Raw genomic sequence first — 57,671 nt, 5'->3', positions numbered from 1 at the left:
TTCCTAACATGCGGCAAAAAGACGGACCAATCACCGCCCCAAAACAGCCTGTCGCTACCACCATTGCTGCTGTTAATGGCACGATGCCACCAAATTTTGTCGCGATACCGATAGCAATCGGAGTGGTTACCGATTTTGGCGCCACAGTCAGCGCTAATTGCTCACTGCCACCCATCAATAAAATAATTCCTGAAGCGGTAATGATGGAGACAATTGACCCTGCGGTAATTCCTGAAAAAATAGGTATCAGTCGCTGCATCACCTCGGCACGGCGTTGGTAGAGCGGCACACCTAAGGCCACCACCGACGGGCCAAGGAGAAATAAAATAATATCACCACCTACAGAATAATCCTCATACGAGATATTGCATTGTTTTAAAATAACAATCACTGACACAATCGAAACAATAGCTGGATTCAATACGGTGTATTGGAAACGCTTATGCAAAACGGCGGCAAGCTGAAAGGTGATCAACGTTAGAGTGATGCCGAACAGTGGCGATGACAGCAGGCTATTGGTCATTGCAGCCCCCTGTTTTCGTAAGCCATTTCGATGTCAGCCCCGTTGCAGCGAGAACCGCTAAGGTACTGACTACTGTAGCAACCAGCAGCGGTAACCACTGTTGTTCAATCAGATCAAAATAGACCATCACCCCGACACCGGCAGGAACAAATAGCATCGTAAGATTATTTAACAGGAGAGATGCTGCATCGGTTACCCACTCTAATTGGATGAGGCCGAAGCGCAAACCAGCCAGCATCAACACCATCCCCACCACACTGCCGGGTAACGGTAAGTCAAGCCATTGTGACAATAGCTCACCTAACGTTTGTAAACTAAAGAGAATTGCGAATCCGCGGATCATTGTGAACTCCTGCATGAACTACTTAGTTATTTGTCGATAATTTCAACACTATATACCGTTGATTAGCTTTGCTAAACCATAAAAAGGTCGATGTGTGCTATAGTTATCAATCAATTTTTTGTAGTGATTCAAAGGATGGTGGCTGGATGGTAACTGAAATGGAACAACCTTATATTATTACCATGGGCGACCCTGCGGGGATTGGCCCTGAAATTATTATTAAAGCGCTGATCGATGGGCAGTTTGACGCACTTCTTGATCAAATTGTTGTCGCTGGCGATGTGGCGATATTGCAGCGTGCGGCGAAGGTTTTTAACGTCGAGGCTTCGCGTCGAACGGGCGATGATGGCGAAGTTGTCCTCGTTGTTGGGCCACGGCAGTTGCGCGTACAGCCGTTATCGAATCTCAATCCAGAGAAGATCCCTTTTGGTCAGATTTCGCCAGCTTGCGGTAAGGCGATGCTCGATTATATTGAGTGGGCCTGCGAGCGGTGCCGTACAGGTCAAGGCCGCGCTATGATCACCGCGCCGATTCAAAAAGAGGCCATTCGTGCGGCGGGCTGTGAATTTCCTGGACATACTGAACTGTTGGCCGAGCGCTGCGGCGTTGATAAAGTGGTGATGATGCTTGGCGGTTCGCGGCTCAAGGTGTGTTTAGTCACCACCCACCTCGCCTTACGCGACGTGCCTTCGGCGGTGACAGCGGAAGAGATCGATGCCACTCTACGCGTTACCGATGCCGCCTTTCGCCAACATTTTACCTCCCATGCACCACGAATCGCTGTATTAGCCCTTAATCCCCATGCGGGTGAAGGGGGGATGTTTGGCGATGAGGAGCAACGTATTATTGCCCCAGCCATTGCCCGCGCCAAAGCAGCGGGGATGGATGTCAGCGGCCCCCACAGCGCCGACACCTTGTTCCATTTTGCTGTGCAGGGTGAGTATGATGCCGTGGTGTGCATGTATCACGATCAGGGGCTCATTCCCCTCAAGTTGCTCCATTTTGATGATGGCGTTAACGTCACTCTTGGCTTGCCGATTATTCGCACCTCCGTCGATCACGGTACGGCGTATGATCTCGCCGGAACGGGACGTAGCAGCGCTGAGAGCTTGGTGGCCGCGGTGCAGATGGCCATTGAAATGAGTGGTTCAGACCAGCAATGATTTTTGCGTAAAACTCAGCAAAGGTGAAAACCATGATAGATAAAATAATTGTTAAAGGTGCTCGCGAGCATAATCTGAAAAATATAGATGTCGAAATTCCGCGCGACAAGCTGGTGGTGATCACCGGTGTTTCAGGTTCGGGTAAATCCACCCTCGCCTTTGATACCATCTACGCCGAGGGCCAGCGGCGTTATGTTGAGAGTTTATCCTCCTATGCGCGTCAATTTTTAGAGCAGATGGAGAAGCCCGATGTCGATAGCATTGACGGTTTATCGCCGGCAATCTCCATTGAGCAAAAAACCACCTCAAAAAACCCGCGTTCAACGGTGGGAACTGTTACCGAAATTTACGACTATTTGCGTTTGTTGTTTGCCCGAATCGGCAAAGTCTATTGCCATCATTGCGGCCTTGAAATTGCCGCGCAAACGGTACAGCAGATTGTTGATCGGGTGATGAGTTTTCCCGAGCGCACCAAATTATTGGTGTTGGCGCCGCTGGTTAAAGGGCGTAAAGGGGAATACCGCAAAGAGTTACTCCAACTGCAGGCCGATGGCTACGTGCGTGTGCGTATTGATGGTGAGCTGTTTGAACTAGCTGAAACACCCGAACTGGATAAAAAGAAGAAGCACACCATCGAGGTGGTTGTTGATCGCTTGGTGGTTAAAGAGGGGATTGAGGGTCGTTTGGCCGATTCGCTCGAAACCGCGTTAAAACTCGGTGACGGCTTGGTGATGGTGCAAGATTTAGCCGGCGAGTGTCATAACTTCTCTGAAAAACATGCTTGTGTCGATTGCGGTATCTCTTATGCTGAGGTGGAGCCACGGATGTTTTCATTTAACAATCCGCATGGCGCTTGCCCCGATTGTTCGGGGCTCGGCACGCGCAACTATTTTGACCCTGATCAGGTGGTTCCCCATCACGATTTGACCCTGCGCGAGGGTGCTATTGCCCCGTGGGTGACTCGTAAAGGGTTTTATTATCAGCAACTTCTTGAATCTTTGGCGAAGCATTATCAGTTTGATGTGACGATCCCTTACCGTAAATTACCCGATAATATTAAACAGACATTGATGTACGGTTCGGGCACCGAAGAGGTGCAATTTTATTACGATCAAGGCGACCGTCGTCACTATTACCATAAGGTTTTTGAGGGTGTTATCCCTAACTTGCAGCGCCGTTATCACGATAGCGATAGCGACTCGATGCGTGAAAAACTTGAGCAATTTATGGATATTATGCCGTGCCCAAGTTGTGATGGTGCGCGCTTACGGCCAGAATCGTTGCATGTAAAAGTCGATAAGCAAAGCATTTACGCTCTGTGTGAGTTGTCGATTGGTGAAGCACAGCAGTTTTTTGAACAATTGCAACTTAGTGCAAAAGATGCCGCCATTGGCGAACGAATTCTCAAAGAGATTCGCGAACGGTTAGGCTTTTTATCCCAAGTTGGGCTCGATTACTTAACCCTTAATCGCGCAGCAGGAACGCTATCGGGAGGAGAGGGGCAACGAATTCGTCTGGCCACTCAAATCGGGTCATCACTGATGGGCGTTTTGTACATTCTTGATGAGCCATCGATTGGACTTCATCAACGCGACAACCGCCGTTTGCTCGAAACCCTCGTTCACTTGCGCGATTTGGGTAATACGGTGCTGGTGGTTGAGCATGATGAAGAGACCATTATGGAGGCCGATTACGTTCTCGATATGGGCCCCGCTGCCGGAGTGCATGGTGGCGAGGTGGTCGCCCAGGGAACCCCGAAACAGGTAATTGAAAATCCACTGTCGTTGACTGGTCGCTACATTAATGGTGATCTTGAAGTGCCGGTTCCTGCCAAGCGCCGCACCAGCGAACGTTGGCTAGAGATTGTTGGCGCCGAGGGTAATAACCTGCAACAGGTGGCAGTGAAATTCCCCCTTGGTGTGATGACCTGCGTGACGGGGGTTTCTGGTTCAGGTAAATCGACATTGGTGATCGATACCTTATACCGTAGTTTGGCGCAGCAGTTGAATCGTAGTCGCCAAAAAGCGGGTAAGTTAAAAAGCATTACCGGTATGGAGTATCTCGATAAGGTGGTGGATATTGATCAATCGCCGATTGGTCGCACACCGCGTTCTAACCCTGCCACCTATACGGGGGTGTTTTCTGACATTCGTGACCTGTTTGCCCAGCTACCCGAATCAAAAATTCGTGGCTATAAAGCGGGTCGCTTCTCCTTTAACGTCAAAGGTGGTCGTTGCGAAGCCTGTAGTGGCGATGGGGTGTTGAAAATCGAGATGCACTTCCTTCCCGATGTGTATGTGCAATGTGAGGTGTGTGGCGGTAGCCGTTATAACCGTGAAACCCTTCAGGTGCACTACAAAGGGAAAAGTATTGCCGATTTGTTGAACATGACGGTTAATCAAGCGAGTAAATTCCTAGAGAATATTCCGCGTATTCATACCAAGCTGCAAACGGTGCGTGATGTCGGCTTGGGCTATATCAAGCTCGGTCAAAGTGCGACGACCCTTTCAGGCGGTGAAGCGCAACGGGTGAAGTTGGCCAAAGAATTAGGTAAACGCGCCACAGGGCGAACGGTTTATATTCTCGATGAACCGACCACTGGGTTGCATTTTGATGATATTCGCAAGCTAATGGAAGTACTGCACCGGTTGGTTGAAACCGGTAATAGTGTCATCATCATTGAGCATAATCTCGATGTCATTAAAACCGCCGATCATGTCATTGACCTTGGCCCCGAAGGGGGTAGTGGTGGTGGAACGATTGTGGCCTGTGGTACGCCAGAACAGGTGGCGCTGAATAGTATTTCCCATACTGGACGCTATTTGCGGGCTTATTTGGATCTGTGATGGTGATAGCGGATATGTTTTGTTGGGAGGCTTGATTGGCAGATTGAATGGGAATGATCTGAAACACTGATGATTAATGAGGGCCAGAGATAATTTCTCTGGCCCTCATTGCTTTTAGCATAAAATTACTGCTCGTAGTCATACGGCCAGCCTAGCACGCCACCTTCCATGTAGCAGATGTTAGTGAAGCCTGCTTGCTGTAGAATCACTTGTGCTTCAAAGCCGCGCAAACTCACTTTGCAAAAGGGCACGACCACGCGGTCTTTGGGGATCTCATCGAGGCGGGTGCGGAGTGCGCCAAGGGGAATCAGTTTTGCCCCAGGGATGCGAATCTCTTCGTATTCGGCAGGTGAGCGAACGTCGAGTAGTAGAAGGTCCTCCCCTTGTTGAATGCGCTGGTAGGCTTCGCATGGGCTCATGCTGTCGGCCATGCCGTCGAGCTTGTTGCGCAAGGCGTTGGCGGCTTGGATGATGGCGTCCATCGCCCCAGCGAACGGTGGAGCATAACAGAGGTCAAATTGTGCCAGTTGATCGATGGTGCCTCCAAGGCTTAGTGCTGTGACGATTACGTCAATACGTTTGTCAACGACACCTGTTCCAACCACTTGTGCGCCGAGGAGTTTACGTGTTTTACGATCGGCAATAAGTTTGATGGTGATCGATTTGCAGTCGGGGTATAGGTGGGTTTTGTCGGGCGATGATGAGGTGTGGCTGATGGAGTCATATCCGTGTAGTTGAGCGTCTTCAGCACTGAGTCCAGTACGGCCAATATTAAAATCAAACACCTTGACTGCTAAGGAGCCGAGAATGCCGGGAAAGTGTTCTGTTTGTCCACAAATATTATTTGCCGCCACGCGGCCATGTTTGTTAGCAGTGGAGCCGAGAGGAATATAGACTTTTTTACCAGTGATGATGTCGGTGGATTCAACACAGTCGCCAACGGCATAAATAGCGGGATCACTGGTTTGCATCTGGTCATTTACGGCAATCGCACCGGTGGTTCCAAGCTCAACGCCTGCATCGCGGGCCAGATCGACAACAGGGCGCACGCCAATCGCCATCAATACAAGATCGGCATCGTAGCTGCCTTGATCGGTGATGACGCGCTCTACCGTACCATCACCTTCAATGCGTTGCAGTGGTTCCGCAAGACGAAGGTTGACCCCTTTGTTGCGCAGTTCACGGTGAACCAAAGCAGCGGTGCTAAAATCCAATGCCGTCGCCATCACTTGGTCTTTCATCTCCAACAGGGTGACGTTGATGCCACGATGAACCAAGGCTTCAGCCACTTCAAGGCCGATTAAACCAGCACCGACAATCACAGCATTTTTAGCTGTTTTAGCAAGTTGATCGATCTGAGCTGCGTGATCCATTGTTTTCAGTGGTAGGACACCGTTTAGATCAATGCCGGGGATAGGGGGTAGAATGGGCGTATTTCCTGTGGCCATCACCAGAGTGTCGTAAGGAAGAGTTTGTGTCTCACCGGAATCGAGGTTGCGTACGGTCACGGTCTGTTGTTCCCGGTTGATGGCGTTCGCTTCGGTGCGGGTGAGGGTGAGGAAACCCTTCACCTTGCTAAAGAATGATTCATCACGTAGCACACCCGCTGGTGTTTTGCGCACTTCGTTGAGATCTTCGTAAAGTCCTTCAATATAATATGGCAGTGGGCATGCCCCGTAGGAGATCTCTTTGGTGCGATCAATAACGGTGATATTGGCGTGTGCGTCTAAACGTCTCAAACGGCACGCTGTTTTCATCCCCGCAGCGACTCCGCCAATGACAACAATATTACGTGTTTCCATGTTATCTTTCTCCTAACAAGATAATTAAAATCTCAGAGCTGTATTGGGCTTATGTCGGGCAACACCCTTGAATATCAGCATAATATAAAGGACAAAAGCATATACTGAATACGTGTTGTATGCCAGCGCCAACCGTGTATATTTACAAAACATAACGAACGATTTTTACAGAAATTATATGAATAATTGGTAGGGTTTTGAATTTATAGATGTTTTTTATTGTTTTTGTTGCTTGATCTGCTAGCGTTAAAAAGTTGGTAATCCGTATAGGGGGACAATGATGATAGAACTTTTTTGGATCATCATAATCTATTTTATCTCTTCTTTAGCAGCGATCCATGTACTGCTGTACAAGCGTGATCCTCGCTCTGCTTTAGGTTGGATTGCGGTATGCATCGGTTTGCCGGGAATTGGCGCACTGCTGTATGTGCTGCTTGGCCTCAATAGAATTCGTAACCGAGCGCGAAGTTGGCAAGATTGCGGTCGTGGTATTCATTCCACTGTAGCGACGCAAGAGGTTGCGGCTCCCCTCACCCCACCCTATCAAACACAAAACTACCAATTACTGCGTCAACTATCCGATCGGGTGACGCGGCGACCATTGATTAGTGGTAATCGCGTGCAGCCGTTATTTAATGGCGATCAGGCCTATCCTGAGATGTTAGCAGCCATTGGTGGCGCTCGGTATAGCGTCGCCCTTTCAACTTATATTTTTGATACGCGACAGACAGGGCAAAGCTTTATTAATGCGTTGAAACTGGCGGCAGAGCGTGGCGTTGAGGTGCGGGTGTTGATCGATGGTTTAGGTGGTCTTTATTCATGGCCACGAGCTTACAGACTCTTTAAGGGTTCACAGGTCAAAGTTGCGCGATTCTTGCCATTTACCTTTTTACGCCGTGGGCTTCATTTTAATTTACGCAATCATCGTAAACTATTGGTGATTGATGGGGCGCTGGCGTTTACAGGTGGTATGAATATCAGTGAACGCCATGTTCACAATAGTGGAAAGTCATCACTAACGGGTGTTTTAGCTACAGGTCCGGTGGTCGATCTTCACTTTAAGGTCGAGGGACCCGTAGTGGGTCAAATGCAAGAATCATTTCGCGAAGACTGGAATTTTGCTACGGAAGAAACCTTTGAGGGGCGCAGTTATCCCGAAGCGGTTGCTGGCGGCGATAGCCTGTGCCGTGGCATAAGTGCTGGCCCGAATGAGGCCTATGAAAAGCTTGTGTGGATTGTGGTTGGCGCGCTTAATTGTGCACGCCAGCGGGTCTCAATTATGACTCCCTACTTTATCCCCGATAGAATGGTGGTTTCAGCATTAAATGCGGCGGTGTTGCGTGGCGTTGAGGTGGAGATTGTCTTGCCGCAAAAAAATAATCTCCCTTATGTTCATTGGGCGAGTCGTGGTTCGTTTTGGGAGTTACTTGAATATGGGGTAAAGTTGTATTATCAGCCCGGCCCGTTTGTTCATAGCAAGTTGCTGCTGATGGATGATCATTATGCATTAATTGGTTCAGCCAATATGGATCCACGCAGTCAACGACTCAACTTTGAGTTTAACCTTGAGGTGTATGATGATGCGATCAATACTCAATTACGCGACCATTTTGATACGGTGAAGCAAGCCTCTCAGGTCATTACCCTCAATGAGATGGAGAACCGCCCTGTTTTGGTAAAATTACGTGATAATTTTTTCCGTCTATTTTCCCCATTTTTATAATATTCCTGGTCAATCAACAGGCAACTTTTCATCGTAGTTTGTCTGTAAAAACTTTTCGCCAAGGGGCGATTCAACAATCTCACGTAATGCTGCCACAACCAGTGAATCGTAGTATTGACCCATCTCTTCTAGTTCTGTTAATGCCTCTGCGCTGTTTTTCTTGGTGCGGTAGGCTCGTGGTTCAACCATGGCACAAAAACTATTCACTACGGATAGCACTCGTGCTGGGAGAATGATTGCATCGCCCTGAAGGCCTTGAGGGTAGCCGCTGCCATCGATTCGCTCATTCATTTGATAGACCGTATCAGAGACAGGTAATTCGAAAGCGATAGGTTGTAGGATACGTGCTGCGTGCTCGACGTGTTGTTCGATCTCAAGTCTTTCTTCATTATTGAGTGGTCGTTGTGCTGATAAAAGCTCTTTGTTGACAAACATCTTCCCTATTTGGGATAAATTTGCGGCAATTTCGACCGTTGTTTGCTGTTGGCTATTGCCACCGAGTTGTTTGATCGCCTCGCGGCCCAGAAGTCGTAGGCGGCGGCTGTGTCCTGCTAAATAGGGATCATTCAGTTCAACGGCACTCACTAACGCTTTCACTGTGCGAAGTATCGCCTTTTCGTGTCGTCTTTGACCTTCAATCAGGTCAGTAATATTGGTCATTACCGAGATGATGCCACTCAGACTTCCATCACTCTGAGTGAGGGGAACTTTAGAGATAATAAGGTGGAGGGGCTGAGATTTGAAATAAAGAGTCTCTTGGATGTTCACCTCTTGCCCTGTGGCGATCACTTGTTGATCCCAATGCTCAAGCCGTTTCGCTGTATCAAAGCCAAAGACTGCGTAATCATCATGAGTTAAAACCTCTTCGATGCTACGTCCTAGAGCTTCCATCATCGACGGGTTAACGTACTGGTAGATGCCGCGCAGATCTTTAAGACTGATAAAATCACCGATATTATCGTTGATACTGTTGAGCAGTTTGCGTTGATTGTCAATTTGGGCTGCCAGTGTTTGGAAGTGCTGAGCGATTTGGCGATTTTTTAATCCCACTTGTTGAAACCAGATGGCGCTAAATGTTACAGCAAAAACAATAATTAGAAGTGCTGAAATGCTCCATGCAATACGAGCATGGCGGTTAAGAGCTAGTCGCGCGGTGTTGTAGTCGGCCTCCTCAATGACCCACCAGGGTAATGTATCAAGTGTGGTGGCAACGGAGTAGACGGTGTTAGGGCCTTGAATTGATGTTCGTTTTTTAAATTCTAACCACTGGTCAATTTCGTTACCAGTGTCTTGTTGTAGCGGGGAAATAAGATTCGGGCTCCACGGGGTGACAACAGCGAAACCCACTGTTGTTTTTTGGATCAGATAAACGCGTTCACCATTTTCAGATAATGGTGATGCGGCAAGGAGCTGGTTGATTTTATCCGTAACAATTTTACTTAAAATGACAACCGCAACGACTTCTGGTTTGGGTGATGTGGCCTCTAGGGAAAATAACGGTAGAGCCATATCGAGGCTGAGGCCAGCGGGTGTTGATTGAAGCGTCGAAAACTGAGGCGTGCGGGTTGCCATGACTTGACGACTGAGTTGTTGCTGCTCAGCACTGAGATGGCTGATACCATTATCGGTAGAAACATACGCTTGACCGTTGCGATGTACGAGTCGACCTGAGTGGAAATTGGTATAGCGGGTGAACTCGATGAAAAGACTTTGAAGTTCTGGCAATTGAGCTATTAACCCTGCTTGGTCAGATTGCGTGTTGCTATGGTTAGGGTTAATAAGATAGGAAATATCGCCCTCAATCAGGTCAACTTCGGTAGCGTAAAGGCGAAACAGGTCGGATTTAACGATACGGTCACCTTGATGCACAAGGCCATCTAACCATGTTTCGATCACTTTTGCTTGACTGCTGGCAACCAGAGTTAAGCGTTTATTTAATGAGCTTTCGAATTGCAACTCTTTCTCATTAATGCTCCACATCGGGCCGACAATTGAGCCGAGAGAAATAAACGTAATGATGGCGATGGCCAACCACATGGTACGACGGTGGGACATCCAGCGTACCGATGTGGCTGGTGTGTCAAATGATGGAGTAACGGCCATGGTTAATCTCCTGTCGCGCGTTCTAGAGGCAGCGATGCTTTGCTGCGCGGCTTAATATGCATCCAACGGTGGTGTTCGTTAACCGAGTATTGCGGTACATAATGTTGATAGCGGTGGTGCGAAAATACTGGATCCGATAAGTTGTCTAATATGAGAATATCATTATTTAAATAAACAGCCAGTACTGCATGGGTGATAGAACGGATGGTGTCGCGCAGTATGACAATTCGTAGTTGATCAACATTAAATCCTAGATAACGTAAAGCAAAATATTTGCAGATGGCGTAGTCCTCACAATCGCCTGAATGGCGTAAGAATTCGAGAGGCGTCGCCCAGTAGTCATTTCGTTGCCAGATGTCTTGATCTTGACGGTATGGCCAACGATTGAAAAATTGATTGATGGCCACTACCTTTTGTTGTGCCGTTGAATCTGCAATGTGTTGCACAAGCTCTTGCCATGCTGCTGCTGATTGAAGGTTTTGTTCATCGTTTGAAGTACTGAACTGCTGAAATTGATCTGGAGCGAGTGACGCGATTTTTTGCCAATTTTTCAATACATTGAGGTTGCCACGAAACTCGATTGTTCCAAATAGAATCTCTTTTGTACTCTTCAGAGCTGGATCGGTTGGCGTAGCGGTCTGATTGGCACAACCGTTTAGGGCGGTGGCAAACAAAAGCCATAACGTAAAGCACACCATATGGATGAACTTTTGTGGCAACTGCTACCTCTCTCTCAGTGCCGTTTGTTTTGTTTTTATGATGGGCTTGAGCAGGTAGCTTAGCACCGATTTTTTACCTGTTAAAATATCAACACTCGCTGTCATACCTGGGATGATTGGAAGGTTTGATCCTCGGTAGGTGAGTGTGGTGTTTTTTGTACGTAACTTGACACGATAAAAGCTCTCTTGGCGTTCATTTATGATGGTGTCAGCGCTAATTTGCTCAACATAGCCATCTAATCCGCCGTAAATTGAAAAGTCGTACGCTGTTAATTTTATTTTAGCGGGTTGGCCTGGATAGAGGAAGGCGATATCAGCTGGGCGAATTTGAACTTCAACCAACAATGCATCATCTAACGGAACCACTTCAAGTATCGGCTCACCCGAGCGGATGACACCACCAACCGTATTAACAATGATCTGCTTAATTGTGCCGCGAACGGGGGAGCGAACATCGGTGCGCCCTACTCGATCTTTTCCCGATGTGATCTCTTCTGTCAGTGAAATGAGTTCAAGTCGCCGCTTGGTAATTTCATTGAGAATGCCCGTACGGTATTCCGCTTTACGTTGCCCTATCCGCCGTTGCGCTTCATTGGCTGCTTCACGAATGCGGGGAATGGTAAGTTTAATGGTGTCGAGATCACCACTCATGGCGGTTACATCGCGTTGTAACGATAGAAATTCAACGCGCGAATAAAGTTCCTGATCAACAAGAGGTTTAGCAATGTCACGCTGTTCTTGCGCCAAGCTAAGTCCTTGTTCCAGCTTGCTCTTTCGGCTATAGAGTTCTTTGATTTCGTACTGTTTTTGTTGGTACTGCGACTGAAGAACCTTGATTTCAAGGGACAGTTGTTGTTGCCGTGCTTGAAAGATTTGTAGTTGATCAGCAACCAGAGAGGGATGTTGTTGCTGCATTTCAACCGAAAATTCTGGCTGAGTGTTGTTTAGTTCACCATTGAGACGTGCTAAGGCGGCTTGATGTTCCAGGGCGGTGTTGACAGAGTCGCGATATTGGCTTGCTGCGCGTGTATTGCGAATTTGAACGAGAACATCACCCTTTTGAACAATCTGATTCTCCTGCACCAAAATCTTTTCGAGAATTCCCCCTTCAAGGTGTTGAATAATTTGGACACGTTGTGATGGGATCACCTGCCCCTGCCCACGCGTTACCTCATCAAGAACGGTAATGTGTGCCCAAGCGACAAAGGTAATCAGCAATAAGCAGATCATAAATGAGATCACGTAGGCAAAGCGATGACCGGTGCGATAAATGGCCGCATCAACTTCACCAACATAATCAATATTGTTACGTAGCTGTTTACGTTCCTTACGATTCAAAGGTTGATTGTCTTGTGAAGATTTCATCAACAGACTCCTAAGGTGCCGTTGCGTGTATTTGGTGTTTTTTTAACGCCTCAAGGGTTTCTCTCTTGGGACCATCAGCGACAATTCGGCCATTATCCATCACAATCAGGCGGTCCACCATTGTGAGCAAGCCAAAGCGGTGGGTGAATAGCAGTAGCGTTTTACCTTCAAGTTCAGGTTGTAGCCGGTTGCAGAGTAACTTCTCTGAACCGTTATCCATGGCACTGGTTGGTTCATCTAAAATTAAAATTTGCGGATCAGACAGTAACGCTCTGGCAATAGTAACCGCTTGGCGTTGACCTCCAGAGAGGGCTTGGCCACGCTCACCAACAGGGCAGTCAAATCCTGCTGGGTGTTGATGAATAAAATCACCAACGCCAGAAATTTGCGCCGCGCGTAAAATCGCTTGCTCATCGGCCTGTGGTGAGCCAAACGTAATGTTGTCACGAATGCTGCCGAAAAACAGATAGTTATCTTGTGAAACGTAGCCGATTCGGCTGCGAAGATCAGCAACGTGGAGTTGACGAATATCGATGTCACCAATACTGACACGCCCTTGTTCAGGATGGTAAAGCCCCAGTGCTAAACGACCAAGAGTACTTTTCCCACAACCCGTTCTCCCTATGATGCCTACACGTTCACCAGGTTTTATTTTTAAGGTTAAATCTCGCAAAGCTAAATTTTGAGATTGTGGATAGGCAAAGCGAACCTCTTCAAATGCTAACGAGCCGCTGAGGTTCGGTTGGTGCATGAAGTTCTGCCCTGAGGGTGATTCGGTGGGTATTTTCATCAACGTATCGAGGGCATGAAGAGAAGTTCGAGCCTGTTGTAGCCGAGTTAGCATGGCAGCAACCGTTGCCAGTGGTGATAAGGCGCGGCCGACTAGAATATTACAGGCGATTAGGCCACCCAGTGTCATTTCCCCTTTTGAAATTTGATACACACCACCAATGATGATTGCTACGCCGACCAATTGATTGGCAAACATTGAAAAGGAAAGTGAAAAGTTTGCCAGCCCTTTAATGCGGCTGCTGGTGAGTGCATTGGCTCCAACCAGTTTCTCCCAGCGGTGTTGAATCTGTCCACCAGCTAACGCTGTCTTGATTGTTTCTAAACCAAATATGGATTCAACGAGTAGTGCGCTCTTTTGCGAAGATTCGCGGTAACCCTTGTCGATAACGTGGCGAAAAGGAATTTGAATCGACAGGCCGACGAGAAGTACAATTGGCACAGCGATAGCTGGCGCCCATGCGAGTGGTCCGCCAATATAGGCAATCAGGGCGATAAAGATGGCGATGAACGGGATATCGACCAATGCTAAAAGAGTGGTTGAGCTAAAAAATTCACGTAATGTTTCGAATTCGCGCAAATTGTTGGCGAGAGTTCCCGTTGATTCAGGTTTGTTGTCAAGGCGGATACTCGTAAGTTGTTGCATGAGGCGACTGGCAATGATGACATCGGCATTCTTTCCCGCAATATCAACAAAGTAGCCGCGTAAGTTGCGGAGAATGAAGTCAAACGAGTAGGCAATTGCCACCCCTAATGCGAGCACCCACAGGGTTTCAATGGCATTATTGGGTACCACACGGTCATAGACATTCATGACAAAAAGCGGGCCGGCAATACCAAGAATGTTAATGACAGCCGTAGCGAGTAATACGTGCTTGTAGATGGGCCAAAACCTTAAAATTGTGCCCCAAAACCAGCGTTTTGTTGATGTGTTTTTGCCCGGGTCAACGCGTTTATCGAGATGGTTGATGAGGTGAGCGAAAATACAATAGCCGGTGTAGTTTTTCTGTAGATCTTCTATGGCAACGGTTTGTGGGCTTGAATCGTTTTCAGCCAAGATAATCGTCGCCTGATCGTCGGTGTAGTCGAGCAATAGGCAGGTGTTTTGCTCATTGAGGAGCAATAGGCAGGGTAACGATAACTTGGGTAGTTTTTGAAGATGGCGGCGGCGAAAGCTCCGTGCTTGGATGCCGTGAGGTTCGAGTGCGCGTAAACAGGCTGCAATAGAGGGTGGTTCTTTGTCCATTGGTAGGTTTGTTTTTAGAACATCAAGGGTGAGAGGTAACCCCAAAAAGTTAGATAATGTGCACAGGCTTAGCAGAATAGGTACCGTGGTCTCGACCTCAGTAGCCTTAAATGATGGCATCGATTTTTGTGGTGGAGGTGTTGATCTCTCATGGAGCAAGGATGATGTATTTTTCATTGATGATCCATTATGAAGTAAGGGTTCATAAGTGATGTCTAAAAAATAGCTTGTACCTCACTTGGCATAAGTAAAAAACATGTTAGATTTATATTGTAGGAGATAATGAGAGAAATACAAAGATTTTTTAAGAATTAATTATTTTATGGAGGTTAAAGATGAGATCCTTATGTCGCTATTATTTATGGATTTCTATTGTCGCTTTGGTTGGAGCCATAATGGTTTCTCCAGCTGTTGCAGTGGAAACGACATTGCAAGAAAGCGTCAATGGAGCATTAAACACAAACCCTCGCCTTGATATTTTGCAACACAATCAACGGGCCATTGCCCATGAAGTGAATCAAGTTAGGTCGGGATATTATCCTCGTCTGGATATGACCCTTGGCTATGGAACTGAAGCGCACGATGATGAAATTACTCGTGGGCGCGGCGATGACGAGACCTTTCAGCAACGTGGTGAAGCTGCCCTTATTCTATCACAACTCCTTTATGATGGTGGTGAAACCTATCGACGTGTTTCCGCAGAACAAAGAAAGTTAGTTTCCGCAGAAAAACGAGTGTTAGATAACGCCGAAGCCATCGCTTTAGATGCCGTGATTGCTCACTTGCAAGTTTATCGTCAACAGGAATTGTTGGTGCTGGCAGAACAAAATGCTCGAGACCATGAAGAGATTATTGAGATGCTTCAGGAGCTTCGAGAAGGTGGCGCTGGTAATCGTGCTGATGTGGTTCAAGCTCAAGGGCGATTGGCACGAAGCCGTGTGTCCGTTGCTGAAACAAAAAGTGATTTGCGCCAAGCTGAGGCAAATTATATTCGAGTTGTTGGTCACCCCGTAGACAGCGTTGCTTTCTATCGCTTAGGTGCGGTCGTCGCTCCAGAATCGCTAGAACAAGCCTTGAATTTAACTGAGTGCGGTAATCCAAAGGTTTTAGCTTTGCTCGCTAATATGAATGAGGCCAATCAGCGCATAGGCATTGTCAAAACCAAGTTTTATCCCAAAACATACCTCGAATTGAGAACAAGTTACGAAGAGGAAGTGGAAAGCTCACAAACGTACGAAAATAACCATCAAGCAATGATTCGCTTGCGTTGGAACCTTCTCAACGGTGGTGCTGATACTCATGAACGAAGAGCCGCTACATCGCGCCATGCACAGGCATCTTCTGCTCATGCGAACCAGCTTGTCGAAGTTCTTGAAGAAACGCGTAACACCTGGGCTCAATATATTGCCGCACAAGAAACCAAAGCTGCTTATACTGACGCGGTAAATTACAATCAAAAAACTTTAGATAGTTATCTCCAACAGTTTAAAGTTTCTCAAAGAACGTTACTCGATGTTCTTGACGCTCGTAATGAGCTATTTCAGTCATCAGGCCAACTGGTCACCACGAGAGTCAATGAAGTGGTTGCCGCGAGTCGATTACGCGCCCTAGCTGGCCAGCTCAACGAAACATTGAGCATCGACCCTCAGCTGTATGAAGTCGCAGCCACTGAATAAACGATAAACTTAATAGTCGCCCCTGTTTAAATGTGTAAAACAGGGGCGTTTTTTTGTCAAAATGGAGATAAGTCCTTGTAAGGTGGTTCTATTTGAAAAGTACGCTATAATTAGAATAAATATGACAATAACTGTCTTAAATAGGGAATAGTCGCTTCAATATAAACAGTTCTGGAGGACGTTATGGCTGACAATAAAATATTTACTAGTCCGATTGAAGAAAGCTCTTCACAAGTTGACATTCAAAACCAATCAGGACCAGAGGATAGTGCAGCATTGGCGACAATTACAATACCCGACGTCGATGTAGTTGAAGTGGTAAATGTCAAAGCTGGTGCAGAATTGCCCATAGCTTTTAGCCTTGACGATGCCGAAGTGGAAATTGTTGAGGGAGATTTGCGTTTAGATTTTGACAACGGTTCGACACTTATTTTGCAAGATTTTGTGGCGTTGTCGGAAATGGCAAATCCACCATCCATTGTCATGGCAGATGGAACAGTCTTGCCGGGCGATGCGGTAATTTTCCCTTATTTAGATGCTGCTCCCGCTGCCGGGCCGACTGTATCAGGTGGTGGAATTGGAACCTATCGTGATGATCTGGGTCAGGTCATTGAAGGGGTTGATCGACTGGGGACACAAGGTCCGCCAGCTCTTGACTCCGCAGCAGGAACGGAACTCGATGATCAGAGTTTGCCTTTAGAGGAAGATAGTCCGCCCGATGCGGTCGATGATATGGGCTCCACAGATGAAGGTGGCACGGTAATCATCCCTGTTTTAACCAATGATAGTGATCCCGATGGTGACGCACTGTCGATTGTAAGTTTTACCCAGCCAACGTTGGGTTCAGTGACTCAAAATTCTGATAACACCTTTACCTACGATACCGACGGTAATTTTGAGGCATTGAATACAGGTGACACCGCGACAGAAACCTTTACTTACACCATTACAGATGGTCATGGTGGTACCGATACTGCAACCATCACCATCACCATCAACGGCACCAACGACAGCCCAATTGCCGTAGCCGACAACAACCTCATCGTTGAACTCGCTGATGACATCGTTACTGACAACGCCGTCACCGGCAACGTCCTTGACGGTAACAGCAGCGCCGGTAGCGACAGCGTTGACGACAACGATCCAAGCGGCGACAGCCTGTTCGCCGACTTCTTCGTCGCCAGCGTTGACGGCACAGCCGTAGGCGATGGTGCCACAAGTATCGCCATCAGCGGCGACTACGGCGCCCTGACCATCAACGGTGACGGAAGCTACAGCTACGAGCTCGACGATGCCAACAGCACCGTCCAAGCCCTAAACAGCGACAGCACCGCGATCCAAGACGTGTTTAGTTACACCATGAACGACGGCGATGGTGGTACCGATACTGCCAACCTCACCATCACCATCAACGGCACCAACGACAGCCCCATCGCTGTCGCAGACAACAACCTCATCGTTGAACTCGCTGATGACATCGTTACTGACAACGCCGTCACCGGCAACGTCCTTGACGGTAACAGCAGCGCCGGTAGCGACAGCGTTGACGACAACGATCCAAGCGGCGACAGCCTGTTCGCCGACTTCTTCGTCGCCAGCGTTGACGGCACAGCCGTAGGCGATGGTGCCACAAGTATCGCCATCAGCGGCGACTACGGCGCCCTGACCATCAACGGTGACGGAAGCTATAGCTACGAGCTCGACGATGCCAACAGCACCGTCCAAGCCCTAAACAGCGACAGCACCGCGATCCAAGACGTGTTTAGTTACACCATGAACGACGGCGATGGTGGTACCGATACTGCCAACCTCACCATCACCATCAACGGCACCAACGACAGCCCCATCGCTGTCGCAGACAACAACCTCATCGTTGAACTCGCTGATGATATCGTTACTGACAACGCCGTCACCGGCAACGTCCTTGACGGTAACAGCAGCGCCGGTAGCGACAGCGTTGACGACAACGATCCCAGCGGCGACAGCCTGTTCGCCGACTTCTTCGTCGCCAGCGTTGACGGCACAGCCGTAGGCGATGGTGCCACAAGCATCGCCATCAGCGGCGACTACGGCGCCCTGACCATCAACGGCGACGGAAGCTACAGCTACGAGCTCGACGATGCCAACAGCACCGTCCAAGCCCTAAACAGCGACAGCACCGCGATCCAAGACGTGTTTAGTTACACCATGAACGACGGCGATGGTGGTACCGATACTGCCAACCTCACCATCACCATCAACGGCACCAACGACAGCCCCATCGCTGTCGCAGACAACAACCTCATCGTTGAACTCGCTGATGATATCGTTACTGACAACGCCGTCACCGGCAACGTCCTTGACGGTAACAGCAGCGCCGGTAGCGACAGCGTTGACGACAACGACCCCAGCGGCGACAGCCTGTTCGCCGACTTCTTCGTCGCCAGCGTTGACGGCACAGCCGTAGGCGATGGTGCCACAAGCATCGCCATCAGCGGCGACTACGGCGCCCTGACCATCAACGGCGACGGAAGCTATAGCTACGAGCTCGACGATGCCAACAGCACCGTCCAAGCCCTAAACAGCGACAGCACCGCGATCCAAGACGTGTTTAGTTACACCATGAACGACGGCGATGGTGGTACCGATACTGCCAACCTCACCATCACCATCAACGGCACCAACGACAGCCCCATCGCTGTCGCAGACAACAACCTCATCGTTGAACTCGCTGATGATATCGTTACTGACAACGCCGTCACCGGCAACGTCCTTGACGGTAACAGCAGCGCCGGTAGCGACAGCGTTGACGACAACGATCCAAGCGGCGACAGCCTGTTCGCCGACTTCTTCGTCGCCAGCGTTGACGGCACAGCCGTAGGCGATGGTGCCACAAGCATCGCCATCAGCGGCGACTACGGCGCCCTGACCATCAACGGTGACGGAAGCTATAGCTACGAGCTCGACGATGCCAACAGCACCGTCCAAGCCCTAAACAGCGACAGCACCGCGATCCAAGACGTGTTTAGTTACACCATGAACGACGGCGATGGTGGTACCGATACTGCCAACCTCACCATCACCATCAACGGCACCAACGACAGCCCCATCGCTGTCGCAGACAACAACCTCATCGTTGAACTCGCTGATGACATCGTTACTGACAACGCCGTCACCGGCAACGTCCTTGACGGTAACAGCAGCGCCGGTAGCGACAGCGTTGACGACAACGATCCAAGCGGCGACAGCCTGTTCGCCGACTTCTTCGTCGCCAGCGTTGACGGCACAGCCGTAGGCGATGGTGCCACAAGTATCGCCATCAGCGGCGACTACGGCGCCCTGACCATCAACGGCGACGGAAGCTACAGCTACGAGCTCGACGATGCCAACAGCACCGTCCAAGCCCTAAACAGCGACAGCACCGCGATCCAAGACGTGTTTAGTTACACCATGAACGACGGCGATGGTGGTACCGATACTGCCAACCTCACCATCACCATCAACGGCACCAACGACAGCCCCATCGCTGTCGCAGACAACAACCTCATCGTTGAACTCGCTGATGACATCGTTACTGACAACGCCGTCACCGGCAACGTCCTTGACGGTAACAGCAGCGCCGGTAGCGACAGCGTTGACGACAACGACCCCAGCGGCGACAGCCTGTTCGCCGACTTCTTCGTCGCCAGCGTTGACGGCACAGCCGTAGGCGATGGTGCCACAAGCATCGCCATCAGCGGCGACTACGGCGCCCTGACCATCAACGGTGACGGAAGCTATAGCTACGAGCTCGACGATGCCAACAGCACCGTCCAAGCCCTAAACAGCGACAGCACCGCGATCCAAGACGTGTTTAGTTACACCATGAACGACGGCGATGGTGGTACCGATACTGCCAACCTCACCATCACCATCAACGGCACCAACGACAGCCCCATCGCTGTCGCAGACAACAACCTCATCGTTGAACTCGCTGATGACATCGTTACTGACAACGCCGTCACCGGCAACGTCCTTGACGGTAACAGCAGCGCCGGTAGCGACAGCGTTGACGACAACGATCCAAGCGGCGACAGCCTGTTCGCCGACTTCTTCGTCGCCAGCGTTGACGGCACAGCCGTAGGCGATGGTGCCACAAGTATCGCCATCAGCGGCGACTACGGCGCCCTGACCATCAACGGCGACGGAAGCTACAGCTACGAGCTCGACGATGCCAACAGCACCGTCCAAGCCCTAAACAGCGACAGCACCGCGATCCAAGACGTGTTTAGTTACACCATGAACGACGGCGATGGTGGTACCGATACTGCCAACCTCACCATCACCATCAACGGCACCAACGACAGCCCCATCGCTGTCGCAGACAACAACCTCATCGTTGAACTCGCTGATGATATCGTTACTGACAACGCCGTCACCGGCAACGTCCTTGACGGTAACAGCAGCGCCGGTAGCGACAGCGTTGACGACAACGATCCCAGCGGCGACAGCCTGTTCGCCGACTTCTTCGTCGCCAGCGTTGACGGCACAGCCGTAGGCGATGGTGCCACAAGTATCGCCATCAGCGGCGACTACGGCGCCCTGACCATCAACGGCGACGGAAGCTACAGCTACGAGCTCGACGATGCCAACAGCACCGTCCAAGCCCTAAACAGCGACAGCACCGCGATCCAAGACGTGTTTAGTTACACCATGAACGACGGCGATGGTGGTACCGATACTGCCAACCTCACCATCACCATCAACGGCACCAACGACAGCCCCATCGCTGTCGCAGACAACAACCTCATCGTTGAACTCGCTGATGATATCGTTACTGACAACGCCGTCACCGGCAACGTCCTTGACGGTAACAGCAGCGCCGGTAGCGACAGCGTTGACGACAACGATCCAAGCGGCGACAGCCTGTTCGCCGACTTCTTCGTCGCCAGCGTTGACGGCACAGCCGTAGGCGATGGTGCCACAAGCATCGCCATCAGCGGCGACTACGGCGCCCTGACCATCAACGGTGACGGAAGCTATAGCTACGAGCTCGACGATGCCAACAGCACCGTCCAAGCCCTAAACAGCGACAGCACCGCGATCCAAGACGTGTTTAGTTACACCATGAACGACGGCGATGGTGGTACCGATACTGCCAACCTCACCATCACCATCAACGGCACCAACGACAGCCCCATCGCTGTCGCAGACAACAACCTCATCGTTGAACTCGCTGATGACATCGTTACTGACAACGCCGTCACCGGCAACGTCCTTGACGGTAACAGCAGCGCCGGTAGCGACAGCGTTGACGACAACGATCCAAGCGGCGACAGCCTGTTCGCCGACTTCTTCGTCGCCAGCGTTGACGGCACAGCCGTAGGCGATGGTGCCACAAGTATCGCCATCAGCGGCGACTACGGCGCCCTGACCATCAACGGCGACGGAAGCTACAGCTACGAGCTCGACGATGCCAACAGCACCGTCCAAGCCCTAAACAGCGACAGCACCGCGATCCAAGACGTGTTTAGTTACACCATGAACGACGGCGATGGTGGTACCGATACTGCCAACCTCACCATCACCATCAACGGCACCAACGACAGCCCCATCGCTGTCGCAGACAACAACCTCATCGTTGAACTCGCTGATGATATCGTTACTGACAACGCCGTCACCGGCAACGTCCTTGACGGTAACAGCAGCGCCGGTAGCGACAGCGTTGACGACAACGATCCAAGCGGCGACAGCCTGTTCGCCGACTTCTTCGTCGCCAGCGTTGACGGCACAGCCGTAGGCGATGGTGGCACAAGCATCGCCATCAGCGGCGACTACGGCGCCCTGACCATCAACGGTGACGGAAGCTATAGCTACGAGCTCGACGATGCCAACAGCACCGTCCAAGCCCTAAACAGCGACAGCACCGCGATCCAAGACGTGTTTAGTTACACCATGAACGACGGCGATGGTGGTACCGATACTGCCAACCTCACCATCACCATCAACGGCACCAACGACAGCCCCATCGCTGTCGCAGACAACAACCTCATCGTTGAACTCGCTGATGACATCGTTACTGACAACGCCGTCACCGGCAACGTCCTTGACGGTAACAGCAGCGCCGGTAGCGACAGCGTTGACGACAACGATCCAAGCGGCGACAGCCTGTTCGCCGACTTCTTCGTCGCCAGCGTTGACGGCACAGCCGTAGGCGATGGTGCCACAAGTATCGCCATCAGCGGCGACTACGGCGCCCTGACCATCAACGGCGACGGAAGCTACAGCTACGAGCTCGACGATGCCAACAGCACCGTCCAAGCCCTAAACAGCGACAGCACCGCGATCCAAGACGTGTTTAGTTACACCATGAACGACGGCGATGGTGGTACCGATACTGCCAACCTCACCATCACCATCAACGGCACCAACGACAGCCCCATCGCTGTCGCAGACAACAACCTCATCGTTGAACTCGCTGATGACATCGTTACTGACAACGCCGTCACCGGCAACGTCCTTGACGGTAACAGCAGCGCCGGTAGCGACAGCGTTGACGACAACGACCCCAGCGGCGACAGCCTGTTCGCCGACTTCTTCGTCGCCAGCGTTGACGGCACAGCCGTAGGCGATGGTGCCACAAGCATCGCCATCAGCGGCGACTACGGCGCCCTGACCATCAACGGTGACGGAAGCTATAGCTACGAGCTCGACGATGCCAACAGCACCGTCCAAGCCCTAAACAGCGACAGCACCGCGATCCAAGACGTGTTTAGTTACACCATGAACGACGGCGATGGTGGTACCGATACTGCCAACCTCACCATCACCATCAACGGCACCAACGACAGCCCCATCGCTGTCGCAGACAACAACCTCATCGTTGAACTCGCTGATGACATCGTTACTGACAACGCCGTCACCGGCAACGTCCTTGACGGTAACAGCAGCGCCGGTAGCGACAGCGTTGACGACAACGATCCAAGCGGCGACAGCCTGTTCGCCGACTTCTTCGTCGCCAGCGTTGACGGCACAGCCGTAGGCGATGGTGCCACAAGCATCGCCATCAGCGGCGACTACGGCGCCCTGACCATCAACGGTGACGGAAGCTATAGCTACGAGCTCGACGATGCCAACAGCACCGTCCAAGCCCTAAACAGCGACAGCACCGCGATCCAAGACGTGTTTAGTTACACCATGAACGACGGCGATGGTGGTACCGATACTGCCAACCTCACCATCACCATCAACGGCACCAACGACAGCCCCATCGCTGTCGCAGACAACAACCTCATCGTTGAACTCGCTGATGACATCGTTACTGACAACGCCGTCACCGGCAACGTCCTTGACGGTAACAGCAGCGCCGGTAGCGACAGCGTTGACGACAACGATCCCAGCGGCGACAGCCTGTTCGCCGACTTCTTCGTCGCCAGCGTTGACGGCACAGCCGTAGGCGATGGTGCCACAAGCATCGCCATCAGCGGCGACTACGGCGCCCTGACCATCAACGGTGACGGAAGCTATAGCTACGAGCTCGACGATGCCAACAGCACCGTCCAAGCCCTAAACAGCGACAGCACCGCGATCCAAGACGTGTTTAGTTACACCATGAACGACGGCGATGGTGGTACCGATACTGCCAACCTCACCATCACCATCAACGGCACCAACGACAGCCCCATCGCTGTCGCAGACAACAACCTCATCGTTGAACTCGCTGATGACATCGTTACTGACAACGCCGTCACCGGCAACGTCCTTGACGGTAACAGCAGCGCCGGTAGCGACAGCGTTGACGACAACGATCCAAGCGGCGACAGCCTGTTCGCCGACTTCTTCGTCGCCAGCGTTGACGGCACAGCCGTAGGCGATGGTGCCACAAGTATCGCCATCAGCGGCGACTACGGCGCCCTGACCATCAACGGCGACGGAAGCTACAGCTACGAGCTCGACGATGCCAACAGCACCGTCCAAGCCCTAAACAGCGACAGCACCGCGATCCAAGACGTGTTTAGTTACACCATGAACGACGGCGATGGTGGTACCGATACTGCCAACCTCACCATCACCATCAACGGCACCAACGACAGCCCCATCGCTGTCGCAGACAACAACCTCATCGTTGAACTCGCTGATGATATCGTTACTGACAACGCCGTCACCGGCAACGTCCTTGACGGTAACAGCAGCGCCGGTAGCGACAGCGTTGACGACAACGATCCAAGCGGCGACAGCCTGTTCGCCGACTTCTTCGTCGCCAGCGTTGACGGCACAGCCGTAGGCGATGGTGCCACAAGCATCGCCATCAGCGGCGACTACGGCGCCCTGACCATCAACGGTGACGGAAGCTATAGCTACGAGCTCGACGATGCCAACAGCACCGTCCAAGCCCTAAACAGCGACAGCACCGCGATCCAAGACGTGTTTAGTTACACCATGAACGACGGCGATGGTGGTACCGATACTGCCAACCTCACCATCACCATCAACGGCACCAACGACAGCCCCATCGCTGTCGCAGACAACAACCTCATCGTTGAACTCGCTGATGACATCGTTACTGACAACGCCGTCACCGGCAACGTCCTTGACGGTAACAGCAGCGCCGGTAGCGACAGCGTTGACGACAACGACCCCAGCGGCGACAGCCTGTTCGCCGACTTCTTCGTCGCCAGCGTTGACGGCACAGCCGTAGGCGATGGTGCCACAAGCATCGCCATCAGCGGCGACTACGGCGCCCTGACCATCAACGGTGACGGAAGCTATAGCTACGAGCTCGACGATGCCAACAGCACCGTCCAAGCCCTAAACAGCGACAGCACCGCGATCCAAGACGTGTTTAGTTACACCATGAACGACGGCGATGGTGGTACCGATACTGCCAACCTCACCATCACCATCAACGGCACCAACGACAGCCCCATCGCTGTCGCAGACAACAACCTCATCGTTGAACTCGCTGATGACATCGTTACTGACAACGCCGTCACCGGCAACGTCCTTGACGGTAACAGCAGCGCCGGTAGCGACAGCGTTGACGACAACGATCCAAGCGGCGACAGCCTGTTCGCCGACTTCTTCGTCGCCAGCGTTGACGGCACAGCCGTAGGCGATGGTGCCACAAGTATCGCCATCAGCGGCGACTACGGCGCCCTGACCATCAACGGCGACGGAAGCTACAGCTACGAGCTCGACGATGCCAACAGCACCGTCCAAGCCCTAAACAGCGACAGCACCGCGATCCAAGACGTGTTTAGTTACACCATGAACGACGGCGATGGTGGTACCGATACTGCCAACCTCACCATCACCATCAACGGCACCAACGACAGCCCCATCGCTGTCGCAGACAACAACCTCATCGTTGAACTCGCTGATGATATCGTTACTGACAACGCCGTCACCGGCAACGTCCTTGACGGTAACAGCAGCGCCGGTAGCGACAGCGTTGACGACAACGATCCAAGCGGCGACAGCCTGTTCGCCGACTTCTTCGTCGCCAGCGTTGACGGCACAGCCGTAGGCGATGGTGCCACAAGCATCGCCATCAGCGGCGACTACGGCGCCCTGACCATCAACGGTGACGGAAGCTATAGCTACGAGCTCGACGATGCCAACAGCACCGTCCAAGCCCTAAACAGCGACAGCACCGCGATCCAAGACGTGTTTAGTTACACCATGAACGACGGCGATGGTGGTACCGATACTGCCAACCTCACCATCACCATCAACGGTGCTGATGATCTAGCAACGTTGGTTGCAACGAATACAACAGTGTCTGAAGAGGGTCTTGAATTTGGTAATTTAGATCTACTGCCAGATGATTATGTCCTTCTGCCGGGTGATGATGTTCTAAACAACCCCAATGATAATACTAATTTGACGGTCAACACGGGTACGTTTACCCTCACTGATATAGATACGGTCTATACGGTCGATGATATTTCCTTGGCAACCGCCGCTGCCTTGTTAACAACTGATGGCGTGGCTGTGAACTTTGCTTGGAATGCGATTGCTGATGCATTGATCGGAACTCGGGATGATAATGATGATGAGGTCATACGCGTGAGTGTTGATAGTGTGACGCCGAGTTTTGATAACTACGTCGTGGCCTATACGGTGATCTTAAGTGCTCCGATTGAGCATCCATTTACAGGAGATGGTAGCGCTGTGGTCTACGATGAAAGTGTTGTCGCTGAGCAGGACGAAGATGAGATCACCTTCAATATCGATGTCACTGCGGGTAGCACCACCTTTATGGATGCCTTTGAGGTGACGGTCGAGGATGATAGCCCAATAAATATTGTTCCTGAAGATGCCGTATTATCAAATCTTGCTCTGGAATCATTTACGGGAGATTTGGATTTTGATGCTCAAGTTGAGGACAATATTGGTGCAGATCAGCCTGCTAATGTCCGATTCCCTGTTTCTCTTGAGAGTCTTGCGGATACAGGACTTACCTCGGGTGGCTTAGAGATCTCCTACGATGTATCAGGCGATGGGCAAACGCTGACAGGTTACACCGTCGCTGGTAACGTTTTTACCATTGCCTTGAATGTCGATGCAGCAGGTGTTGATCAATACACTGTCACCATGATTGGTACCGTTGATGGTGGTGCATCGGTGATCGATTTTAACGCCGGCGGTTATGATTTTGTTGGTGGTAATGGCGCTTGGGCTGGTTTTAACACCGATGCTGATGACGATAGTCAGGATCTGTTATTGACACCAATTGGCGCCGGTACCGTTAACACCAATGCCAATGAAGGTGGCGTTGGTGGTGGTAACTCGGTCGGCCCAACCGAAGCGATACGTGCAGATTTCGTTATCGATTTAGAAGGTGACCCTAAAGGGACACCGTATACCGATCTTACCAATCAAGATCATACATTTGATAGCCACTATCAGGTGAATGGCTCTTCAGTACTGTTTACCCAGACGGATGGTACTTCGGTTATCGTTAAGGCTTTTGATGATGCCGATGGTAATGATGTCGGTGATGGTGTGCAAGATGCCATCACCGCGGTGGGGATCAGCTACGGTGGCGAAGAGGGGTTTGTCTCCTTTGCTGCGGTGGGCACAACCACCGAGCCGCTAACACTCAACGGCCATGTTTTTAATGTGACCTTTGACGGTATAGAAGTTCAGATTGATGGTGTTATTTCAGATTCCATGATCTCAACGTTTACCGCAGATGGTTATAATAGCGTCGAGTATTGGCATGCTGGTGGTGAAACCTTCAAGGTCGGTGATTTTGGAACGACCGTCATTGATCCAGGTGAACCTGTTGAGTTTTCTGTGCCGCTAGACGTTGTAGATGCCGATGGTGACATAGCTGATGGCACTATTGATGTGCTCTTGACGCCACCCGATGCATTTGATGCTGCTGAGAGTAGCCAGATGCTTATACTTGATGATTCTGCCATTTATGAATTTAGCGCCAATGGTGGCGAGGGAGATCTGGTGATTGATGGATTTAATGTTGATACAGATGTGCTTCGCTTGACCGATGTTTTGGATCTAGATAGCGACGGTACTCTTGATCTGGATGATGTGGCAGTCGGTGTTGCTGCTCAAGGAAATGACTTGGTATTAACCATTGCAGGTTCAGGTGGTGTTGATACCAGTGTGACACTCACCGATGTTGGTGAATATCAAGGTGTCGATAGTTTGGACAGTCTTGCTCAAGCTGGTTTCCAAGTGGAGTACACAGGCTAGTTTGGTTAATCACTTTTGAACCAAAAAGCCCCGCTTAATGCGGGGCTTTTTTTATGCTAATTATGATTCTTTGTTGGTTGAGCGATCGTCTGTTTTTTGCTCAGTGGTTGGCGCTTTCTTCCGAACCGGAAGATCACATTGTTGTGGGCCTCAGCCTAAGCCGATTTTTGGTAAAACCCAACGGTTTAAAATAAACCAGATTGCGCCAATAATTAACAGGGGCCAGATTGAATCCATCTGAATCTCCTAGATGTTTTATGGGTTGATGATTTTATTTTTTAGAATAACAGAACGGGGCACTTAACGCCATGTAAGACGTAGTTTGAAACTGAGCCAAAAAGAACATCGCGAATTTCGCCACTGCCGTGACGGCCAATAATGACTAAAGAGAATTCCTCTTTATCAGCAATAGAGCAGATAACGTCGCGGGGGAAGCCTAACTCTAGGCGAGGAATCACTTTTAGGCCAGCAGCTTGAAGGAGTTCAGTTTGAGCAGCAAGAAACTTCCCCCCAGTTTTTGTCGCATATTCGCGGATCATATCAATTTGAAAATCAGGAATCATCCGATAGTCCATTTTTTTCACATTGACGACATGGAGCAAAGTGATGGGATCGAGAAATTGATCTTTATGCTCAATAATTGCGTTCAGGGTTGCTTCACTGGTAACGCCATCACAAATTGGAACGAGAACTTTAATCGACATGGGACCTCCGTAGTTCATTAGTTACCGTAGCCAAAGAAGATACGTGGCAATAATAAAACAGGATCGGGCCAAAAGGTAAGCAATAGCAAAATAGCGATTTGGATCAATAGAAATGGCATGACGGCCCGGGCAACAAACAACATACTTCGATTGGCAACAGCACCCGAAATAAATAAGCTGACTCCCAATGGTGGTGTGCAGTAACCAATACCGAGGTTGAGGGTCATTATCAGACCAAAGTGGAGGGTGTCGATATCAAATTCTGCCAATAGGGGTATGAATATTGGTGTTAATATAATGGTCGCCGAGATGATATCCATAAACATACCAACGCATAGCAACAGAATATTAACGACAAGGAGAAACGCCCACGGAGAGTGGAAGTTACTGACTACGGCACTGGCAATATGTTCGGGGATCTGCTCAAAGGTGAGATATTCACCAAACACCGATGCGCCGGCAACAATAACGAGTAAGCTCGCTGATGTCGCTGCGGAGGAGACGATCACTTTTTTTACATCGCCAATCTTCATATCGCGGTGGATACATAGCTCAACGATAAAGGCATAAACGCAGGCAACGATTGCTGCTTCATTGGCGGTAAAGATACCAGAGTAAATACCACCAAATATGATCACTGGCAGCAGTAAGGCCCAAATACTTTCACGCAGGACACTGAGAGCTTCGCCAACTTTCGGACGTGGACGACGTTCCATACCATTTTTACGGCAAAAAAACCACGCGTAGACAGACATGGCAAACATAATCATAAAGCCGGGGATAAATCCCGTTAGAAATAATGCTTCGAGCGAATCGTTTGTGATCATGGCGTACAGAATCATGGCGATGGAGGGTGGGATGATAACGCCAAGGATCGGTGCGGTGGTCATGACACCGACACTAAATTTCTCGTCATAGCCATGTTCAATGAGCGCGGGGATCATGAAGCCACCAATGGCAACAACCGTTGCTACCGTTGATCCCGAAATAGCACCAAAAAAGCCACAGGCGAGAATTCCTGCCATGGCTAAGCCGCCGGGTAAAAATCCTACCAGCACGTTGGCTGTTTTGATCAGTTTTTGAACGATGCTGCCCGTAGTCATGATGTTGCCACACAGGACAAAAAATAACACAACAATCAGAGCAAACTTGTCCATGCTGCGGTAGAGAATTTCGATGCTAATACGCGGATCAATGCCGACAATGAGGGTGAGTCCGGCTAGACCCGTAAAAAATAGGGCAATAAATACCGGGACCGTAGCTGCCATTGAACCGAAAAGAAGTGCCAAAATGAGTAGTTGAGCATTATCCATTAGTTTTGTCCAAGCTGATTAGTCGTTTTCAGGTTGTGCTGAGAGAAAAAGATCCTCCGTCAACAACATCGAGGTGCGGATAAACATCATTACACCCACTATCGGCAACACAGCATAAAAATACCATTCAGGAATTTGTAGTGTGGCGGTGGTGGCATATTCATCCGCATAGACCTCTATTAACATCCCCCAGCCCAACCAGGTAAGCAAACCGGCAAAGATCATGGTTGATAGATGATTGATGACATTGAAAAACTTTCGCGTCACTGGGATAATTTGCGGTAACGCATCGATGCGGATCAGTGAGCGTTGACGTATCGCCGAACTACAGCCAATGTAGGTGCAAAAAAAGATTGTTTTACGTATCACTTCATCGGACCAATAAAGGCTGATGTTGGTTGTTTTGCGCAAAATGATATTAGCCAGCCCTGAGGCCAGTGCGATGCAAACGACGAGAACCAGTGACCAATCTTCAATAAAGGAGAATGTTTTGTCGATGCGCTGAAATAATTTTTTCAACATGAAAGGTGTCCTGCTTGGGTGGTAAAAATAAAAAAGGCCGGAGGAAAACCTCCGACCTAAGCTGTTCTGCATGATGTGGGTGGCACACCTGATTCAGGCTTTAGTGACCCAATTGTTGCCGAACGGCAGCCAGGTAGTCGGTGCCAATCTTCTCTTCCCATCTTTTATACACGGGCGCGGCCATCTCGACAAGCGTTTGCTTCTGTTCGGCAGTCAGTTGGTAGAAGGTAACGCCTGAAGCTTTTGCGGCAGCAATTTGTTGCTCTTGTTGAATACGGGTACGCTGACGGGTGTCTGCACTTTCTTCAGCAATGACCTTAAGGAGTGTTGCCCGAAGGTTTTCAGGCAGCTCTTTCAACCAGCGCTCGTTAGTGAGGTGGATAAATAACCCTTGAGCATAATTGACTTCGGTAAAATAGGAGGCGATGTCAAACTTTTTGGTGATGTTGCAGACAATGGGGCTGTGATCGAGGCCAGTAATGACACCTGTTTGTAGTGCTTGTGGCACATCAGGCCAAGGTAATGCGGTAAATTTCAAACCCCATGCTTTGTAGATATCGGCATTAACAGGCGCTTGAGCAATACGAAAGTTGACCTTTTTAGCATCGTCTAAATTGGTGATAGGTGTTGTACTTGCCCAACCGTAGGTTCCGTATCCAGTGATATCAAGAACACGGACCTTTTGCGCTAAGGCACATTTGCTAAATGGGATAAAAAGCTCTGGTGTTGCGCGAAAGGTATCGAGTTTATCAAAGCTATCCACGACATAGGGGAGATTGACAACACCAAGTTGCGGACTAAGGTTCGCTGCGGCAACAGAGGAACACAGCATCCCCTGTATCGCGCCCATCTTCAGTTTGCGTAGTACATCTTTTTCACCGCCGAGCTGTGATAGTGGGCGAAAATCTACGTAGAGTTGACCCTTTGTTTCTTCCCACACGCGGTCACGAATGCGAAAGCCAACACCAGCACCCTCAATGGCTGGATGCGACACATTTGAAAGCAAATATGTGTACTCTGCACCTGATGGATCAAAGTCTGGACTCCATTTAGCCAGAGGGTTATCTCCGCTGGCAAAGGCTGTTGAGCTGATCCCTATTGCGAGCAAAAATCCTGTTAGTATCAGTTTTTTTAACATCATCATTATCCTTGTCGAGTGCGTGGTTGTTTATTGCAAATTAACGCGTATTTTGCTTAAGATCAGCTATACCAGTATGTTTTTTCAATAGAAAGATAATGTGTTTTTGGGTGGGTGTTAGTTTGCTGAAAGCAAACTTTGGTTCAGTCTAGATGATAAAAAAATCCCACCGTTCGACTAGGATGAACGGTGGGATCAGTATTGCTTATGTGATGGCGTCGCAAAAAGTCCGCCCACCTACTACGCCTTGGGGCCGAAATTTTTGCATAGCCATCTATTTAGGTTTTTGCGAGACCATCTTAGGTGTTGTCGGTTGTTCTATTGGAGTGTCGATTGAACTTTATTGAAATAGTCGCTGCCGAGGCGTTGTCCCCATTTGTCGTAAACAGGTTGAGTCCTCTCGATTAATTTAGCGCGGTCTGCTTCATTTAGTTCAAAAAATTGAACGCCACTTTCTTGAGCTAATCGCATCTGCTCAGCTTGTTGTTCGTCTGTTTTCCGACGGGCGATAGCGCTCTCCACTTTTACTGCCTCAAGGAAGATGGCGCGTAAGTCCTCAGGGAGTTTTTTCAGCCAGCGCTCGTTGACCATATGAACATAGAGACCCTGGGTGTAATGGAGATCGGTAAAGTAGCGGGCAACATCGAACTTTTTGGTGATGCCACAGACGATAGGTGTGTGATCTAATCCATCAATAACACCTGTTTGGAGTGCTTGTGGAACATCGGGCCATGGCATAACGGTAAATTTGAGCCCCCATGCTTTATAGCTGTCGGTGTTGACCGGTGCTTGAGCAATACGGAAGTTTACGTTTTTTGCATCTGCAAGGGTGCGCACAGGCGTTGTTGTGGCCCAGCCATAGCTACCATAGCCAGTGAAGTCGATGACGCGAACTCCTTGCTTGAGTGCCGCTTCACTAAAAGGCTCAAAAAGTTCTGGTGTGTTGCGAAATGTTTCCAGTTTTTCGCTGGAGTCAATGATGTAAGGGAGATTAACTATGCCGAGTTTTGGAGCCACATTTGCTGCGGCAACAGAGGAACACATCATCCCCTGAATCGCACCCAATTTCAATTTGCGTAGGACATCTTTTTCTCCGCCAAGTTGTGACAGTGGGCGAAAGTCGACAAAGAGTCGCCCGTTCGATTCTTCCCATACCCGATCACGGATCCGGTAGCCAGCGCCGACTCCGGCAATGGCAGGGTGGCCGACATTGGATAGAATGTAGTGGTATTCTGCTCCGCTGGGATCGAAGGCAGGTTGGCATTGTTCTAGAACATTTAAATCGCGTGAATAGCCGATGGACGTTAAGGCAAAAAACGTACAGATAATCAACAAGCTGATCTTAAACAGTTTCATCTACTTCTCCTCATAATAATTTCAACAATATTTTATTCATTATTTGATCTACCCCTGACAGCAGCCTAACGATTGTCAAAAGCTCTGGTCAAGCGATTTTTCTGGTCAAGAGTGTTACATGTTTAGTAAAGTAAGTTTTCAATTTGCTTCAAAATATGGTTTTAATTGAATTTTTAACCTTTTCTGGCAAAACGGTTGCACACACAATAACTTATTACATTGAAATAAAGTATTTTTCGATTTCTATTTCATATGCATAATTAACCTTTATCTGAGGGTAACATGACTGTAGCTATGCAAGATAAAAAGGGCATTCTGCTTGAGGCAGGAACCAATGAATTCGAAATTTTAGAATATTATCTTTATGATCAATCCTTTGGTATCAATGTTCATAAGCTTAGGGAGATTGTTCCTTACAGTGAAGATGAGTTGACGCGTTTGCCCGATAGCCATCCATCACTGTTGGGTACTGTTTTATTGCGTGGTGAAACCATTCCGCTTCTTGAACTTTCACAGCATTTGGGTAAGCAGCTTGATCCTGCGAGTGTTGCGGCAACAGGTGGTGGTGTCCAAACAAGGCGCGTGGTACTGGTCTGTGAGTTTAACGATGCGGTTATTGCCTTTTTGGTTCATGGCGTCGATCAAATCCACCGTCTTTCGTGGTCGCAGGTAAAACCAATGGATCATTTTTTTGACAACTATCATCCTCGCTTCACGGGTACGGTGACGATTGCTGAGCGTGATATTTTAATTGTTGATATGGAGCATATTTCGTATGAGGTGTTTGGCAGTGGCGAACACTTTGCAGATAGTGGTGATGAGACGCTAGAGGAAACCGAAGAGAAAAAACTCGATCGCGGCGACGTGAAAATGTTCTTTGCTGAGGATTCGTCGATTATCCGGCAAGGAATTATGCGGGTATTGAAGCATGCTGGTTATGCTCAGGCTAAGTGCTTTAGTGATGGTTTAGCCTGCTGGCGTGGATTGTTGCAAGCGAAGCATGATGGTGACCTGCCAATGTTGGTCGTGTCGGATATTGAGATGCCAGAGTTAGATGGTTTAGCGTTGTGTCGCAGAATTAAAGAAGATAAAGAACTTCAGGACATCAAGGTAGTGATGTATTCGAGTTTGATTAATGAAAACACCTCACATAAATGCGAAGAGGTTGGTGCGGATGATTATACGAGTAAGCCAGACGTCGCGAAGGTGGTTGCGTTGGTTGATAAACACTGTCTCGTTTAGGTCGTCTCATACCTATTATGAATAATATGAGAAAAACCCGTTACTCTTCTGAATAACGGGTTTTCTTTTTATTGATATATGTTGTTTTCAATATATATAGATTTTGCTTAAATCCTGTGATATAAAGGTTTGGTGTTATGGTTAATAAACGAAGTTCGATGAAACAGTAAGCAGGAGACAATCCGTATGAAACTAACATTGACAAATATAAGTTTAAAATACCCAAAATTGATAGTTGTGGCGACTTTAGCAATTATGCTGGGTTTTTTGATGCAGTTTCCGAAGGTTCAGTTTGATAATGATCCTGAAAATATGCTTTCTAGCCAAGAGCCTGTACGCATTTTTCATCATGAAATAAAGCAGGCGTATGCTCTTTATGATTTTGTCATTGTTGGTGTTGTCAATGAGGAGAATCCCGCAGGTGTATTTAATGTTGATACCTTGGGTCGATTGCATCGTTTAACGCAACAACTACTCAATGTTCAACGTAGCGATTCTGGTTTGCCTGTCGTGATTGTTCCTGCAACAGAAACAGAGGGTGAACAGCGCATAGAGCTTGATCTAACACCAACGAAAAAATGGGAGTATTGGCTCGGTAAAATCTTTAGTCATGAGGCGAATGCTCTGTTTGATGAGCAGGGTCAAAGTGTGATTATTGGCCATGAGATGATGGCGCCCAGTGTTGTGGATAATATCAAACAATCTGAAATGGGTTCATTGAAGATTGAATATTTGATGGAGAACCCACCACAAACCGAGGCACAAGCACTACAGATTCGTGACGATGCCATGAATAATCCGCTGTATCGGGGGACGTTAGTCTCTGAGGATGAGAAAGCGGCGTGCCTGTATATTCCCATTGTTGCCAAGCCGTACAGTTATAATGTTGCTCGTTTAGTCAGAGCATTAACCGCCGATTGGCCTGAGCAAGATCAGGTGTTAATTACCGGATTGCCGGTGGCGGAGGACACCTTTGGTGTTGAGATGTTGCTGCAAATGGCCACTTCAGCACCGTTGGCTGGATTAGCGATCTTCTTATTGTTATTGATGTTCTTTCGTAATCTATCGCTCATTATGGCGCCGATGTTTGTCGCCATGTTTAGCGTGGTTAGTGCCATGGGGTTGCTGATTGGTCTCGGCTATGATGTTCATATTATGAGTTCGATGATCGCCATTTTTCTCATGCCGATTGCCGTTGCCGATGCCGTCCATATCCTAAGTGAGTTTTTTGATAGCTACTCACGCTTTAATAATAAAGCTGAAACCATTCGCTATGTTATTGGTCACCTGTTTAAGCCCATGCTGTACACCAGTCTGACAACCATCGCCGGTTTTTCATCACTGGCTTTCACACCAATACCACCCGTACAGGTGTTTGGACTTCATGTTGCTTTTGGAGTTGCCATGGCTTGGCTGCTGAGTATGACATTGATTCCCGCTTATATTATGCTGTTTGTTTCTGAGCAGCGTTTGGCCAAAATGCCCGACAAAAAACAAACAATTTCTGCATCATCAGGATCCTTCTCTGTTTTGGCACGGATTGGCAATTTTAGCCAAAAATGGAGCGGTATGATCCTTTTCGTTGCCCTCATTTTGGTTGGCATTTCGGCTTATGGTATCAGTCAAATTAAAGTAAATGATAATCCGGTTAAGTGGTTCACGGCTGATCATGAAATTAGAGTGGCCGATGAGATTTTAAATCACCATTTTGGTGGCACTTATACCGCTTATCTAACATTCGAAGAGGTTCGGCCAGAAGCGTGTGATTGCGAAAAAAAATCGCAACTGATTGAGGATCACGCTAGAGCGCGTTTTATGGCACATTCGCCGAAAGAGACCGAAGAATTTATTGTTCGCCTTCATCAACTCAGTGACCAAAGAGGGAAGCCTGGCGGATGTGATGTTGGTGAATGTTTTTATAAATTACTGCAGGAAGCCGACCGCCTTGATCAGAAAGTATTGTCAGGGTGGAACGTGCTTGCCGATGAAATTAACTATCTTGACCCTGCTGATTTGACAACGGCAACCTTACCGATCCGCTTACAATCGATTGCCCGTGATGTTGTCGATGAGTTACCGCTGTTATTGGCGCAACTGTCAGCACAGCATGAGTTGGTTGGTGAAGCATTGCAGGATGCTGCGCTGACGATTTGTGAAACCCATCTCGATCAATCGTACCGCACCTTTGTTATTGAGATGCAGGCCGAAGTGACGGCACCGCCATTTAAACAGCCTAAAATGCTTCGATATATAGAGGGCTTACAGGAGCATTTACAGCAAAGTGGTTTGGTCGGTAAAACCACATCGGCGGTTGATGCTTTGAAGAAAGCAAGTTTTGAGCTGAATTATGCTGAAGCACCTGCTGGGGTTAATGCCTTGGTGCTTGAAGGCTACGCTGCGAGAAACCGTACACACTATGCTGTCCCCGAAAATGCGGCGGCAGTAGGTCAGGTATTTGTCCAATTAGAGGGGATGAAGAAGAAGGATAGTTTGTTCCATATGGTGACTCGCGACTATCGTAAGGTCAATGTATGGATTCAATTGAAGAGTGGTGATAATCGCGATATGGAAGCTGTTGTCGATCTGGTTGATCGATATGTCGCCGCACATGCCGCACCGATAGAGCTTAAATCACGCTGGGCAGGTCTGACTTACCTTAATGTCGTCTGGCAAGATAAAATGGTGCGCGGCATGATCTCCTCATTGCTTGGCAGTTTTGTGGTGGTTTTGGTGATGATGACGTTGCTGTTCCGCTCAGTTTTGTGGGGTATCTTAGCGATGATTCCACTCTCGGTTACCATCACTCTTATTTATGGGATTATCGGTCTCGTGGGTAAGGATTATGACATGCCGGTCGCGGTGCTATCATCACTCACCCTCGGCCTGAGTGTTGACTTTTCGATCCACTTTCTACAACGATCGCGTAAATTATATCGGCAACTAGGTAACTGGAACGAAGTGAGTCAGGTGATGTTTCAGGACCCAGCTCGGGCGATTACTCGCAACGCCATCACGATTTCCGTTGGCTTTTTGCCGCTGTTGCTTGCTCCTTTAGTGCCATATAAAACTGTTGGCTTCTTTTTAGCGACCATTATGGCGGTATCGTGGCTGGCTTCATTGCTTATTTTGCCTGCCTTGCTGAGTCGTTTTCAGCGTTGGGCTTTTCCTCAGATCAATAGTCGTGATGATAAAAGATAATCGGGAGATAATTATGAGAATCCTACTGACAAGTATCATGGTTTGCCTATTTGTTCTTGGCAGCAGTAATGTGTTTGCTCAAGAGCTTAGTGCCGAAGAAATTATTGAGCGCGCCAATCAGGCTTCATACTATGCGGGCGCTGATGGTCAGGCTAATGTCAAAATGACGATCACTGCTAAGGATGGGATTACCCGTGTTCGCGAATTTGCGTTATTGCGCTTAAATGAACCAAATGGTGATCAGAAGTTCTATACCTATTTTAAGGCACCTGCAGATGTGTACAAAATGGCGTATTTAGTCTGGAAAAATTTGGATGATAATGACGACCGCTGGTTATGGTTACCCGCGTTGAACCTCAAAAAAAGAATTGCTCCCGGCGATAAGCGTACCAGTTTTGTCGGTTCCGATTTTGTTTATGAGGATGTGTCGGGTCGTAGCCCTAAAGAGGATCGCCATCGCCTTGTTGATCGCACTGATGACTACTATGTGATTGAAAATGAACCTGTTGATCCATCATCGGTAGAATTTTCCCGTTATACCGTTCAGATTGATGCCACAACCTTTTTACCTGTGCTCGCTGAATACTATGACCGATCCGGCCAATTGTACCGTAAAGTCGAAGCACTTGAAGTGGTTGATGTTCAAGGCTACCCAACGGTGACTGTTGCACAAGCCAGTGATCTGATCAGTGGCAGCGTCACGCGCAATGAGTTTAGTCAGGTGCGCTATGACCTCGGATTGAAGGCTAAAATCTTTACTGAACGATTTTTACGTCGCCCACCGCGCGAAGTGACGCGCTGATACGCGTAATAGGAGTTGGTTATGGTTCGCAGCTTCATATACACGATACTGTTTGTGTTGATTATGTCTACCACTGTGTATGGCTGGCAATGGCATGGTTTTGTCGATGGTCGCAGTGGCCTGCGCATTCAGGATGATGACAGTGGTGCCAATCAACGACGGGCGGTCTTAAACGAGCTGCGCGGTCAGGTTGATTTAAGTCACAGTAGTGATTGGGCACAGTGGCGATTACGCACTGATTTTGTTGTTGATGAAGCCGCCGGCGAACAAAACCTTGATCTTGAACGGGGACATGGGTTTATCGATTTACGTGAAGCGAACCTGGTGTTTTTTCCCCATGATAGTGTTGATGTTAAGCTAGGTCGGCAGATCTTAACGTGGGGAACTGGCGATCTGCTGTTTATCAACGATATGTTCCCGAAGGATTGGCAGTCATTTTTTATTGGTCGTGATGAGGAATATCTTAAGGCACCGTCTGATGCCGTTCTGCTTAGTTTCTTCCCGGAATGGGTAAATGTCGATCTGGTGTATATGCCAAAGTTCAATTCAGATCGCTACATCTCAGGGGAAAGAATTTCATATTGGAACCCAATGCTCAATCGCCATGCTGGCCGAAGTGATTCGTTAAGGGTCGATGACCGGTGTCGTTGGTTTGAGGAAGATGAAGTGAGTTTACGCCTTTACCGTGATGTGAATGGTTATGAACTGGCGCTGTATGCGTATGAGGGCTTTTGGAAAAGCCCTGTTGGTTATGATGCCGTACAGGCGCAGCAAACATTTCCGCGCTTGCGTGTCTTTGGTAGCAGCATTCGCGGCAATCTACTCAATGGCCTGTATAATCTTGAAGCGGGATATTATGACTCTGGTGATGATCACAACGGCGACGATCCGTTGGTGCCAAATAGTGAATATCGGCTGTTGGTTGGTTACGAGCAGGAGGTTGCGCGAAATTTTTCCGCGGCAATCCAGTATTATCTAGAATACATGGAAGACTACAGTGCCTATCGTCAAACTCTGCCAGCAGGCAGCGTTAAAAAAGATCGCGCTCGCCATGTCGTTACCTTACGCTTGACCAAACAGGCCCTTAGCCAAAATCTCCAACTGGCACTGTTTGGTTATTGGTCTCCCTCCGATCGCGATGGTTATCTACGCCCTACCCTTAAATATAAAGCCAGTGATGCCCTCAGTCTTTATCTTGGTGCTAACGTATTCGTTGGCGATGAGAAGCACACATTTTTTGGCCAGTTTGAGGATAACTCCAACCTTTACCTCGGGCTGCGCTACAGCTTTTAATCCTAACCTGCATCAGTGGGTCCAGGGCGGCTCACTGATTCAGGTCTGTTTCTGCTTAAAAAGTGTTTGTCACTAAAAGTAGTTATTCCGTTACAAGACTTTCTCCGGCGCAAAGTTTTTCAAGTGCCAGTGCTAGTTGGTCTGGGCAACTCGACTTTCCTCGACATGGGATGCCGCGCAATAAGGCTGATACGGTTTCCATTTTTTGCCCCGCAACTAAGCGTCCAAGTGCCAATGTGTTTCCGCGACAACCACCCTTAAATTCAACTCGCTTTATGGTATCATCTTCTAATTCTATTTTGATATTCTGCGCGCAGCAGCCACTTGGCTTGAATGAAACTTCCATAACACTCTCCATAATTGTATGATTTTGAACATGAATGATTTCGATGGCCGGAAGAAGTATCACACTCGCTAGTAAATAGCAATTAAGCCCGCTGGATGCTAGCAAAGAGAGGTGCTCTTGTTTGACACACATATTCATCTACACTTGTTGCCTGAACACCTTAATGTTGCTAGCCCTGTGCTCGTACCAGCTGTAACGCAAAAAGATTGGTCCCTCATGTTAGAGCAATTTTCTGGCCAGCCAAATGTTTGGTTGGCACTTGGGTTACATCCCCAGCAAGTTGGTTGTTGGTGTGAGGCGTATCGGCAACAGTTGAAAAGTTTACTCCATCATCCGCAAGTGATCGCAATCGGCGAGGTTGGTTTACATGCTGCGCTTGAATCCAGTGACGAAGAACAAGAGATTGCGTTGCGTCAGCAGATACGTTTAGCATTAGAGGTTGGAAAACCATTGAGTCTCCATTGTTATAAGCGTTATGGCCGTTTATTAGAGATCTTACAGCAGGAATCGGCCGCAACGGTTGGTGGCATTGTCCACGGCTTTTCCGCGAGCGTCGAGGTGGCTCTTGCCCTTCAGAAGCTAGGCTTTGGTGTTGGTGTTGGTCGGGTGATTCTGAATGATAAAGCGCGACGTTTAGCTGAGGTGGTTACGCAGTTGCCTGCCGAAATGCTCGTACTTGAAACCGATGCACCATGGCCGAAGCACTATGGGCCGCAGGACTGGACAGCGGTTTTGACGCATATTGTTGAAAAAATAGCACAGTTACGTAATGAATCAGAACTTGAGGTATTGAACTATACGCAGGGTAATGCGCGACGACTGTTGAAGTTGCCAGCAGAGCCGACAAGTGAGGTGTGAAAGTTGGAGCAGAATCGTTTTAGTCGTACGGAATTATTTATAGGTCATGATGGTGTTTCTTCGCTAAAGGATAGCCACGTTGCAGTGTTTGGTGTTGGTGGTGTCGGTGGCTATGCGGTCGAAGCGCTTGTTCGTGCCGGGGTTGGTCATTTAACCCTTATCGATTTCGATCACTTTAGTGTGACAAATATAAATCGCCAGTTGCACGCCTTAGATCAAACGATTGGAATGTTAAAGGTTGAGGTGGTTGGCAAGCGTTGCCAATCAATCAATCCACAGGTGCAGCTTACACTTCATGCTGAACGCTATCGCAGTGAAAATTCTGAATTGTTGCTCAACGAAAAATACGATTATGTTTTGGACTGTATCGATACTATTTCAGCAAAAATTGATTTAATTCAGCAGTGCAAAGAGCGTCAGTTAAGGGTGATCTCATCAATGGGGGCGGCAAATAAAATTGATCCAGCTCAGGTTAAGGTCGCCGACCTGTTCGACACTCAAAAGTGCCGTTTAGCGAGAATTATGCGTAAAGAGTTGCGTCGACGAGGCATTGAATCCGGTGTCCAGGTGGTGTACTCGACAGAGGAGTTTCACCCGTTAACACAAGGGGGCGAAGCAGCAACGCGCGTAAGCGGTGAGACGTGGCAAAGTGTACCCCTTGGCTCAATCTCTACCCTGCCCTCATTGTTTGGTCTATTCATGGCTGGTGTTGTGGTTAAAGAGATTGTTGGAGGCGATTCCAGTGGCCGCTGATTGGTGGCAGTTGGTCATTTTAGCGGGTGTTGGGGGTGTGAGTGGTTTTCTAAACATTCTCGCAGGCGGCGGCTCATTATTGACGCTGCCGTTATTGATTTTTATCGGCTTACCTGCTGTTGAAGCCAACGGAACAAACCGTGTCGCGATTGTCGTACAAAATCTCTGTGCTTTACGAAGTTATAAAAATAGTGGTGTGTTGAGCTGGAAAATAGCGTTGATGTGTGCGCTGCCGGCCATTGTTGGCGCTGTAATTGGCGCCAGTTTGGCCGTTACGATTGATGAGAAGTTGTTTCGTCAAGTGCTGGCAGTGGTGATGTTGTTGATGCTGGTCGTTACCACGATTGATCCTGTTAAGCGCTGTCGTAACGCCATGCAGGGGGGAGAATGGACGCTACGCTGGCCAATGTTGGTGGTTTTTTTTATAATCGGCATTTATGGCGGCTTTATTCAAGCTGGAGTTGGTTTCTTAATTTTGATGGTCACTATGATGGCTGGAATGGACCTCGTAAAAGGGAATGTTCTGAAAGTTGTGGTGATTTTGATTTTTAACATTCCGGCAGTGATGATATTTGCTTGGCATGGTCAGGTTGATTGGCTTCTTGGTAGCGTTCTTGCGAGTGGAAACGCTGTTGGAGCAATGGTCGCAGCACGCCTCGCTGTTGCCAAAGGTCATGATTGGATTCGACGTGTTGTTACCCTTGTTATTGTCGCATGTGCGGTGCGACTTCTTGTGCTGTAGCAGGCATTCCCTTGGTTCGCGACAAAACAAAATGCACACTGTATACAATTTCCTTTTGCAATTTTATCAAACGATGTTTAGTATTAGCGCAATATGTGATCCTCATATAGGCCTCTCGTTTTAATGTTGGCTGTGAGGTGTTTTGAGATTTAACGTTTTTATGTAGGGGGGTAAAGAATTATGAACTTTTTTGTAAGTTGGAGGCCACCACCGAATTGAAGCCGGAGCCGTAGTGGTGTTTTGACGGGACAGGGGGGCGCTTGTGTTGAGATCAAGTCGTATCCGCTGTTCAGAACAAACTTTTAAGGATAGGTAGATTTATGCAAATGCTTCAAAGTTCTATTGGAAGAAAGCTCGTGATGGCAGCGACCGGCATGTGCCTGGTTGGTTTTGTTATCGTCCACCTGCTTGGTAACTCATCCATTTTTATTGGCGCGGATGGTATCAATGCGTACGCTGAGCACTTACATGCACTAGGTCCAATTGTTTGGATTTTCCGTATTGTATTGCTTGGTCTTTTTGGGTTGCATATCTTCTTTGGTATTCAACTCACTCTGGAAAATCGTGCAGCACGTCCTATCGATTACAGCCAGAAGAAAAACATCCGTACTTCATTTGGTGCTGAGACAATGATCTATACAGGTCTAGCTATTTTAGCTTTCGCTGTATATCACTTGTTCCACTTCACCATGCATTTGACCAACCCAGAGATCTCTGTAAGTGCACTGCCTTTAGATGCTCTTGGCCGTAACGACGTATTCACAATGATGGTATTGAGCTTTCAAAAGTTCTTTATCAGTGCAATCTACGTCGGCGCGATGGTTACTCTGTTATTACACCTGAGTCATGGTGTACAGAGTCTCTTTCAGACATTTGGTGTTCTGAATGGTAGCACTCTTCCTATTATGGAAAAGATCGCACGTGCTGCAGCTATCGTTATTTTTGTTGGTTTTATCTCTATCCCGGTGTCCATACTTCTGGGCCTGATTAACGTTTAGGAGGGTACATCGTGATATTAGATGGAAAGTGTCCTACCGGACCAATTGAAAAGACTTGGGACAAGCATTGCTTTGACATGAAGCTTGTAAACCCAGCAAATAAGCGTAAGTACAAAATTCTTATGGTTGGTACTGGCCTAGCTGGTGGTGCTGGTGCGGCAACTCTTGGTGAGCTTGGTTACGCTGTTGAAGCGTTCTGCTATCAAGATAGTGCTCGTCGTGCGCACAGTATCGCAGCTCAAGGTGGTATTAACGCAGCTAAGAATTATCACAACGATGGTGACAGCGTATTCCGCCTGTTTTATGACACCATCAAAGGTGGTGACTTCCGTGCTCGTGAGGCAGACGTTTGGCGTCTATCTCAGGTAAGTAATAACATCATTGATCAATGTGTTGCTCAAGGCGTTCCTTTTGCCCGTGAGTACAGTGGTCTGCTCTCTAACCGTTCATTCGGTGGTGCTCAGGTTTCTCGTACGTTCTACGCGCGTGGTCAAACTGGTCAGCAGCTTCTTCTTGGTGCATACCAAGCTCTTTCACGCCAAGTGAAGGCAGGTACTGTTAAACTGCACCCACGCACAGAGATGGTTGATCTTGTTGTTGTTGACGGTGTTGCTAAGGGTATTACTGTACGTAACTTGGTATCTGGTGAGATGGAATCTCATTGGGGCGATGCTGTTGTTTTGGCAACAGGCGGTTATGTCAACGTATTCTACCTTTCTACTAATGCAATGGGTTGTAGTGTTACTGCGGCATGGAAAGCATGTAAAAAGGGCGCTTACATGGCGAACCCTTGCTACACACAGATTCACCCAACCTGTATTCCACAAAGTGGCGAGCATCAGTCAAAGCTGACTCTTATGTCAGAGTCTCTACGTAATGATGGCCGTTGCTGGATTCCTAAGCGCAAGGAAGATTGCGAGAAGCCTGCTAGTGAAATCGCTGAAGGCGATCGCGATTACTACCTTGAGCGTAAGTACCCATCATTCGGTAACTTGGCTCCACGTGATATCGCTTCACGCGCGGCAAAAGAGCAATGTGATGATGAGCGTGGCGTAGGACCTGGTAAGCGTGGTGTTTACCTCGACTTCGAAACTTCTATCAACCGTGTTGGTGAGGATTTGATTAGCGAGCGTTACGGCAATCTGTTCGAAATGTATGAGAAGATCACCGACGAGAATGCATACAAGCAGCCAATGCGGATCTACCCAGCACCTCACTACTCAATGGGTGGTTTGTGGGTTGATTACAACTGCATGAGTAATATCCCAGGTCTATTTGTATTGGGTGAGGCAAACTTCTCCGTTCACGGTGCGAACCGTCTCGGTGCTTCCGCTCTGATGCAAGGTCTTGCTGATGGTTACTTCGTTATCCCTTACACTATTGGTCACTACCTCGCGGGCGTGACACCTGGTGAAGTGACTGACGAGCATGCTGAGTTCGCTAAATCACGTGAAGAAGCTCAAGCACGTGTTGATAAGCTAATTAACGTTAACGGTAAGCGTTCCGTAAGTTCCTTCCACCGTGCTCTTGGTAAGATCATGTGGGAGAACGTTGGTATGGCACGTAGCGAGAAGAGCCTTAACTATGCCCTTAAGGAGATCCCTGCATTACGCGAGGAGTTCTGGCAGAATGTTAAGGTTACTGGCGCAGCCGGACAACGTAATGGTCAGCTTGAAGATGCTGGTCGCGTAGCGGATTTCCTTGAATTTGCTGAAGTTATGGCAACGGATGCATTGCATCGTAAGGAATCTTGTGGTGGTCACTTCCGTACTGAGTATCAAACGGATGATGGCGAAGCGATGCGTGATGATGAGAACTTCTGCTATGCTGCAGCATGGGAATATAAAGGCGAGGGTAAGGCGCCTGAGCTGCACAAAGAGCCATTGAAATTTGAAAACGTTAAACTTGCAGTAAGGAGCTATAAATAATGGATTTAACACTTTATGTATGGCGCCAGAATGGCCCTGAGGAAAAGGGTAAGTTGGAGCAGTACGAGGCAAAGAACGTAAGCCCCGACAGCTCATTTCTTGAAATGCTTGATGAGGTTAACGAGGAACTGATTGGTGACGGAATTGATCCAATCGAGTTTGATAACGATTGTCGCGAAGGTATCTGTGGTACCTGCGGTTGTGTTGTCAACGGTGTTCCACACGGACCTCAAGCGAAAACAACAGCGTGTCAACTGCACATGCGTCAATTTAGTGATGGCGATAGCCTTACACTAGAGCCTTGGCGTGCAAAAGCTTTCCCAGTAATCAAAGACCTCGCAGTAGATCGCGATGCTTTGGATAAAATCATTCAGTCGGGTGGTTACACTTCGGCTTATACTGGTGAAGTTGGTGAGGCGAATCAAACATTGATCTCCAAGCCCGACGCTGACTACTCAATGGATGCTGCTGCATGTATCGGTTGTGGTGCCTGTGTTGCAGCCTGCCCTAACGGTAGCGCAATGCTATTTACCAGCGCCAAAATTGCCCAAATGGCTGTATTGCCACAAGGTCAGATCGAAGCAGCTGAGCGTGTCAATAGCATGACTGAAGCAATGATCGACGCTGGCTTTGGTAACTGTACCAACCATTACGAGTGTGAAGCGGCTTGTCCTCAAGGCATTAGTGTTAAATTTATTGCCAAGACAAATCGTGAGTATGTAAAGGCTTTAGCTAAGTAATTTTTCTTAGTTATCGTGTTAAATAAAAAGGCGAGCCCATTCGGGCTCGCCTTTTTTAATGTTTTCAATTCGAGGTTAAGCGTTCAGTTGTGGCTAGTTAAGGGAAATACTTGGTCATTGATTGGGATCTTACCAATTGAAAAATGATGAATGGCCCAAGTTAAAATAGTTTGAGTTGGGAGTTGAGCCAGCTCAAGAGGGGGCGATTGACCTAAGAATGTTAAAGCTTGATAGAGTAAATACTGTGGGGTTTGAGTGTCGCAAAATGAGACCTGATGGTGACGTTTACTAATCTTTTCACCTGAGGGGTCCAAGGCTAGTGGTAGATGAGTATAGCGAGGAATGTTGAAGCCTAAAGATTTAAACAAGTAAATTTGCCTCGGTGTGGATGCCAGAAGATCGCGCCCACGAACGACATGAGTTATTCCGCTGTCGTGATCGTCAACGACTACAGCCAGTTGGTAAGAAAAGACGCCATCACCGCGGCATAAGGTGAAGTCACCGACATCAGTCTCTAGAATCTGTTGTACCGAGCCTTGAAGTTCATCGCGATAGATAGTTGGTGTGTGAGTTGTTTTGAGCCGTAATGCCGGGTTTTTGTCCTTAGCTGTGCCATTATTGAAGCATGTTCGTGGGTATATTGGTCCATCAATGCCAAAATGTGGAGCACTGGCGAGTATTTCCTTGCGTGAGCACCAGCATGGGTAGGTGAGATTGAGTTGGTCAAGGTGATCAATGATCTCAGCATATCGCTTTGAGTGCTTACTCTGATATGAGACGGGACCATCCCAATGGAGTCCAAAGGTATCAAGTTGTTGTAAAATCGTATCAGCCATACCCGAAACAACGCGAGGTTGATCAAGGTCATCAACACGAATTAACCACAAACCATTTTGTTGCTTGGCCAGACAGTAACTAGCAATGGCTGTCACTAAAGAGCCAAAGTGAAGTGGGCCAGTTGGGCTTGGCGCAAAGCGTCCAATATATTTATGTGGTGTGATTTGAGTAGTCATTGATTCAATGATGGTTGTGAAGGAAGTTTATGTCAAGTAACTGAGGGGTAACGAAAAAGATAAGTGGACGCGGTAGGGAGATACGGCCAGCACCTAATTTTTTGGCTAGCTTAAATGCATCTTCGTTCCACTTGATCGGCTTGTTGGGCTTAACCACCTCAAATCGAATAAAACTCCAAGTGTCAGTATTTATTGGTTTTGAACTTATTTGGTTGTTCCATGTAACGACGAAGCTGAATGTTTTTTCCCGTATGAACGTGTTATTCGGAGCAAACATTTAACCCTGTTGATTATCATAGATTCACAATGTTTGCAAGTCGCTCTGTTTTTCACAAAACTCCCTGTAGTTACAGTGTGTTAAGTAGTGGTAGTGCACTTTATCAAGAGTCCAACAGTTAAATAGGTTGACAAAAAATGACAAGAGCCTTATTCATTACAATAACAGTAAACAATTAAGTAGGGACGATTATGATTATTACACGCGCCACAGAATATGCTGTTCGAGCTATCCTGTACATGTCGAAATTTCCTCAGGGAGAAATTATTCTTAAAAAGGATATTTGTCGGACGCAGGACGTCACACCAGCATTTTTAACAAAAATTTTTCAGCCGCTGGTAAAGGTTGGAATTGTCGGTTCACAACGTGGTGTCGGTGGTGGATTTTATCTCAAGCTTGATCCAAAGGATATCACCGTCTATGATATCTTTAAAGCTCAGGAAGATCCGCTGCATATCAATAAGTGCCTTATTGAGGAAGGCAGTTGCGAGCGAGACAAATATTGTGCTGTACATGGTGCATGGCGTGATGTTCGAGAAGGTATGGTGCAACAGTTGTCAGAGTATAATTTTGCTCGACTCGCAAAAGAGGAAGAGCAAAACTTACAGAAAATTGTTGATCTAAAATAGTAACGATTTGATGTTGTTAAATTGCCAGATGATCTATGTTATTAATTAATTATGATTGCAAAAGTAATAAAAAGACTGAAAGATCGGAGTGTAATAAGTAAAAGCATTGACTTAGTAATCGATAATTATTAATATTGCTCGATTTTATTGCGCTGTTAACTCTGTTTAGTTGGGGGTTGGAATATTATGGATGCAGGACAAATAGAAGAATATCGGGCGATTTTACAAGCTCAGCTTGAGGAGTTGTTGCGCGAAGCTGGTAAAACAGTTTTAGGCATGACCGACGAGCACGAAAATTTCCCCGATCCAACAGATCGTGCCTCAATGGAGTCTGATCGTAATTTCGAGTTACGCATACGTGACCGTGAGCGGCGATTGATTGCAAAAATTCGCGATGCTTTATTGCGGATTGACGACGGTACTTTTGGTGAATGTGAGAGTTGTGAAGAGAAGATCGGCAAGGCTCGGTTAAAAGCGCGGCCAGTTACGACACTCTGCATTGACTGTAAGACAGAGCAGGAACGCCAAGAGCGTATTGGCTAAAGATTACTTCCCCTGCTGAACGATATGTTCAGCAGGGTTTTTTGTGCGAGGAAGAGGGAGCTTTCACCCGAGCTTTATTTCACAGCCTCTGCGCTATCCCTTTATATCCTTGTTATTCCCATCTCAAGCAGGTCGAAATGAGCAGCGAAGATTCAATTTATTCACAAGTACAAAGTTCCATTACCCCCTTTGAGTTTAATGATAAAGTTGTACAAGTTTTTGACGATATGATTACACGAAGTGTTCCGCTGTATCGTGAATCACTCTACCGGCAAGCACAACTTGCGGCTCATTTTTATCAAGACAACACTGTCTTATATGATTTGGGTTGTTCTAACGGCAACTTTGGCGTGCAATTTATGCAACAGATGACATCTCAACCTTTTAAGATGGTTGGTATTGATAGTTCTCAACCTATGTTAGACCAGTATGCTCGGCGTTTGAAAGATATGAGCTGCAATGAAGATATCGAACTGTGTCATCAGTCTATTGAGGAGTATCCCTTTAAAGCGACTTCGGTGGTGGTGATCAATCTGACCTTGCAGTTTCTAAGTCTTGAAGTTCGCACTCAATTACTGCAGCGTGTGTATGACGCTCTACTGCCTGGTGGGATCCTGCTGTTGACAGAGAAAGTGGTCCATCAAGATCATGAATTGTCGCAGCTTCAGCAAGACTGGTACTATCGCTTTAAGAAGGAAAATGGATATTCTCAACTAGAAATAAGTCAAAAACGAGATGCCCTAGAAAATGTATTGATTCCTGAAACCATTGAGCATCATGAAAATCGCTTGCGCCAGTTAGGGTTTCATCAAATTGATGTTTGGCTCAAGTGGTTTAACTTTGCTTCACTGGTCTGTATTAAATAATGTCATCAAATCGTCATCATATTGTTGAGGCTCTGGATCCGAACAACGAGTTTTCTTGGGCTGATGAACTTGAATTGCTTCTCGAAGCTAAGGAGTTTTTTCAGAGTCACCGCGACCGTAAGAGCCAAGCTTATATCGATATTATTGAAAATATAAAAGCGCTTCCTTCCGTCACGTGTCAACTTAATCAAGACTGGGTCACCATCGGCAAAGAGGGAGATCTCTCGCCCGAAAGCGCTGAGCAAGTACTGCATGCTCTGTACGGATTACGACCATGGCGTAAAGGGCCTTTTAACGTGTTTGGCACCGCTGTTGATACGGAATGGGTTTCATCACTGAAGTGGAATCGGTTGACCCCGCATATCGCACCGTTAAAGGGGAGAAGAGTTCTCGATATCGGTAGCAGTTGTGGCTATTACCTCTTTCGAATGTGCTCACAACAGCCAAAGTTACTACTTGGGTTAGAGCCCTATGCCACATTTTATTATCAATTTTGTTTGTTGCAAAAGCTAATTCAGGCTGACAATTGTTATACGATTCCGGCAAAATTTGAAGAGCTGCCCCTATTGGAAGGTTACTTCGATTCCGTCTTTCATATGGGGGTGCTGTACCATGTGCGCTCGCCACTTGATACGTTGATACAAATTCGACGTACGCTTCGACGCGGTGGAGAACTTGTTTTGGAAACCCTTGTTATTCCTGGGACGGACTATCTAGCACTCTCACCACAAGACCGATATGCGAAAATGAATAATGTCTATTTTCTGCCTACGGTAAACTGTCTTACTTCATGGCTGGAAAAAGCTGGGTTTACAAATGTACGCTGTGTTGATGTGGCGCGGACAACGAGTGAAGAACAGCGTAAGACCGCTTGGGTGCAAACTGAATCGTTGGTAGACTTTCTCGATGCTGATGATGAGATGAAAACCGTTGAAGGTCATCCTGCGCCTCGAAGGGCGTTGATGATTGCTCAGGTTAAGTGATTCGAGACGAGGAATAACTATGGAACACATCCAGCTTGCACTGCAAGATTATGTCCCGAGTCAGAATGGGGAGAAAAAAACAGACTGTTTTGCCTCGGTCGCTCTGTTGTTACGTCAAGGAGACGATGGCGCAGAGGTTTTGTTTATCCAGAGAGCGCACCATCCTGAAGACCCGTGGTCAGGGAATCTCGGTTTTCCCGGTGGTCGTATTGATCCTAAAGATTCAGGCCCTCTTGCTGCGGCCATCCGTGAGACTGCTGAAGAGGTGGGGATCACTCTGACGGATGATCAGGTTCTTGCTCAATTAGATGATCAGCAGGGTGTAAGGGTTGCTGTTCAGGTTTGCTGCTATGTCTTTATTGTTGATCGCATGGTACAGGTCCGCGAAAATGAAGAGGTTGCTCAAGCTTTCTGGGTGCCATTGCAGCAGCTACGAGAGCAAGTGCGTCACTGTCAACGAGAAGTTGATTGGCATGGAACACTTACCGAGGTTCCATCCATTTATATAAACGATTCAGTTCCCGTTTTGTGGGGCTTAACCTATCGATTTATCGTTACCTTTTTTCGTGCTGCAGGAATTCCGCTGTCGATATCTCCGGTTCGTTAGTTGTGTTCAGTGGTCGGAACGACAAGATTTAGCATGAACTTCGTGGCGGTAGTTGTTTGTTGTCTTGAACCATCTGAATGAAGTCTTGTGCAGCAACGGGTTTGGAAAAATAGTAGCCTTGTAAAATGTCACAATCACATCCTTGTAAGAATTCTAATTGTTCTTGTGTCTCAACCCCCTCTGCGACCGTTTTCAATCCAAGGCTATGTGCGATGGCAATGATACTTGTTGCGACTGCGTCGGCACTTTTGTCGTGCGTTAGGTCGTCAATAAAAGAGCGATCGATTTTTAAGCAATCAACGGGAAAACGGCGTAAATAGTTTAGCGATGAATATCCCGTGCCAAAGTCATCAAGGGCTAAGCTGATGCCGAGCTCCTTGAGTTCATGCATGATCGAGACAGTGGAATGTGGGTTTTGCATAATCATGCTTTCGGTCAGCTCCAGTTCTAATAACTTGGGATCTAATTTATTTGAATTAAGGGCTTTCTCGACTACGGCAAAAAGATCGTTATTGTTGAATTGTTTTGCTGAGAGGTTCGCTGCAACAGAAACAACATTGAGCCCTTGTTTTTGCCAGGTCGCTATTTGAGTACACACCGTTTGAATAACCCAGCTTCCGATAGATAAAATGAGACCCGTTTCCTCCGCAACAGGGATAAATGTTGCAGGCGAAATCATGCCGCGTGTGGGATGTATCCAACGTATCAGGGCTTCACAGCCAGTGATGATCCCAGTGGTGAGGTCAACCTTGGGTTGATAGTGGAGCAGGAATTCGCCACGACTTAATGCAAAACGCATATCGGATTCGAGATCAAGTCTCTCTAGCACCATCTGAGTCATTTTCGAATCAAAGGTACAAGATCGATTCCCTTCAGCTTTAGCCTTGTACATGGCGACATCGGCATTTCGTATCAAAATTTCACTGGAATCCCCATCTTCTGGGTAGATACTAACTCCAAGACTTGCAGTAATGGTAATTTCTCGGGACTTAAGTTTGTAGGGTTTGGAAATATTAGTAAGGATTTTATCTGCTATGTGATGGATATCGTCAAGAGATGTGAGGTCTGATAGTAGAGCAACAAATTCATCACCGCCGAGCCGAGCAATAGTGTCTGACTCACGCACCGCTTGAGTGATCCGTTCGGAGATAGCACATAAAAGTTGATCACCAATTCGATGGCCGAGACTGTCATTGATAATCTTAAAGCGATCCAGATCAAGGAGCAATATTGCAACCCGTTTTTGTGAGCGCTTGGCTTTAGAAATGGCTTGGTTCGTTCTGTCGTGCAACAAGTTCCTGTTGGCTATTCCTGTTAGTTCATCATGTGTTGCTAGAAATTTCATCTGTTCAGCGTGAATCTTTTTAGCGGTGATATCCTCACGAATAATCAATATGTGGGTGTTGATTCCGCTACTATCGACGACAGGTGTGGCTGTTATCTTTTCCCAGTAAAGAGAGCCATCTTTTTTCTGACTGTGTAGCTCATTATTCCAAGAATTATAGGATAAAATAGTGTCCCATAATGTGAAGCCATTATCGCTGATGTCGGTTTGGCGAAGTGTTCTTTGAATACCTAGTTGTTTCGCCTCTTCAGCTGAATACCCTGTCTGTTTAGTGAATTGCGGATTAACATATTCGATAGTGCCATTTAAATCAGCAATAATCATCGAAACAGGGGATTGATCAATCGCATGGGAGAGTAGGCGAAGTTTTTTGGTTTGTTTGTTTCGTTGAGTAATGTTGTGAAAGCTGCCGAATAGAACCGTTTTGTCACCGAGAACAACTTGTTGTGCTTTGATTTCAACATCAATTAACTGTTGGTCTTTTGTTAAGACTTTTGTTTGGAGTAAGCTGCCATTTGGCAGTTCTAGGTGTTGGGTAAACGTATTTGCAACAGCACGATCGGGGCTCTCTTCTGGGTGAAGAATTGATTGTGGTTGGCCAATTAGTTCATCAAGAGAGTGGCCAGTCAGTAAGCAAAGTGCATGGTTGCATTCGAGTAGCTCGCCCGTTTTGGTGTCGGCCAGAGCGTAACCAACTTCAGCTTCTTCAAAAAGTGTCCGGTATTTGTCTTCTGTTGTTTGAGCACGGAGATGCGCGCGCTGCTCTTGAAAGGCTTGCTTGCGAATGATCCAGTTAGATAGGGAGAGATAAATTAGGCCCAGAAGCCAGATAAGGAATCTTGCTGGCTGACCTTCATTTATTTTTTTTTGCATGGCTAACTCAAGGGGGGCCATGGGAACTGAGACGCTAATTCCACCGCGAATATCACCAATCTTATAATTTTGCTTTTCGTGGCAAAGGAGGCAAGATTCTTCAGTGATCATTGGGTACATCAAACGTAGATAGCTCTGTCCGTCAATCTGCTCAGTGCAGCAAGATTCAACCTCGCCCGTTTCAAACTGAATGAGGCTTTGTCTTTCCCATGGGTCAGGACTGTTGAGTAGTTCAATTGGATTGAGGCTGGTGATATGACCACGCATACCATATTGTTTTGTCGAAAGTTCAAACACTTGACGTGTCATGTAGGCTGGATTAACAAGGGTGAGTTGCTTGCCCGTGGTGCTGGTGAGGTCTCTCTGGGGGAGGTGACTTAAGTGAGGGTTGGGCGGGGTGTATTCAGATACCCTAACGTAGACACCATTTTGTTTAGCGACCCACCTTCTGTAGGCGAGGTCTTTGTTGTAACTGCCCTGTGCTTCGGATTTAGCTATTGCGATGGCGAATTGATGCTCAGCCTTTATCTCTTTCCATTCAAGATAGCACACTAGGGCGGTCCAGAGTGTGACCCCTAAAAGCCATGGGATAATTGAGAATCGAAGTCGTTTCATAAATGCCGAGCCTTGCTTAATAGTAGGATTAGAAATACTAAATTAGGGTGCGAGGTTCTCAGTGTTAACGCTCATTATGCTCCTGTATAGCATTAATTGCGAATAAATTTTTAATGTTTGCTGCTTAGAGGAGTCTGACTAAGTTGAAAATTAGGTTGAATGTGATGTTAAAAAAATATACATTTAATGAGGAAGCTTGCTCTGTTGTGTAATTGATATTTATTGACCTGTGGGGGCTGGGTGCTTATGCAAAAAAGAAGAGTTGTCTTGTTTTCAATTTTCTTTTCTTTTTGTTTATTCAGTCTCGCTATCGCACAGCCAATTCGTTTTGCTCCGCTACCCATGGTATCTGAACGTCAAATTGAAAAAAACTTTCAGCCCTTCGTCCACTATCTCAGTACCGTTACATCAACGGATGTTGAGATGATCCATCATAAAAACTATGACACCATTCTTGATGGTCTTATCAATGATCAAATTGATTTAGCCTTTTTAGGCCCATTACCGTATGTTTTTTTAACCCAACAAGATTTAAGCTATGTGCCTGTTGTGCGTTTTATTAATCAAGGTGGTAATTCGACCTATACCTGTTCCTTGGTCTCTTTTGATTCAAACTTATCTCGTTTAGACAGTACGATGCCGCCAATTGTTGCATTGACCCAGCCGGAGTCAACCTGTGGTTATTTGCTCACTGAGCAGTTACTTCAGTTGTTCCATGCAAGTCTCGATGATCTCCCCTATTATTATGCTGGTCAGCATTCTGAGTGCGCTCTGGAAGTGTTGCGTGGTAATGCCCAGTTCGCTGGTATGCAAACATCAATTGCTCGCCAGTATCATAACCTTGGGTTACGTGTTGTTGCCGAAAGCGATCCCTTACCTGGGTTTTTGTTGTTGGCTAACCCTCGCACTCTTGATAGTGATACCATTCTTAAAATTCGCACAGCATTGTTAGGCTTAAAACCTTATGAGTCGTCGGATGGAGCTGTTACGACAGCCGGTTGGGGGGAGCTGATCCGTTATGGTGCGATCCCTGTTCAATCTTCAGATTATGATGTGATTCGGAAAATGCTTGATGGGGTAACGATCCCTCAGGGTGACCTATGAAGTCATATTTTAAAAGTTGTGCTTTGTTTGTCGTTATCATGGTTTTAATGGGTGGTGTGATCTGGAACCGCTATCAAGCGTTATGTTCTGAGCATTTGAAGATGAGAGAAGCAGCTTTCCATAGTGCTTATGCAAGTATTATCACCTCCTTCCGCTTGGTATCCAAAACAATTGCTGACGAGGTGCTGCAGCAACCGGAAATTTTAAAACTGGTCCACGATGTTGTTGAAAACGAGGGGGGACAACGCAATCATGCACGGGGTTTATTGTATCGTGCGCTGTCACCACTTTATGAGCGTACAAGCCAGTATTCGGTTCAGCAGCTTCATTTTCATTTTGCCAATAACCATTCAATGCTCCGTTTTCACCTGCCACAAAAGTCTGATGATGATTTGACCCTTTTTCGACCCTCTATTGTACGAGCGAATAAACAGCATTGCGAAGTTCATGGTTATGAGAGTGGTCGAGTTGTGGTGGGGTTCCGTCATGTTTACCCCCTTTTCTATCAACGGAAGCATATTGGTTCGGTTGAGGTGAGCAATTCCTTTCAGCAGCTTCGTAGTGAGTTAAATGCTTACGCGCCAGATTCCAGTTTTCAGTTTATGATGTTGAAGTCGGACCTATGGGGGAAATTGATTGTAGGGCAGCAGGAACTGTATGTTGAATCTCCTCTTACTGACGATTATCTGTGTGAGAACCGTCACACAAAATTGTATCAACAGTTCTCTGGCGCTGAGAGTGAGACAGAGATTGATGATCTCCTGCATCGAATAAAAAACCGTCCAGATTTGCAAGCTGGTATCGCGAGCGGTGAAGATTTTTCAATTATCTATTCATCTGATGATGAGGTCGTGTCGGTATTATTCCATTCTATTAAGAATATTGACGGTCAGCACGCAGCCTATATTTTAAGTATTCACGCCGAGCCTTATTTATTTTCGTTGTGGTTTAGTGCGGTGCTACAGTTCATTGTGTCAATGTTTTTTACCTTTGTTATTGTGGTCTTTCGGTTCAAAAATGCTAAACATCGTGCAGAAAAAGAGAGCAATGCCCTGTTTATGCAGACCGTTGCCAACCATATTGGCGAAGGCTTATATACAACAGATAGAGAGGGAGTTGTAACCTTTTTCAATCCTGAATCATTACGTATTTTGGGCTATAAGAGTTCAGAGGTGATTGGTCGAAACGCTCACGATTTGTTTCATGGTCAAGACATTCAGCATAAACAAAAAGGGTGTGTCATTCTGAATACGATTATTAATGATGTGACCTATCAGCAAGAGCAGGCGATCTTTGTTGATAAAAATCAACGTGAATTCCCGGTGGAACTGACATGTACACCAATCCGAAAAGCTGAGAAAATCGTAGGTACAATCACATTGTTTCACGATATTACTGAGCGGTGTAAGCAGAATGACGCACTGAAGGAAGCTCAAGACGCGCTGAAGCATGCAAATTTGAACCTTGAAAAGCTTTCTCGCATTGATGGTTTGACTGGTGTCGCAAATCGGCGTGAATTTGATCGATCAATTGTTAACATGTGGAAAACGGCAAGGCGACGTAGTGCATCGTTAGCGTTGCTGATGATCGATATTGACCACTTCAAGGCGTATAATGATACTTATGGTCATGTTCAAGGCGATGATTGCCTACGTCGTGTGGCAACAGTAATAAAAGATAACTGTCTTCGGCCTGAAGATTTTGTTGCGCGTTATGGTGGTGAGGAGTTTGCTGTGTTGCTCCCAGATACATCACCTGCGGATGCGCGCTGTATTGCTGAAAGAATATGTCAAGCGATGGAGCAGGAGCGAATCCGTCATGAAGGGTCATCAAAGTATCAGATTGTAACCCTGAGTATTGGTGGTAATGGTGTATACCCTAAAGGGGCTGAAGTGGTTGAAAGCATAGTTGTTCGAGCCGATCAGCAATTATATCTCGCAAAATCGTCAGGTCGCAATCGTGTTTGTTTTGGCGACAAAGGAAGCGTTCATTAAGGCCGTGAGTATTCCATTAGATCTCTCGACAATCAAAGATGATTACGATTAATATCTTTTTGACGAAATAATTTTTTGCCTTACCGGGCCAATGAGCCAAGTCTAATAGATTTGGATATTGATTGACTGATTGTTTAATTACTTTGTAATTTATTTGGAGAGTCGTTTAATGGAACCAACTAGCAGAGTGTCGCAAAAATTAATTTATATTGTTCTACTGATAGACCTTGTTGCTGTGGTTGCTACGTTTCTTTGGTTGGATAACGTCACAGCCCTGGTTCCTGTTTTGTTCGTTTCAATTGTCAGTGGTATCAGTTTGTGGATTATGCGTTGCTCATCACTTGCTGATGACTCGAACGCTGATGATGCTCATGAGGCTGACCAAATAATGCAAGTAACGCAGAGTCTATTTGAATATTTAGACCGAGAACTTGCAGGACAATTTCGTGACGCTCGGCAGGAGAATGGTCAAGTACAAGCAATTTTAGCCGATGCCATTAGTAAATTGGTGGAAAGCTTTACCCAGCTCGAACAGGACACCTCACAACAACTAGAGGTTGCAGTTAAGTTATCGGGGAGCGGGGCAAAGCAAGAACATGGTAAAGAAATTTCATTTGCCAATCTCTTTTCATCCATTGAAAATGTCATGCAAAAGTTGCTCAATGCCACCATAGAAAGTAGCGCTAAGTCAGAGCAGGTTGCTCAAGCGACGATGAAAGCGCGGCAAGAGTTTCAAACGGTTCTTGGCATGCTAGGCGAGGTTAAGAAAATAGCAGATCAAACAAATTTACTTGCGATCAATGCCGCCGTTGAAGCGGCTCGTGCTGGTGCTGCGGGGCGTGGTTTTGCGGTAGTTGCCGAGGAGGTAAGAAATTTATCTATTCGGTCCAATCGATTTAGCGAGCAGATAGA

38 protein-coding genes (2 of these 38 only partly in view) are annotated in these 57,671 nt (G+C 47.7%); 23 read left to right on the top strand and 15 right to left on the bottom strand.

All coding sequences use genetic code 11. The annotated features are described in order from the left end of the window. On the bottom strand, positions 1-523 hold the 5' portion of the coding sequence (locus ACZ5KY_RS03255) for an LrgB family protein (RefSeq protein ID WP_464242474.1). It extends 179 nt beyond the left edge of the window; only the first 523 of its 702 coding nucleotides appear in the window; its start codon is at positions 521-523; its stop codon lies off the left edge, out of view. Then, positions 513-866: a CidA/LrgA family protein gene (locus ACZ5KY_RS03250; RefSeq protein ID WP_464242473.1), complete on the bottom strand. Its 354-nt coding sequence runs from the start codon at positions 864-866 to the stop codon at positions 513-515. The genes ACZ5KY_RS03255 and ACZ5KY_RS03250 overlap by 11 nt, the downstream gene beginning before the upstream one ends. A gap of 146 nt (positions 867-1,012) precedes the next feature. On the opposite strand from ACZ5KY_RS03250, the gene pdxA reads away from it, so the two are divergent. Together pdxA and uvrA are read left to right on the top strand one after the other, a co-directional pair. After that, the gene (gene pdxA / locus ACZ5KY_RS03245) at positions 1,013-2,029 is read left to right on the top strand and encodes a 4-hydroxythreonine-4-phosphate dehydrogenase PdxA (RefSeq protein WP_464242472.1); all 1,017 of its coding nucleotides are present in this window, start codon (positions 1,013-1,015) and stop codon (positions 2,027-2,029) included. Positions 2,030-2,061: 32 nt separating this feature from the next. Then, positions 2,062-4,875, top strand: coding sequence for an excinuclease ABC subunit UvrA (gene uvrA, locus ACZ5KY_RS03240; protein ID WP_464242471.1), 2,814 nt, complete (start codon positions 2,062-2,064; stop codon positions 4,873-4,875). A gap of 125 nt (positions 4,876-5,000) precedes the next feature. Here the strand turns inward: uvrA and ACZ5KY_RS03235 are convergent, their stop codons facing one another. Continuing rightward, positions 5,001-6,677 (bottom strand): FAD-dependent oxidoreductase, encoded by a 1,677-nt coding sequence (locus ACZ5KY_RS03235; protein WP_464242470.1) that lies wholly within the window; start codon positions 6,675-6,677, stop codon positions 5,001-5,003. A 277-nt stretch (positions 6,678-6,954) separates the two neighbouring features. Here ACZ5KY_RS03235 and cls point away from each other — a divergent pair, with 277 nt between their 5' ends. Beyond that, positions 6,955-8,400: a cardiolipin synthase gene (gene cls, locus ACZ5KY_RS03230; protein ID WP_464242469.1), complete on the top strand. Its 1,446-nt coding sequence runs from the start codon at positions 6,955-6,957 to the stop codon at positions 8,398-8,400. A gap of 9 nt (positions 8,401-8,409) precedes the next feature. On the opposite strand, the gene ACZ5KY_RS03225 is transcribed toward cls, so the two are convergent. Genes ACZ5KY_RS03225 through ACZ5KY_RS03210 form a run of 4 tightly spaced genes read right to left on the bottom strand, consistent with a single transcriptional unit; the run spans position 8,410 to position 14,799 of the window. Continuing rightward, entirely contained in the window at positions 8,410-10,503 is a 2,094-nt protein-coding gene (locus ACZ5KY_RS03225) for an HD domain-containing phosphohydrolase (protein WP_464242468.1), read from the bottom strand. 2 nt (positions 10,504-10,505) lie between these two features. Beyond that, positions 10,506-11,222: a transglutaminase-like cysteine peptidase gene (locus ACZ5KY_RS03220; protein ID WP_464242467.1), complete on the bottom strand. Its 717-nt coding sequence runs from the start codon at positions 11,220-11,222 to the stop codon at positions 10,506-10,508. A gap of 3 nt (positions 11,223-11,225) precedes the next feature. After that, complete coding sequence (locus ACZ5KY_RS03215; RefSeq protein ID WP_464242466.1) at positions 11,226-12,587, bottom strand: HlyD family type I secretion periplasmic adaptor subunit; 1,362 nt, start codon at positions 12,585-12,587, stop codon at positions 11,226-11,228. A 10-nt stretch (positions 12,588-12,597) separates the two neighbouring features. Beyond that, the gene (locus ACZ5KY_RS03210; RefSeq protein ID WP_464242465.1) at positions 12,598-14,799 is read right to left on the bottom strand and encodes a type I secretion system permease/ATPase; all 2,202 of its coding nucleotides are present in this window, start codon (positions 14,797-14,799) and stop codon (positions 12,598-12,600) included. A 158-nt stretch (positions 14,800-14,957) separates the two neighbouring features. Between ACZ5KY_RS03210 and ACZ5KY_RS03205 the strand changes: the two genes are divergently transcribed. Together ACZ5KY_RS03205 and ACZ5KY_RS03200 are read left to right on the top strand one after the other, a co-directional pair. After that, positions 14,958-16,298, top strand: a complete 1,341-nt coding sequence (locus tag ACZ5KY_RS03205; RefSeq protein ID WP_464242464.1) for a TolC family outer membrane protein — start codon at positions 14,958-14,960, stop codon at positions 16,296-16,298. Between the two features lie 183 nt (positions 16,299-16,481). Beyond that, positions 16,482-27,977 carry a VCBS domain-containing protein gene (locus tag ACZ5KY_RS03200; RefSeq protein ID WP_464242463.1) on the top strand — a complete coding sequence of 3,832 codons (11,496 nt, stop codon included), beginning with the start codon at positions 16,482-16,484 and terminating at the stop codon, positions 27,975-27,977. 278 nt (positions 27,978-28,255) lie between these two features. Here the strand turns inward: ACZ5KY_RS03200 and ACZ5KY_RS03195 are convergent, their stop codons facing one another. The 5 genes from ACZ5KY_RS03195 to ACZ5KY_RS03175 form a co-directional block, all read right to left on the bottom strand. Then, positions 28,256-28,681: a universal stress protein gene (locus ACZ5KY_RS03195; RefSeq protein ID WP_464242462.1), complete on the bottom strand. Its 426-nt coding sequence runs from the start codon at positions 28,679-28,681 to the stop codon at positions 28,256-28,258. Positions 28,682-28,698: 17 nt separating this feature from the next. After that, on the bottom strand, positions 28,699-29,994 hold the full coding sequence (locus ACZ5KY_RS03190; protein ID WP_464242461.1) for a TRAP transporter large permease: 1,296 nt from the start codon (positions 29,992-29,994) through the stop codon (positions 28,699-28,701). Between the two features lie 18 nt (positions 29,995-30,012). Next, a complete protein-coding gene (locus ACZ5KY_RS03185) occupies positions 30,013-30,516 on the bottom strand; it encodes a TRAP transporter small permease (protein WP_464242460.1) in 504 nt (167 codons plus the stop codon). 100 nt (positions 30,517-30,616) lie between these two features. Further along, positions 30,617-31,654, bottom strand: a complete 1,038-nt coding sequence (locus tag ACZ5KY_RS03180; protein WP_464242459.1) for a TRAP transporter substrate-binding protein — start codon at positions 31,652-31,654, stop codon at positions 30,617-30,619. 318 nt (positions 31,655-31,972) lie between these two features. Then, positions 31,973-33,010 carry a TRAP transporter substrate-binding protein gene (locus tag ACZ5KY_RS03175; RefSeq protein ID WP_464242458.1) on the bottom strand — a complete coding sequence of 346 codons (1,038 nt, stop codon included), beginning with the start codon at positions 33,008-33,010 and terminating at the stop codon, positions 31,973-31,975. 282 nt (positions 33,011-33,292) lie between these two features. Here ACZ5KY_RS03175 and ACZ5KY_RS03170 point away from each other — a divergent pair, with 282 nt between their 5' ends. The 4 genes from ACZ5KY_RS03170 (at position 33,293) to ACZ5KY_RS03155 (ending at position 39,545) form a co-directional block, all read left to right on the top strand. Beyond that, positions 33,293-34,252, top strand: a complete 960-nt coding sequence (locus ACZ5KY_RS03170; protein WP_464242457.1) for a chemotaxis protein CheW — start codon at positions 33,293-33,295, stop codon at positions 34,250-34,252. 186 nt (positions 34,253-34,438) lie between these two features. Beyond that, positions 34,439-37,450, top strand: coding sequence for an efflux RND transporter permease subunit (locus ACZ5KY_RS03165; RefSeq protein ID WP_464242456.1), 3,012 nt, complete (start codon positions 34,439-34,441; stop codon positions 37,448-37,450). Positions 37,451-37,463: 13 nt separating this feature from the next. Then, positions 37,464-38,252 carry an outer membrane lipoprotein-sorting protein gene (locus tag ACZ5KY_RS03160; protein ID WP_464242455.1) on the top strand — a complete coding sequence of 263 codons (789 nt, stop codon included), beginning with the start codon at positions 37,464-37,466 and terminating at the stop codon, positions 38,250-38,252. Positions 38,253-38,273: 21 nt separating this feature from the next. Then, positions 38,274-39,545, top strand: a complete 1,272-nt coding sequence (locus ACZ5KY_RS03155; protein WP_464242454.1) for a hypothetical protein — start codon at positions 38,274-38,276, stop codon at positions 39,543-39,545. An 82-nt stretch (positions 39,546-39,627) separates the two neighbouring features. Here the strand turns inward: ACZ5KY_RS03155 and ACZ5KY_RS03150 are convergent, their stop codons facing one another. Next, complete coding sequence (locus ACZ5KY_RS03150; RefSeq protein ID WP_464242453.1) at positions 39,628-39,891, bottom strand: TIGR03905 family TSCPD domain-containing protein; 264 nt, start codon at positions 39,889-39,891, stop codon at positions 39,628-39,630. Between the two features lie 117 nt (positions 39,892-40,008). Between ACZ5KY_RS03150 and ACZ5KY_RS03145 the strand changes: the two genes are divergently transcribed. The 6 genes from ACZ5KY_RS03145 to ACZ5KY_RS03120 all read left to right on the top strand — a co-directional run bounded on the left by ACZ5KY_RS03145 (position 40,009) and on the right by ACZ5KY_RS03120 (position 45,910). Continuing rightward, positions 40,009-40,749 carry a TatD family hydrolase gene (locus ACZ5KY_RS03145; protein WP_464242452.1) on the top strand — a complete coding sequence of 247 codons (741 nt, stop codon included), beginning with the start codon at positions 40,009-40,011 and terminating at the stop codon, positions 40,747-40,749. A gap of 3 nt (positions 40,750-40,752) precedes the next feature. Further along, positions 40,753-41,502, top strand: coding sequence for a tRNA threonylcarbamoyladenosine dehydratase (locus ACZ5KY_RS03140; RefSeq protein WP_464242451.1), 750 nt, complete (start codon positions 40,753-40,755; stop codon positions 41,500-41,502). Beyond that, positions 41,492-42,244 (top strand): sulfite exporter TauE/SafE family protein, encoded by a 753-nt coding sequence (locus ACZ5KY_RS03135; RefSeq protein ID WP_464242450.1) that lies wholly within the window; start codon positions 41,492-41,494, stop codon positions 42,242-42,244. Before ACZ5KY_RS03140 ends, ACZ5KY_RS03135 begins: the two co-directional genes overlap by 11 nt. A 320-nt stretch (positions 42,245-42,564) precedes the next feature. Next, on the top strand, positions 42,565-43,242 hold the full coding sequence (locus ACZ5KY_RS03130) for a succinate dehydrogenase cytochrome b subunit (RefSeq protein ID WP_464242449.1): 678 nt from the start codon (positions 42,565-42,567) through the stop codon (positions 43,240-43,242). Between the two features lie 11 nt (positions 43,243-43,253). Continuing rightward, positions 43,254-45,170, top strand: a complete 1,917-nt coding sequence (locus ACZ5KY_RS03125) for a fumarate reductase/succinate dehydrogenase flavoprotein subunit (RefSeq protein ID WP_464242448.1) — start codon at positions 43,254-43,256, stop codon at positions 45,168-45,170. Continuing rightward, the gene (locus ACZ5KY_RS03120) at positions 45,170-45,910 is read left to right on the top strand and encodes a succinate dehydrogenase/fumarate reductase iron-sulfur subunit (protein ID WP_464242447.1); all 741 of its coding nucleotides are present in this window, start codon (positions 45,170-45,172) and stop codon (positions 45,908-45,910) included. Before ACZ5KY_RS03125 ends, ACZ5KY_RS03120 begins: the two co-directional genes overlap by 1 nt. An 83-nt stretch (positions 45,911-45,993) precedes the next feature. Here the strand turns inward: ACZ5KY_RS03120 and gluQRS are convergent, their stop codons facing one another. Beyond that, the gene (gluQRS, locus tag ACZ5KY_RS03115; protein ID WP_464242446.1) at positions 45,994-46,923 is read right to left on the bottom strand and encodes a tRNA glutamyl-Q(34) synthetase GluQRS; all 930 of its coding nucleotides are present in this window, start codon (positions 46,921-46,923) and stop codon (positions 45,994-45,996) included. Positions 46,924-47,391: 468 nt separating this feature from the next. Here gluQRS and ACZ5KY_RS03110 point away from each other — a divergent pair, with 468 nt between their 5' ends. From ACZ5KY_RS03110 to ACZ5KY_RS03090, 5 genes are all read left to right on the top strand, one after another. Beyond that, the gene (locus ACZ5KY_RS03110; protein WP_464242445.1) at positions 47,392-47,829 is read left to right on the top strand and encodes an RrF2 family transcriptional regulator; all 438 of its coding nucleotides are present in this window, start codon (positions 47,392-47,394) and stop codon (positions 47,827-47,829) included. A gap of 186 nt (positions 47,830-48,015) precedes the next feature. Next, entirely contained in the window at positions 48,016-48,372 is a 357-nt protein-coding gene (gene dksA, locus ACZ5KY_RS03105; RefSeq protein ID WP_464242444.1) for an RNA polymerase-binding protein DksA, read from the top strand. Between the two features lie 137 nt (positions 48,373-48,509). Beyond that, positions 48,510-49,238 (top strand): carboxy-S-adenosyl-L-methionine synthase CmoA, encoded by a 729-nt coding sequence (gene cmoA / locus ACZ5KY_RS03100; protein WP_464242443.1) that lies wholly within the window; start codon positions 48,510-48,512, stop codon positions 49,236-49,238. Beyond that, positions 49,238-50,221, top strand: coding sequence for a tRNA 5-methoxyuridine(34)/uridine 5-oxyacetic acid(34) synthase CmoB (gene cmoB, locus ACZ5KY_RS03095; RefSeq protein WP_464242442.1), 984 nt, complete (start codon positions 49,238-49,240; stop codon positions 50,219-50,221). Before cmoA ends, cmoB begins: the two co-directional genes overlap by 1 nt. Before the next feature lie 19 nt (positions 50,222-50,240). After that, on the top strand, positions 50,241-50,828 hold the full coding sequence (locus tag ACZ5KY_RS03090) for an NUDIX hydrolase (RefSeq protein WP_464242441.1): 588 nt from the start codon (positions 50,241-50,243) through the stop codon (positions 50,826-50,828). Positions 50,829-50,856: 28 nt separating this feature from the next. Here the strand turns inward: ACZ5KY_RS03090 and ACZ5KY_RS03085 are convergent, their stop codons facing one another. Next, on the bottom strand, positions 50,857-53,661 hold the full coding sequence (locus tag ACZ5KY_RS03085) for an EAL domain-containing protein (RefSeq protein ID WP_464242440.1): 2,805 nt from the start codon (positions 53,659-53,661) through the stop codon (positions 50,857-50,859). 246 nt (positions 53,662-53,907) lie between these two features. Between ACZ5KY_RS03085 and ACZ5KY_RS03080 the strand changes: the two genes are divergently transcribed. The 3 genes from ACZ5KY_RS03080 to ACZ5KY_RS03070 form a co-directional block, all read left to right on the top strand. Then, positions 53,908-54,765 carry a PhnD/SsuA/transferrin family substrate-binding protein gene (locus ACZ5KY_RS03080; RefSeq protein ID WP_464242439.1) on the top strand — a complete coding sequence of 286 codons (858 nt, stop codon included), beginning with the start codon at positions 53,908-53,910 and terminating at the stop codon, positions 54,763-54,765. Further along, positions 54,762-56,759, top strand: coding sequence for a sensor domain-containing diguanylate cyclase (locus tag ACZ5KY_RS03075; RefSeq protein ID WP_464242438.1), 1,998 nt, complete (start codon positions 54,762-54,764; stop codon positions 56,757-56,759). Before ACZ5KY_RS03080 ends, ACZ5KY_RS03075 begins: the two co-directional genes overlap by 4 nt. Before the next feature lie 169 nt (positions 56,760-56,928). Then, positions 56,929-57,671, top strand: the 5' portion of a protein-coding gene (locus ACZ5KY_RS03070) for a methyl-accepting chemotaxis protein (RefSeq protein ID WP_464242437.1). It continues 460 nt past the right edge of the window; 743 of the gene's 1,203 nt are visible here — the first part of the coding sequence; the start codon lies at positions 56,929-56,931; the stop codon falls past the right edge of the window.

This window comes from Desulfuromonas svalbardensis (assembly GCF_055389415.1).
Note: the sequence above shows the minus strand (reverse complement) of the source record. Positions and strands in the feature narration are given on the sequence as shown.

Excerpts from the sequence above, each read along its gene's own strand:
- ACZ5KY_RS03250 (WP_464242473.1), bottom strand. The coding sequence starts at position 866 with ATGATCCGCGGATTCGCAATTCTCTTTAGTTTACAAACGTTAGGTGAG.
- pdxA (WP_464242472.1), top strand. The coding sequence starts at position 1,013 with ATGGTAACTGAAATGGAACAACCTTATATTATTACCATGGGCGACCCT.
- uvrA (WP_464242471.1), top strand. The coding sequence starts at position 2,062 with ATGATAGATAAAATAATTGTTAAAGGTGCTCGCGAGCATAATCTGAAA.
- ACZ5KY_RS03235 (WP_464242470.1), bottom strand. The coding sequence starts at position 6,677 with ATGGAAACACGTAATATTGTTGTCATTGGCGGAGTCGCTGCGGGGATG.
- cls (WP_464242469.1), top strand. The coding sequence starts at position 6,955 with ATGATGATAGAACTTTTTTGGATCATCATAATCTATTTTATCTCTTCT.
- ACZ5KY_RS03225 (WP_464242468.1), bottom strand. The coding sequence starts at position 10,503 with ATGGCCGTTACTCCATCATTTGACACACCAGCCACATCGGTACGCTGG.
- ACZ5KY_RS03215 (WP_464242466.1), bottom strand. The coding sequence starts at position 12,587 with ATGAAATCTTCACAAGACAATCAACCTTTGAATCGTAAGGAACGTAAA.
- ACZ5KY_RS03210 (WP_464242465.1), bottom strand. The coding sequence starts at position 14,799 with ATGAAAAATACATCATCCTTGCTCCATGAGAGATCAACACCTCCACCA.
- ACZ5KY_RS03205 (WP_464242464.1), top strand. The coding sequence starts at position 14,958 with ATGAGATCCTTATGTCGCTATTATTTATGGATTTCTATTGTCGCTTTG.
- ACZ5KY_RS03200 (WP_464242463.1), top strand. The coding sequence starts at position 16,482 with ATGGCTGACAATAAAATATTTACTAGTCCGATTGAAGAAAGCTCTTCA.
- ACZ5KY_RS03195 (WP_464242462.1), bottom strand. The coding sequence starts at position 28,681 with ATGTCGATTAAAGTTCTCGTTCCAATTTGTGATGGCGTTACCAGTGAA.
- ACZ5KY_RS03190 (WP_464242461.1), bottom strand. The coding sequence starts at position 29,994 with ATGGATAATGCTCAACTACTCATTTTGGCACTTCTTTTCGGTTCAATG.
- ACZ5KY_RS03185 (WP_464242460.1), bottom strand. The coding sequence starts at position 30,516 with ATGTTGAAAAAATTATTTCAGCGCATCGACAAAACATTCTCCTTTATT.
- ACZ5KY_RS03180 (WP_464242459.1), bottom strand. The coding sequence starts at position 31,654 with ATGTTAAAAAAACTGATACTAACAGGATTTTTGCTCGCAATAGGGATC.
- ACZ5KY_RS03175 (WP_464242458.1), bottom strand. The coding sequence starts at position 33,010 with ATGAAACTGTTTAAGATCAGCTTGTTGATTATCTGTACGTTTTTTGCC.
- ACZ5KY_RS03170 (WP_464242457.1), top strand. The coding sequence starts at position 33,293 with ATGACTGTAGCTATGCAAGATAAAAAGGGCATTCTGCTTGAGGCAGGA.
- ACZ5KY_RS03165 (WP_464242456.1), top strand. The coding sequence starts at position 34,439 with ATGAAACTAACATTGACAAATATAAGTTTAAAATACCCAAAATTGATA.
- ACZ5KY_RS03160 (WP_464242455.1), top strand. The coding sequence starts at position 37,464 with ATGAGAATCCTACTGACAAGTATCATGGTTTGCCTATTTGTTCTTGGC.
- ACZ5KY_RS03155 (WP_464242454.1), top strand. The coding sequence starts at position 38,274 with ATGGTTCGCAGCTTCATATACACGATACTGTTTGTGTTGATTATGTCT.
- ACZ5KY_RS03150 (WP_464242453.1), bottom strand. The coding sequence starts at position 39,891 with ATGGAAGTTTCATTCAAGCCAAGTGGCTGCTGCGCGCAGAATATCAAA.
- ACZ5KY_RS03130 (WP_464242449.1), top strand. The coding sequence starts at position 42,565 with ATGCAAATGCTTCAAAGTTCTATTGGAAGAAAGCTCGTGATGGCAGCG.
- ACZ5KY_RS03120 (WP_464242447.1), top strand. The coding sequence starts at position 45,170 with ATGGATTTAACACTTTATGTATGGCGCCAGAATGGCCCTGAGGAAAAG.
- gluQRS (WP_464242446.1), bottom strand. The coding sequence starts at position 46,923 with ATGACTACTCAAATCACACCACATAAATATATTGGACGCTTTGCGCCA.
- ACZ5KY_RS03110 (WP_464242445.1), top strand. The coding sequence starts at position 47,392 with ATGATTATTACACGCGCCACAGAATATGCTGTTCGAGCTATCCTGTAC.
- dksA (WP_464242444.1), top strand. The coding sequence starts at position 48,016 with ATGGATGCAGGACAAATAGAAGAATATCGGGCGATTTTACAAGCTCAG.
- cmoA (WP_464242443.1), top strand. The coding sequence starts at position 48,510 with ATGAGCAGCGAAGATTCAATTTATTCACAAGTACAAAGTTCCATTACC.
- cmoB (WP_464242442.1), top strand. The coding sequence starts at position 49,238 with ATGTCATCAAATCGTCATCATATTGTTGAGGCTCTGGATCCGAACAAC.
- ACZ5KY_RS03090 (WP_464242441.1), top strand. The coding sequence starts at position 50,241 with ATGGAACACATCCAGCTTGCACTGCAAGATTATGTCCCGAGTCAGAAT.
- ACZ5KY_RS03085 (WP_464242440.1), bottom strand. The coding sequence starts at position 53,661 with ATGAAACGACTTCGATTCTCAATTATCCCATGGCTTTTAGGGGTCACA.
- ACZ5KY_RS03080 (WP_464242439.1), top strand. The coding sequence starts at position 53,908 with ATGCAAAAAAGAAGAGTTGTCTTGTTTTCAATTTTCTTTTCTTTTTGT.
- ACZ5KY_RS03075 (WP_464242438.1), top strand. The coding sequence starts at position 54,762 with ATGAAGTCATATTTTAAAAGTTGTGCTTTGTTTGTCGTTATCATGGTT.